Origin of the sequence: Bacillus sp. FSL M7-1020 (assembly GCF_038050415.1) — a bacterium.
GTDB classification, from domain to species: domain Bacteria; phylum Bacillota; class Bacilli; order Bacillales; family Bacillaceae_G; genus Bacillus_A; species Bacillus_A toyonensis.
Window position 1 is genome coordinate 323,015 of the sequence record NZ_JBBOTW010000001.1, and the last position, 46,986, is coordinate 370,000.

The following is a 46,986-nucleotide window of genomic DNA, read 5'->3' on the forward strand; positions in this document are numbered from 1 at the left end:
TTTTTTATTCGTTCGCGAAAGTGAGTGGGTATATGAAACGCTGTAATGATATTTTCATCTTCTATTAAGTTCATTGAACCTTCAATTATATGTTCCAATTCTCGTACGTTTCCGGGCCAATCGTATACATAAAAGAATTCTCTTACATGTACATCTACATCCGTTACGCTGAGCCCGAATTGAATATTGTACTTTTCGATAAAGTGCTGAACAAGAGCTGGAATATCTTCTTTTCGTTCCCGTAAAGGTGGAAGACATAAAGTAACGACGCTTAATCGGTAATATAAATCTTCTCTTAACCGATTGTGTGCAATAGCTTCAAGAGGGTCTTCATTAATAGTTGCTATAATACGAACATCAATTTCTTTTTCTTGTGCGCCTCCGATTCTTCGTATTGTTTTTTCTTGTATAGCCCGTAGTAACTTAGCTTGAAGCGTTGGGCTTAATGAGTTGATTTCATCTAACAACAAAGTCCCACCATTTGCTTCTTCAAATAAACCAGATTTATCTATTGCTCCTGTAAAGGCACCTCGATTCGTACCAAATAATAAGCTTTCCATTAGGGTATCAGGTATAGCTGCACAATTTTGTGAAATAAACGGTTTTGTTGAACGCTGACTTTCATTATGTATACTTTGTGCAAATAGTTCTTTGCCAGTCCCTGTTTCTCCTACAAGAAGTATAGATGAGGATGTACGAATTACCCTCTTTCCTTCTGCAATGATTGATTGAATAGCTCCAGAATCACCAATTATGTGGTCAAAGGTGAATTTAGTATTTTGTTTTCGAGAAGGGCTCATTTTTATTGGTTGCTTTAAGTGACTAATCTCTTTTGAAATTTCAATAGCACCTTTAATTTTTCCATTTTCTATTATAGGGAAAGTATCGTTAATCGTCGTAATTTCTTGTCCTTTATTGTTAAAATACGTTTGTTTTATATTTTTTTTTGTTTTTCCAAATTTTAATGCCTCTATAAGAGTACTATTTTTATTTTCTTCAAATGCAAATACCTCTAAGGGACTTTTATATAGCACATCTAAGCGGTTCATTGATTCAATTTCCATCATTTTGCGGTTATAGATAATCGTTTTACTTTCCTCATTAATAATATGAATCCCGATATCGAGTTCATTGAGTAAAGCTTCATATAGCGCATTCATTTCAATAATTTGTTTAAAATTAATTTCTTCTGTATGCATGTATCATCTTCTCCTCGTTTCACCCTATGAAGACTGACTTTTTATAATTTTATTAAAATTCTCATAAAATCGCAAAATTTTTTTGCTATTTTCTTTCAAAACTTTTTAAATGATAGAAAAATTTTGCGGTTATGTAGATTTTTTTGTACGAAATCTTAATTTTTATATAGATATTGAGGTTGGTACGTATCTTGCATAAATAATAATTGAAATCTTTAAATGAAAGGAGTGGATGAATTAGAACTTTTCATAGGGTATGCGACATTTCAGTGCAAATTAATTAAGAGGAGGAATTTATTAAGTGAAGACGGTTATAGAAGGCGTGTATAGTCCTTGTTACGGGAAAGTAGAGAAATTATTTGTTACTGAAAGTTCTTACGTATATGAGTGGGAGAAATTAGCGTTAATTGAAACGATAGATAAACAGAAAGTAGAAATTAAGGTAGGCATCAGTGGTTATATCGAATCTTTAGAAGTGGTAGAAGGACAAGCTATCGCTGATCAAAAACTATTAATAACAGTAAGGGATGACCTTTTAATAACAGGTAGTGATTAATATAAGTGATATGTATTTTGCACTTTTTAATAATTAATTTTACGATGAAGAGTTTTAAAAGCGCTTACAATTAATGGGTTTTAAAAAATGAAAAGGGGGGATTTATGTGATGGATCAAAGCCAAGGATTAAAAAGGGAATTGAAAAGTCGGCACATATTTATGATTGCACTCGGAGGGGTTATTGGTACGGGTCTTTTTTTAGGATCTGGTTATACAATTCATGAAGCTGGACCTGGAGGAGCGATTATAGCGTATCTTGTTGGCGGGTTTGTTATGTATTTAACGATGCTCTGTCTAGGAGAGTTAGCGGTTGCAATGCCTGATGCAGGATCTTATCAAACGTATGCAACAAAGCACATTTCGCCTGCAGCGGGTTATGTAGTCGGCTGGATGTCGTGGCTAAACTGGTCTGCTACGATAGGCATTGAATTAATTGCAGTTAGTATTTTGATGAAACGCTGGTTTCCCGATGTACCGTCATGGATTTGGTGTGTAGTGTTCGCAGTACTGCTCTTTGCTATTAATGCGTTATCTTCAAGAAGTTTTGCGGAAGTTGAATTTTGGTTTGCAAGTATTAAAGTAATTACAATCATTGCATTTATTATTTTGGGCGGGGCAGCGATGTTCGGTTTTCTAGATATGAAAGGAAACGAACCAGCACCGATGTTTTCTAGTTTTACTGATTATGGAGGGTTGTTTCCAAATGGATTATCAGCAATTTTAATTACAATGATTGCAGTTAATTTTGCTTTCCAAGGAACAGAACTAGTTGGAATTGCAGCTGGTGAGAGTGAAAATCCAGAGAAAACGATCCCGAAGGCAATTAATAATACAGTTTGGCGCATACTCGTTTTCTTTGTACTATCTATTTTTATTCTTGCAGGACTATTTCCTTGGCAGCAAGCAGGCGTAATAGAAAGTCCATTTGTAGTCGTATTTGATAAAATTGGTATTCCTTATGCGGCTGATATTATAAATTTTGTTATTATTACAGCGGTATTATCGGTTGCGAATTCAGGATTATATGCAACTTCCCGTATGCTATGGTCTATGTCTAATCAAGGAATGATTAGCCCGATTTTTGGTAAGTTATCTAAAAACGGTGTTCCTATTTATGCGTTGATTGTAAGCACGATTGTAGGATGCCTCTCATTATTATCAGGTATTTATGCGGAAGATACAGTTTATTTATGGCTTCTTTCAATTGCAGGGTTCGGAGCAATATTAGTTTGGGCATCGATTGCTTTATCTAACTTATTAGCTAGAAGGACATACGTAAAGCAGGGCGGAGATATTAAGGATTTGAAATTTAAAACACCATTGTATCCATTTGTTCCACTTCTTGCGTTAGTATTAAATTTAACAGTAATTGTTGGCATGGCTTTTATTCCTGAACAAAGAATGGCTTTATATTGTGGTATTCCATTTATGATTGTTTGTTTACTGTTTTATCGCGCTACCAGAAATAAGAGAAGTAGCGTAGAACATATTGAAAAGACAAACACAACTGAATTAGAAAGTTTACCCCGCATTAACGGGCAGTAAAACTCCACTTCAAAATTCGGCTGGAGATAAACTGCCCGTAAACGCCCGATTGGTGAAGGCTAACAATCAGTGGGGGATGAACCTCCCCACTGATTATAGTTTCACTTTATAATAGTGAGTCATTTAGAGACTGTAAAATTGTAAACAGTCTCTTTTTTTGTGAAAATAAAGCTGGAAACATACTACGTATGCAAAGGGGAATTAGCGATGAATCCAGAAATTTCGCAGTTGTTAAAACAAATAGATTCAAGGAAAGAGGAATTGCTCGAACTTACAAAAACATTAATTCGTTTTGAAACACCAGCGCCACCAGCGAGAAATACAAATGAAGCACAAGAATTTGTTGCAGATTTTCTAAGAAAACGAAATTTTAGTATTGATAAATGGGATGTATATCCGAATGACCCGAACGTTGTTGGTGTAAAAAAAGGGACGGAAAGCGGGACATATAAAAGTCTTATTATTAATGGACATATGGATGTAGCTGAAGTGTCGATAGATGAGGCATGGGAAACAAATCCGTTTGAGCCGTTTATAAAAGACGACTGGTTAGTTGGAAGAGGCGCGGCAGATATGAAAGGTGGATTAGCTGGATCCTTATTTGCTATTCAGCTTTTAGAAGAAGCGGGAATTGAATTGCCGGGTGATCTAATATTTCAATCAGTAATTGGAGAAGAAGTAGGAGAAGCAGGAACACTTCAATGTTGTAAACGTGGTTATGATGCTGATTTTGCAGTCGTAGTGGATACGAGCAATTTACATATGCAAGGACAGGGGGGCGTAATTACTGGATGGATTACTGTGAAAAGCCCGCGAACGTTTCATGATGCAACACGTAGACAAATGATTCATGCCGGAGGACGTCTATTTGGAGCGAGTGCAATTGAAAAAATGATGAAAATTGTGCAAAGCTTACAAGAACTGGAGCGCCACTGGGCAGTCATGAAAACGTATGAAGGCTATCCATCGGGAACAACAACAATTAATCCAGCTGTTATTGAAGGTGGCCGGCATGCAGCGTTTATTGCTGATGAGTGCCGATTGTGGATAACAGTACACTTCTATCCAAACGAAACGCATGAACAAATAATAGAAGAAATAGAAGCGTATATAAGAAAAGTAGCAGCTGCTGATCCATGGTTAAGTGAAAATCCACCGCAATTTAAGTGGGGCGGAGAGTCGATGATTGTGGATCGTGGTGAAATTTTTCCTTCTTTAGAAGTAGATAGTGAACATGTAGCTGTAAAAACTCTTAGTGCGGTACATGAATCTATTTTATCTAAAAATGCAATTTTAGATATGTCTGCAACAGTAACGGATGGTGGGTGGTTTAGTGAATTTCATATCCCCGCCATTATTTATGGGCCAGGTACACTAGAAGAGGCCCATTCTGTAAATGAGAAAGTTGAAGTTGAACAGTTAATTGAATTTACAAAAGTAATAACGGCGTTCATATATGAATGGTGTCATACGAAAAAATAGATTTGTATATTGAAATCGTACGGGTCTGCAACTTGTACGATTTTTTAGTGAACTATTTCAGAGTTGAACTTAAACAACAGCTGAAATAGTTTTTTATCCCGCTATTCGCCGGGCAGTAAGCCCCCCACCTCAAAATTCAGGGAAAGCAAAGAAGTTAGGTGGGAGATCAACGGCCCATAAAAACCCGATTGGTGAAGGCTAATAATCAGTGGGGGATGAACAAAACCCCTACTGATTAAAGTTTTACTTTATTTTTCTATGTCTTTCGTTTTAGTTCAATTAATTTCTCTTTTGCTAATTCAACAGCAATTGCATCATCTAAATAGCCAATTGGAAAGAGATAGTCGGGGATAATGTCTGTCGATAAAATGAAATACAGTAATGCACCCCCAAGAATTGCACGTTCTTCTTTTGAAATGGTTTCATTACAAAATTGTTGATACATATCTGTTAATTGTTCAATGAAAGGGCCTGCACTATCAATCTGTTCTAACTTGCTTGAAAAACTTTCATGAATACGTTTTTCACCTTCTGTTGTTTGAGCATAGCGTTCATAAGTTTCAAGTTCTTGTTTTACGCGAGTTGTTGTGTAATCGAAGTCGAATAAGTTAGAGGATTGTAAAGTTTGCTGAATTGTATCAAGAGATGTATACATATCCGTCTTTTCTTTATTTATGTGAGGAGAATTAGGATACATTTCATCAAATAACAATTGAGGCGGAACTTGCAGACATTCTGCAAATTTTTGTAGATGTTTTTGTTTTGGTTGTTGTTTACCATTCATAATTCTTGAGATTGTTGCTGGATCAATATTTGTAAGTATTCCTAGTTGGCGCATGGATAAGGCACGTTCTTTTAAAAGCTTTTTGATTAATTTACCAAGACGATCGTTTGGGTTTTCTTTAGGCATAGTGAAGGCACCCCTTTTTATTGTTGAAAAAATGTTGAGCATTTATTACAAGTATATGAAACAGACAGGCACAGTTGCTCAACATTTTCATAATATGCATTGAGAAGTGAGAAAAAGGGGTGACTGTTTATGAGTACGGCAGGTATATTTTCAATTCTTTTAATCGGAATTGCTTCTAATTTAGATAATGCAGGTGTTGGGATTGCATATGGCATTCGTAAAATTCGTATTTCGTGGTTTAACAATTTTATCATCGCATTTTTTGGTTTTTTATTTACTTTATTAGCTGGTTTTTTGGGGAATTGGATTGCATTATTTATTTCAGAGTTTACAGCAAACCTGATTGGAGCAATTGTTTTAGGGATAATCGGAGTGTTTATTTTATGTCAGCCTTTCTTGAGTAAAAAGGACACCATAGAATCTAAAGATGGTAGTGTACTTTTGGGGATTTTACGTGATCCAGAAAAAGCAGATTTTGATGGATCGAAAACAATTAGTTTTTCTGAGGCTCTTGTTTTAGGGGTGGCATTATCTATTAATAATATTGCAGGTGGGTTTGATGCTGGAGTAACAAATTTGAATCTGTGGCTTACGGCATGTATTTCTGGGGTGTTTAGTTTCATTTGTATTAGTGGCTTTTCATATATAGGAAAACGATTTTTAGCGGAATACTTAGGGAAATGGGCGACGGTAATTGCAGGCGTATTATTAATTCTTATTGGGATAGATCAGTTGTTGTAAACATAGAAAGGCAATGTTCGAGCATTTCCTCGGAAATACTTGAATAAATTTCATATATCGACATCGGATATTTATTTCTTAATAAACATAAAAAGCACCTACAAAGGTGCTTTTTAGCGTATATCTTCAATTAATTGTTCCGATTCCTCGTGCATACTATATTCACTTAAAACTTGGATACAAAGCCATTTTAGTTCCTCAATACTATGCTCAAGTTCTTCAGGGAGTACATGATGAATATCTTCGAGTCCCATTCCGAAATGTATAAGCTCTAGTACTTGATCATCGATGTTTCGATCCATTAATAGTTCAAGTACTTCTAAATTGAATATGTATCGGTGAGCTTCGTCGAGTGAAACAACTTTTAGCTTTAAGCTTTCTACAATACTCAATATAAAAAGAACAATTGTTTTTTCAAGAACAGGTTGTTTCGCCATTTGAAATATTAGTTTCATCTTTTACACCTCCACATATAGCGCTAGGTTGTACTATACTATTCAGGAGGGGGGAGCAAATATGCATAATAAAGAGAAACTTTCAGTACTGTTTTTGTAAGGATATTGATGACCAGTAACAATGAATTTTCCGTAAAAAAATCCTGCTATATTAGCAGGATACCGCCCAATTAAAAAATGCTCCAACCTTCTTGAGCAGAAAGAAGTTCAAGAATTTTAAAACCAGCGATACTATTTCCGTTTGCATCTAAAGCTGGCCCGAAAATGCCGATACCCAACTCGCCTTTTACGCAACCGAAAATACCACCAGCTACACCGCTTTTTGCAGGGATACCAACACGAATTGCAAATTCACCAGATTCGTTATACATACCGCATGTAACCATAAATGTTTTACAGATTTTCGTAATATGTTTAGGGATAATTTGTTTTTTCTTATATGGATCATATCCGTCCATTGCAAAAATTAAACCAATACGTGCTAAATCAATACAGTTTACTTCAACTGCACATTGACGAGTGTATAAATCCATAAGTTCCTCAATATCACAATCGATAATTCCATTTTGTTTCATATAGTAACAAAGTGAACGATTTAAGTAAGCCGTCTCTAATTCTGAATTGGCAACTTTAGAAGAATAATTAATAGTAGGATTATCTGTTATTTCCCGTACAAAATGAAGGATACGCTCCATTTTTTCTTCGTTATCTTGTCCTGCTAACATGCTTGTGATAGCTAATGCTCCCGCATTAATCATTGGATTAAGAGGTTTAGATGGGCTTGTCGTTTCTAACTTAATAATAGAATTGAATGGGTCACCAGTTGGTTCCATTCCAACTTTAGAAAATACATATTCTTCACCGCGATCTAAAAGTGCAAGTGCAAGTGTAATTACTTTGGAAATACTTTGAAGAGTAAATAATGTCTGTGAGTTACCAGCATGGATATATTCTGTTTCTTTATGGAAAATGGCAATCCCTAAATCGTCTGGATTTGCATTTCCTAGTTCGGGGATATAAGTAGCAAGTTTTCCTTTTTTCGTATATGGTTTTACTTGTTCTAACAACTGTTGTAAGTTGTTTGTTTCAATGCACTGCATAGTACCACCGCTCCTATTTCGAATTAACTAAGTTTACTTTTCCCGATATGCTCGGAAATAAATAATAACATGAAAAAGTGGAATGATAAAACGAAAGTTACATGTTCTATAGTGGGTCTTTAGTTTAGATTATTCTGTAATAAAAGAGGAGAATTCCCCTTTTATATAACAGTTTGGAAATAGAAAACTTATCCATAAAAAGTTCGGAAATAAAAACTACACATCTATACAACTATATGTTATTATGGTTATGTAAATAGAAAGCGTTTTCTAAAGCGTACTTATAATGATAACGATTTCATAAATTTGATAGGGGGAATTAAAATGTTGCAGTTTTTACAACGTATTGGTAAAGCGCTAATGCTTCCAATTGCCGTACTACCAGCAGCAGGATTATTGCTTCGTTTAGGGCAACCAGATGTATTTGATATTCCTGTTATGGCACAGGCCGGCGCAGCGGTTTTTGATAATTTAGCACTTATTTTTGCAATTGGTATTGCAATCGGTCTTTCAGTTGATGGTAGTGGTGCAGCAGGTCTTGCAGGTGCAATTGGTTATCTGGTTATGAAAAACAGTATTGATGCACTTAGTAAGGGATATTCTACTGTAGAATTACAAGATAAATTAGGTAAAGTTCAAGATTTAATAGGTAATAGCGCAAATATAGATCCATCTAAGCTGGCAGATACAATGACACAAGTATCTAAGGCCGCCGAATTATCGACTAAAGTGGATATGAAAGTTTTAGGTGGTATTATTGTCGGCGTTATAGCAGGATTCCTTTATAATAAATTCCATAAGATTAAACTTCCAGAATGGTTAGGTTTCTTTGCTGGAAAACGTTTCGTTCCGATTGTTACATCGGTTGTGATGCTAATATTAGGAATTCTATTCGCACAAATTTGGCCAGCAATTCAAAATGGCATCGATGCATTGGCTCATGGAATTGTTAATTTAGGTGCAGTTGGTTCAGGTCTATTTGGTTTATTAAACCGTCTATTAATTCCAATTGGCTTACACCATGTAATGAACACATACTTCTGGTTCGTATTTGGTGACTTTACAAATGCAGCAGGTAACGTTGTAAATGGTGATATTGCTCGCTTCCTTGCAGGGGATAAGACAGCAGGTATGTTTATGACTGGTTTCTTCCCAGTTATGATGTTCGGTTTACCAGCAGCATGTTTCGCAATGATTGCAGCTGCTAAACCAGAAAAACGTAAAATGGTTACAGGTATGTTAGGTGGCCTAGCATTGACTTCATTCTTAACTGGTATTACAGAACCAATTGAATTCTCATTCATGTTCCTATCACCAGTATTATATGGTATTCATGCCGTGTTAACAGGTATTTCTTTATTCGTAACAACATCACTTGGCATTCACGATGGTTTCACATTTAGTGCCGGTGCAATTGATTACTTCTTAAACTTTGGTATTGCAACGAAACCAGTATTGCTAGCGGGAATCGGTTTAATTTACGCAGTAATTTACTTTGTAGTATTCTACTTCTTAATTAAGAAGTTTGACTTGAAAACTCCTGGTCGTGAAGATGAAGATGAGTTAGCTGAAGAGGGTGATGCACCAGTTGCAGGTTCAATTGGTGAAACTTACGTAGCAGCTTTAGGTGGAAAAGACAACTTAACAGTTATTGATAACTGTGCAACACGTCTACGCTTACAAGTGAAAGATGCTAGTCAAGTAAACGAAGCTGCATTAAAACGTGCGGGTGCGAAAGGTGTTATGAAATTAAGTAACACAAGTGTACAAGTTATCGTAGGTACAAATGTTGAATCTGTTGCCGATGATATGAAAAAACACGTATAAATAATTAAATAAGAGGATATCCAAAAAGACTGATAATATCAGTTTTTAGAGGATATCCTCTTTTTTTATGTTAAAAATTTAACGGGAATCTTACTTTTGTAAATTTTCTTTTTCTTTTTTGTACATATAGGTTGGTTATATGTACAGTGCGTGATAAAGTAGTGATGTTATAGAATAGATTATCCAAAATATAGGTGGAAATTAAAAGTAAATTATCGGTAAATAAGGGGAAAAAGGCAATCATGGATCAGGAAAAAAATAATGCAAATGGGAAAGCACGTCGGCCGATTGTATACATAAAAAGAACAATCATTCTCGTCTTACTATTATCACTTGTATATTTCATGTATACAAAAATTGTTGCGCTTAATAAGAAAGAGGAAACTTTAAAAGCGGCAGCAGAAATGAAAAAACAAGAAGAGCTAAAAAAGAAAGAAGAAGAAAAAAAGAAGCAAGAAGCACAAAAACAAAAAGAGCAGGAAGAACAAGTGAAGCAAGCGCAAGCTGTGGAGAAGCCTGCTGAGGGACCACCTCAAGAAATTAATGAAAATGCTCAATTGGATCAATATTTACAGAGCATGGGATTTAGTGGAACAGCTGTTATTGTGAAGAATGGGAAAGTTCTTGTGAATAAAGGATACGGCATGGCTAATAAAGAGAATCAAGTGCCGAATAATTCAGAGACGACTTTTTATATTGGTTCTATTTCAAAAGCGTTTGTAGCGACTGCTATTATGCAATTAAAAGATCAAAATAAGTTACAAGTAGAGGATACAGTTACAAAGTATATTCCAGACTTTCCTCAAGGTAATAGCATACAGTTAAAACATCTATTAACACATACATCAGGAATTCCAGAGTATGAGCAGGGGACAGAGGATATTTCTCATGAAGAATTGATCAAACGAATAGGAAAGCAAAAGCGTATTGGGAGTCCGGGAGAGAAATGGAAGTATTCTGATTCAAACTATTCTATACTTGCTTACATTGCTGAGAAGGTAAGTGGACAGTCGCTCGAAGAATATATAAAACAGCATATTTTTGCGACCGCGGGTATGAAACATTCTGGTTTTGGTACAGCGTTGGAACAAACAAGATTCCCATCAACGGGTTATAAAATAGTGAATAACAATATGACAACACCTAATATTCCGAGCATGTCACAACTATATGGTTGTGGTGATATATATACGAGCGCACATGATTTATATTTATTTAATGAAGCACTCTTCTCTGGAAAATTAATTTCAAAAGAGAGTTATAATCAAATGTTTACTGCTGTGAAAAAAGATTACGGATTTGGCTGGTATGTAGATCCAGGAAGCTATTCAAATCATGGTGTAATGCCAGGTTGGAATTGTTTAAATGGTTTTAGTAAAAATGGTAGTGTATATGTTGTTTTATTATCTAACATTCAAAATAACATTAAATCATTTGGTAAAGTGAATAACGATATTTATACGATGTTACGAAATATTGAAGTGTAAATGACTGTCTTTTTTGGATAGTCTTTTTTTCTTGAGGAAGTGTATGTGCAATGGGATAATGAAATAAAGTGAAACTTTAATCAGTGGGGGTTTTCTTCATCCCCCACTGATTATTAGCCTTCACCAATCGGGCTTTTACGGACAGTCGATCACCGACCTAACTTCTTTGCTTTCGCCGAATTTTGAAGTGTGGGTCTTACTGCCCGGCAAATAGCGGGATAAATGGAAAAGGGGACGGGATATGAGTATACATAAGCATCACGCACGTAATGCGAAACGTATTTTTTTTGTATCTGTCATTGTATGGATTATCGTTGCAATTGGATTAGTGATGGAATATAAAAAAGGGATGCTATTCACTTCAGAGAAAGACAATCTGCAATTAATAGGTATTTTACTACCAGCAATTGGATTATTAATATATAGCTTTATAGAAAAACGAAGATCAAAAATACTTAAACAGGAAAATTATAATATAGAGACTTCTGAATTACTTGAGCAACAAAAATTTGTTGTTCGGAAAGAGGTAGGGATATTTCAAGTAATAACGTACTTTGGATTAGAAGGAAATACAGTAGGTTTTTTAAAAGAAGAGTATGATTTTGTTATTCAAAGTGTATGGCAAGCTGTACTCTCTTTTCTTTTTAAGGGACTACATAAGCAACAATTTTATTTATATAATCACTCAGGAGAAAGATTGTTGCGTGTTCAAAAGAATATGGGAGTACGCAACTTCTATATTTTTTCGAATATGGATGGAAAGAAAATTGGGGAGTTGAAACAAGTACTAAGTTTAACAAAATGGGAATGGATCTTTTTAGGGGTGGATGGTAAAGAATTTGGTAAAGTGACTGGGGACCTTTCAGCAACAATGCAGAAAATAGACTGGCGAGATGGCACGCATATTGATGTGAAAGAAGATGGTATTCCGTTAGAAGCTGTTAAGTATTTTTCGGCAAGCGGTGGTTCTCTTGTTACAGCTTCTATCAGTGAACAGGCAGAATTACCACGAGCGGTTTATTACAGTACAGCTGCCATTGTTACAATTAAAAATTAAAATACTTATAAAGATAGATGGGATACCGTCTATCTTTTTTATTTAGTTAAAAATTCTTGTTTCTTTGAAAAATGTATGTCTTACCTATCACATAAAAAGCCTGCTTTGTATACATTAAGATGTATGAATGTATTTTTTATATTTTAAAAATAAATAGGAGGAGAAGTGTATGTGTCTGTTCAGAAAATATTGGCATAAATTATCCCGACTGTTTAATAGACAATTAGGTTATTTTTTAGATGACAAGTTACTGCCTGCTGTGGAACGACTTTTATTTTCGCAAAATTTTGCGAGATTTATTCAAAGAAATTCTAAGCAAGCTACAGAAGAATTTATTAAATCAAGTCAATTTCAATCGATTATTTGTAACATTTTAAAAGAATGTAATACATCACCGTTTAAAGAAATTGCAAAGCAATATTTAGGTAAAAACGTCGAAATTACTGTGACGGTTGGGCAGTTAACAGGTGTTATTGTAGCAGTTGGCGACGATTTCTTAATACTGCAAGAAGGAATAGGAACTGAAGTTTTATTACCATTTACAAGTATTATATCAATTAAAGAAGTGTAAGAAAGGAGAGTTATATATGTTATTTACTGATGAACTGCGTAACCATGTTGGTGAGTTAGTGCAAGTTGTGACAGCTGTAGAAATTGTTGCAGGCATTCTTTTATCTGTGACAGACGGGGCAGTAAGTGTTCGTACTTCTCCTTCCTATGGACCACCGGAAGATGTAATTGTGCGTACTCCTATTATTGCCTATGTTCGCTTGGAAGGGTAAGCGTGATACAAGTATGAGAGTATCAGTTGTTATTCCGGCGCATAATGAAGCAAGTACGTTATCTCAAGTTTTAGTAGAAGTGGAGAAGCTGAAGCCGTATGAAATTATCGTAGTAGATAATGGATCGACAGATGGGACGAAAGAAATAGCAATACAACATCATTGTCATGTGATTTATTATAAACATTCTCTTGGCAATGATGTGGGACGGGCAATTGGAGCAAGAGAAGCAAAAGGTGAAATTGTCTTGTTTTTAGATGGTGACATTGTTATTGAGAGTAAAGAGTTACAATGTTTCGTGAAAGGGATTCGGCAGGGGCACCAAATTGTTGTGAATAATTTAACATGGTCGGTTTATTTAAAGATGAGACCACATTATACGACAGTTGGAAAATTCATGCTGAATCGCTATTTGAATAAAAAGGAGCTTGTTGTTGGATCTTTAATCGCAATTCCACATGCGATGAGTAGGGAAGTTATTGAGAAACTTGGGTGGTGGAATTTAGCAGATCCAGCATTATTTCAAGCGATGGCGATGTCTAGAGGAGTAGATATTGTCGATATGGCTTCGGTCGATGTAATTCATACAAATAAGGTTCGTCCTGTGCATACGGGAACATCACCTGGTTCTCCTTATCCGAAAGCGACTAGTCGTATTATGGGTGATCATTTACGTGCTTTGCAATATGTAATTGAAATATATGGTAAACGCGGTGGTTTTTCGGAAGGAAACAGAGATAGAGAGTTTATAGGGAAATATAAACCAGCTGTATTAAAGAAGGAAAAAGCGAAATATAGTGCGATTATACCAGTGTCAGAAGAAAAGATGACTATAAAATCTGTTATACAAGAAGTGAAAAAAGCAGGAGTAGATGAAATTATTGTTGTTGCGAATGGAGCGGATATCGAGACTATTAAACAGGCACAGCTAGAGAATGTTATTGTTGTTGAATTCGGGGAGGCGCTTGGACATAATGTAGCGCGAGCGATAGGAGCCATGCATGCTACAGCTGATATTTGTTTATTTGTTGATGGTGATTTTGCTATTCCGGCAAAAAAACTAACTCCCTTTTTGCATGCTATTGAAGATGGGAGTGATATGGCATTAAATGATTTGCAATGTTTATTAGATATGTTTCATCCCGCGGATCCAATTAGTATGGGAAAATACTTTGTAAATTTAGTAGCGAAACGACCAGATTTATGGAATAACTCACTAACGGCAGTGCCACATGCTATGCATAAGAAGGTAATAGATAAAATTGGATATTACTCTCTCATTATCCCGCCATTAGCTCAAATGAAAGCTATTTTGGAGGGATTCTCTATTACAGCAGTACAATTTGTAGATGTTATAAAAACAAATCGAGTACGCCCAGAGCAACATGGATTTGTTAATGGACGTATTCCAGCATTTGACCGTATTTTCGGTGATCAACTTGAGGCGATTGCTTATCTATTACAATATACAGACGAACGCGGGAGTTTTACAGATGGAGAACGGGATAGAGATATTATTCAACAATTGAGAAAGGAAGAAAAGAATACAGATGAATGCTAGTAGTAAAGTAGCTATTATTGGATTAGGGTATGTTGGTCTTCCTTTAGCGGTCCATTTCGCAGAAAGAGGACATACAGTACTTGGACTAGATAAAGATACTAGGAAAATAGAATCGATTATAAAAGGAGAAAGTTATATTCCAGATGTTTCTTCTAAAGAGTTACAAAGTTTATTAACTAAAAAAAGCTTACTAGTAAATACACCAGATAAAGGTGTTACTGAGTTCCAAAAGAGTGATTATGTTATTGTTACTGTCCCGACTCCAATTAATGAGCAAAGAGAACCGGATTTAAGTGCTCTCATTTCAGCTTCGCATTATATACAACAAAACCTTCAAAAAGGACAAACCTTCATTTTTGAAAGCTCCACATATCCAGGTACACTTGAGGAAGTTATCATTCCTATTATTTCTCAAACTGGTAAAAAGGTAGGAGTGGATTATTATATTGGTTATTCACCGGAGAGAATTGATCCGGCAAATAGTCAATATTCAGTTCAATCGATTCCAAAGGTTATTAGTGGACAAACAGAACAATGTAAACAAAAGGTACAGGATTTGTATAGCACTATCTTCGATGTAGTTGTTCCTGTTAGTTCTCCAAAAGTAGCGGAGATGTGTAAGCTATTTGAAAATATTCAGCGCTTAGTTAACATTTCGTTAGTAAATGAGTTAAATATGCTATGTGAAAGTTTGAATATTAATTTTTATGAGGCGCTTGAAGCTGCATCTACAAAACCGTTTGGATTTACTCCGTATTGGCCAGGACCAGGAATAGGAGGACATTGTATTCCTGTAGATCCTTTATATTTTCAATGGAGAATAAAGAAAAATGGGGCTATTAGTCAATTAATTGAGGCGGCACATGTAATTAATGAAGAAATGCCAGAGAAAATAGTCGGAAAGGTAAAAGGCATGGTGCAATCACCCGCAACGGTTTTAATTGTAGGGATTGCGTATAAGAAAGATGTAAATGATTTGAGAGAATCACCAGCATTGCCAATTATTCAATTACTAATAAAAGAAGGATACGAGATAGAATACCATGATCCATATATTTCTTCTGCGGAAATTGGAGATAGGGTGTATCAATCTGTTTCCTTGGATGAACAAAAGGTTAAACAAGCAGATTGTATATTAATTTTAACTGATCACTCTAATATCGATTGGGAGCTTTTTAAAAGAATAAAGCGAGTAATCGATACACGTGGAATTATAAAGAAGGTGAGTGCATGAGTAAGAAATGTTTAATTACAGGTGGAGCAGGATTTATTGGATCACATCTAGCTGAAGAATTAGTGAAAAGAGGTTATGGAGTCACAATTGTGGATAACTTCTATAAAGGGAAAAATAAATATCATAATGAGTTAATGAAAGAGATTCCAGTTATTCCAATCAGTGTTTTAGACAAAAAGGCAATCGATGAATTAGTAAATCAACACGAGGTAGTATTCCATTTGGCAGCAATATTAGGTGTTAAAACGACAATGGAAAAAAGTATAGAACTCATTGAAACAAATTTTGATGGAACGAGAAACATTTTACAAGCAGCATTAAAAGGCAAGAAAAAAGTAGTCTTTGCGTCTACTTCAGAAGTATATGGTAAGGGCAAGCCACCTTTCTCTGAAGAAGGAGATCGATTATACGGGGCAACTTCTAAAATACGCTGGAGTTATGCAGTTTGTAAAACGTTAGAAGAGACATTATGTTTAGGATACGCATTAGAAGGTTTGCCGGTAACGATTGTTCGTTATTTTAATATTTATGGTCCAAGAGCGAAAGATGGTCCGTATGCAGGGGTAATCCCACGATTTATCCGGGCGGCTTTGCAAGGTGAAGACATTCTCGTATATGGCGATGGAAAGCAGACACGTTGCTTTACGTACGTAAGTGATGCAGTAGAGGCAACGATTCGAGCAATGGATGAGAATGTAAATGGTGAGATTATTAATATAGGTTCTGAGAATGAAAAAAATATTAAAGAAGTAGCAGAAGTAATCAAAAAACTAACAAATTCTTCTTCAAAAATTGTACAAGTTCCTTTTGAAAAAGTATATCCACATGGTTTTGAGGAAATTCCAAATAGAAGACCAGACGTAACAAAATTAAGAGAACTTGTTCAATTTCAAGCGACAATAACGTGGGAACAAGGATTGAAAGAAACTATTAAATGGTTTCGTGAAGAAAACAATGGCTAAGTCATTATCGGTTATTATTCCCGTATGTAATGAAGTGGATACGATTTCAGACGTGATTAAATCGGTAAAGCCATTCAATCCAGTAGAGATTATTGTAGTAGCTAATGGTTGTAATGATGGTACAGAAGGGGTTGCTGAGAGTTTAGGATGTAGAGTAATTCAGAATAAAGAGTCACTTGGTAACGACGTTGGCCGCGCAGTTGGTGCAAAACATGCGATAGGTGATGTATTACTGTTTATAGATGGAGATTTCGCTATTCAAACTTCAAAATTGCAATTATTTCTTAATCCGATTTTACATGATCAGGCTGACATCGTTTTAAATAATTTGGATGCATTATTTTTAAAAAAACAAAAACCACATTCCGTTACAGTATGGCGCCAAATATTAAATGCAATGTTAGAGCGCGAAGAATTAAAAATTGATTCTTTATTATCTGTACCTCATGCGTTGACGAAAGAAGTCGTTCAAAGTATTGGATATGAATGTTTTGTTAATCCTATTGTAGCTCATTTACGCTTAGCACAAAGTAAATGGAAAATTAGTCGTCATTGTGCAATTGACGTCATTACGCCGAATAAATTTCGGCCACTCGAGCATGCAGCATATGGCACAGATCTTGCACAAGCTGAAAAACGAATGATAGGTGACCATATAGAAGCTGTAGCGGAGCGGATAATAGGCAGCGATGAGCGTGGAGGATATTATGATGGAAATCGGAAAAGAGAGAGTGTCTATCATACTTTAAATTTTGAAGATTTTTATCAAGGGTGGGGCGTTACATCTAATTTGTATAAAGGAAAGCAATTATCGGTAATTATTCCTGTACAAGATGAAGAGAAAACAATTGGAAACGTTATAGAGGAGCTTCGTAAAATTGAACCTTTTGAAATCATCGTTGTTGTAAATGGTTCGTCAGATAAAACGGCAACAATTGCAAAAGAAAAAGGAGCAACAACAATTATATATAAAGAAGCACTCGGAAACGATGTGGGGCGTTCGCTTGGAACTTATTTTGCAAAAGGAGAAATTGTGTTATTTATAGACGGTGATTTTGTTATTCCAGCTAGTGAGCTATATCCTTTTGCAAAAGCTATTGCAGATGGGCAAGATGTCGCATTAAATGATCTAAATCATTATTTAGATTTAAGAGTACCACTTCATCTCGTAACTGCATTTAAATATGCGTTAAATTTAGCTTGTGATAGAAAAGATTTAGGAGTAGGCTCTCTTATTGCCGTACCTAATGCATTTAGTAAGACGTGTTTGAAAGCAATAGGATATAGATCTTTACTGTCACCTTGTGTAGCGCAAGTGAAAGCTGTTCTTTCAGGATTCGAAATTGCATGTGTCAGTCGTGTTGAGGTTGATAAAATGAACCGTATTCGTCCCAGTGAACATTTTGCAAAAATAGGACATCCTCCAGCTGTACTTCGAATTATTGGTGATCATATGGAAGGATTAGAGCAATTAATTGCATTAAAGGGCAGTCGGGGTGGATTCTATGATGGAAATAGAAAAAGAGATGTTTTATAGGTAACAAAAAAAGTGTACAACATATGTACACTTTTTTGTTCCGTTATAAAAACTATAACAGATTAGGAGATAAGAGTATTACAGCTCTACAATGGGTATTGTTCTTATATTACAAAATAGGACTCGTATATAAGGATACCCAAAAAATACAATTAAAGAAAGGGTTAATTATAAAGACTTTTGAGTGAAGTTAACACTATGCATACAGTAGTTTGCTCAATATTTCACAAACATGTCACAACTATTTCGTTCACTTTCGCAAAAAAGTAGTATTCTAAGTGTGTAAGCTGTTATATAAAAAATCTTATTCCTGTACTAATCAAAAATGGAGGAGATTAGGATGACTCAAATATTAGAAAATGTAAAAAACGCATGGGAAAACTTTAAAGGTGAAAAATGGAAAGCAGAGATTGATGTTCGCGATTTCATTTTAAATAATGTAAACGTTTTCGAAGGGGACGAATCTTTCTTAGCGGGAGCAACTGAAGCAACGAAAACACTTTGGGATCAAGTAATGGATTTAACAACAAAAGAACGTGAAAACGGTGGCGTTCTTGATATGGATACAAAAATTGTTTCTTCTATTACATCACATGAACCAGGATATTTAAATAAAGATATTGAAAAAGTAGTCGGTTTCCAAACTGATAAGCCATTTAAACGTTCATTACAACCATATGGTGGTATTCGTATGGCGGAACAAGCTTGTGAATCTTATGGATACGAAATGGATAAAGAACTTAGTAAGATTTTCAGAGACTGGCGTAAAACTCATAATCAAGGTGTATTTGATGCATATACACCAGAAATGAAAGCGGCTCGTAAATCAGGTGTTATTACTGGTCTTCCAGATGCATATGGACGTGGACGTATTATCGGTGATTACCGCCGAGTAGCGCTATATGGTATAGATCATTTAATTGAAGCGAAAAAAGCTGATTTTAATTTAACTGGTGGTGTAATGAGCGAAGAGACGATGCGTTTACGCGAAGAGTTATCTGAGCAAATGCGTGCACTTCAAGAATTAAAACAAATGGCTTCTTCTCATGGTTTTGATATTTCTAAACCAGCAACAAATACACAAGAAGCTTTCCAATGGTTATACTTCGCATATCTTGCAGCGATTAAAGAGCAAAACGGAGCTGCAATGAGTCTTGGACGTACTTCTACATTCTTAGATATTTACATTGAAAGAGATTTAGAAAATGGTACTTTAACAGAAGAAGAAGTACAAGAAATCGTGGATCACTTCATTATGAAATTACGTCTTGTGAAATTCGCAAGAACACCTGATTATAATGAATTATTCTCTGGTGACCCAACTTGGGTAACTGAATCTATCGGTGGTATGGCTTTAGATGGTCGTCCATTAGTAACAAAGAACTCATTCCGTTTCTTGCATACATTAGATAATTTAGGACCAGCTCCAGAACCAAACTTAACAGTTCTTTGGTCTAAACAATTACCAGAGAACTTTAAAAACTACTGTGCAAAAATGTCTATTAAAACATCAGCAATTCAATATGAAAATGATGACATTATGCGTGCTGACTACGGTGATGACTACGGTATTGCTTGTTGTGTATCTGCAATGAGAATCGGTAAACAAATGCAGTTCTTCGGCGCACGTGCAAACTTAGCGAAAGCATTACTATATGCGATTAACGGCGGTAAAGATGAAAAATCTAAAGCTCAAGTTGGCCCTGAGTACGCACAAATTACTTCTGAAGTATTAGATTATGAAGAAGTTATGCATAAGTTTGATATGACAATGGAATGGTTAGCAGGTCTATATTTAAATACATTAAACGTTATCCACTATATGCACGATAAATATAGCTACGAGCGTATTGAAATGGCGCTTCATGATACAAATGTTCTTCGTACAATGGCGACAGGTATCGCAGGATTGTCTGTAGTAGCAGACTCATTAAGTGCAATTAAATACGGAAAAGTAAAACCAATTCGTGATGAAAATGGTATTGCAGTTGACTTTGAAATTGAAGGTGATTTCCCTAAATATGGTAACAATGATGATCGTGTAGATGAAATCGCAGTAAATCTTGTGAAAACATTTATGAATAAACTTCGTAAGCATAAAACATACAGAAATTCTGTTCATACAATGTCAATCTTAACAATTACATCTAACGTCGTATACGGTAAGAAAACTGGTAATACTCCAGATGGCCGTCGTACTGGAGAACCATTTGCACCGGGCGCAAACCCAATGCATGGTCGTGATACAAAAGGTGCATTAGCATCACTATTATCTGTAGCTAAATTACCATATGAAGATGCACAAGATGGTATTTCCAATACATTCTCTATTATTCCAAAAGCACTTGGTAAAGAAGATGATATACAAGTACGCAACTTAGTATCTATGCTTGATGGTTATGCAATAAAAGAAGGACATCACTTAAATATTAACGTATTTAATCGTGAAACATTAATGGATGCAATGGAGCACCCTGAAAAATATCCACAATTAACAATTCGTGTATCTGGTTACGCTGTTAACTTTATTAAATTAACTCGTGAACAACAAATTGATGTAATTAACCGTACAATGCATGAAAGCATGTAAGTGAAAAAAGTGTCCCTCCGCTTTTAATATGTAGTGGAGGGAGGCTGTTTCAATAAAGGAGGAAGTAACATGGTAAAAGGAAGAATACATTCTGTAGAGTCTTGTGGTACTGTTGATGGCCCAGGGATTCGTTATGTCATATTTACACAAGGGTGTTTATTACGTTGTCAATATTGCCATAATGCTGATACGTGGGAGATCGGTAAAGGAAAAGAAATAACAGTTGAAGAAGTAATGCAGGATGTGACATGTTACCTTCCATTTATTGAAGCTTCTGGAGGCGGTATAACAGTTAGTGGTGGAGAACCATTATTACAGTTAGATTTCTTAATTGAATTATTTAAGAAATGTAAGGAAGTTGGAATTCATACAACAATTGATTCTTCTGGAGGTTGTTATTCTGAAGAGCCAGAATTCCAGCAAAAGTTGGATAAATTAATGGATTATACAGATTTAGTTTTATTGGATTTGAAACATATTGATTCAAAGAAACATCGTAAATTAACAGGGAAATCAAATGAACATATTTTACAATTTGCTCGTTATTTATCGGATAAGAATAAACCGATTTGGGTACGACATGTATTAGTTCCAGGTGTTACTGATAATGAAGAGGATCTGCAAAAATTATCTAGCTTTATTCAAAGTCTGTCTAATGTTCAGAAAGTTGAAGTGCTACCATATCATAAGCTTGGTGTATATAAATGGGAGGCGCTTGGGCATAAATATCCACTCGCAAATGTAGAACCACCTACGGAAAAAAATGTAGAACAAGCGAGACATATTTTAAAAGCAGTCTAATCCAAATATTGGATTAGACTTTTTGCTTTCTTTACAATAAAACCTAGAGTATATATATAGAAAAGAGTATACTGAAAAAAGAATATCCATATTTTTGTAAGGAATAAGTGGAGAAATTTACATAATTGTAAAGGGAAATCAAAATAGTAAAAAGAATTAAGAAGTAAAAGAGTGAGTATCATGGAATAGAGAACATTTGTAAGTTATTGCGAAAGCTCTTATAGGAAAGTATAATGTAAAGATATGAGCACGGATAGGATTAAGGGGTCAATCTTATATGCTTTGCATATCCACGACAGGTACATAGCTAACAGGGGAATATTGGAATCCAAGTATGTAATGTTTAAGGAAAATGTTTTTCCTATTGTCGTATATGCAATATGGAGAAACAAAAAGCTAGGAGTGGATTTGTTTGATAAAAAACCCCAAGGTTTTAATTTTAACTGCACATTACGGTAATGGTCATGTGCAAGTAGCGAAAACATTAGAACAAACATTTCGCCAAAAAGGAATTGAAAATGTAATTGTATGCGACTTGTTTGGAGAATCACATCCATTTATAACTGACATTACAAAATATTTATATTTAAAAAGTTATACAATAGGAAAAGAATTATATCGTTTGTTTTATTACGGGGTAGAAAAAATTTATGATAAAAAAATAGCATCTTGGTACGCAAATTTTGGAAGGAAACGTTTGAAATCACTTTTACAAGTGGAGAAACCGGATATCGTTATTAATACCTTTCCAATCATAGCTGTACCTGAGTTGAAAAAGCAAACAGGTATTTCAATCCCTGTTTATAATGTGTTGACGGATTTTTGTGTGCATAAAATATGGATTCATCGTGAAGTAGATCGTTATTTTGTAGCAACTGATCACGTGAAAAAGGTGATGGTTGATATTGGTGTACCTGCGGAACAAATTGTTGAAACTGGAATTCCAATTCGTAATAGTTTTGAGCTAAAGATAAATCAAGACATTATATATAATAAGTATCAGTTATGTAAGAATAAAAAGATTTTACTAATTGTAGCAGGTGCTCATGGGGTACTAGGAAGTGTAAAAGAACTATGCCAGTCATTTATGGCCGTACCTAATTTACAAGTAGTTGTCGTTTGCGGAAAAAATGAAGCTTTAAAACAGGATTTATTAGGATTACAGGAACAAAATTCGGATGCTTTAAAAGTATTTGGTTATGTTGAAAACATTGATGAGTTATTCCGTGTTACTTCTTGTATGATTACGAAGCCAGGTGGTATTACATTAAGCGAAGCAGCAGCATTACAAGTACCTGTCATTTTATATAAGCCTGTCCCAGGACAAGAAAATGAAAATGCGTTGTATTTTGAAAAAAAAGGAGCTGCAGTTGTAATCCGTGATGACAGTGAGGTTTTTGCAAAAACAGAGGCGTTATTACAAGATGATATGAAGCTTCTCCAAATGAAAGAAGCAATGAAAAATATTTATCGTCCTGAACCGGCATGTCATATCGTGGATACAATTTTGGAAGAAAATCATGCAGAGCCGAATCATATACCTATGAAATCACCTGCTCTTGCAGAATCATTTACTTAATATGTAACCCTCTTTTATATGTTTAAAGAGGGTTCCTTTTATTGTAAAGATTCCTTTATCCGGCTATTTGAGGGAAGTAAGACTCCCATCTTGAAATTGGGCGAATGCGAGGACGTTAGGTGGGAGATAGCTTCCCCTAAAAGCCTTCACTTTATCCACAAAGGGATGCGCTTTCATTAGACGGTAAAGTCGGAATATTAACAACTATATCCACATTGTCCACAATTTTTAGAAAAATATCCACAATTCCAGTAGTTGATATGTGCGAAAATATATGAAAATATCAAAGTTTTTAGAAAAATATTCACAATTATATCGATGTTGTGGATAAAGTTGTCCACAACAAAAGAGTTCCCTTATGTATAAGGGAACTCTTTTAGGTTATTTCTGTCAGTCGGGAAAATTATGTAATGAAAATGAATAATTAGGGGGGAAAAACTTCTAATTATTCATTTTCACTTTAAATACTTTTTGAGCGATATCCCGCTGCACGATCTGCTTTTCGAAATTCTCGTTGGTATAGAACTTCTTGTGTACTAGATAATGTATTTTTCGCTTTGTCACGTTTCTTTTTATCCATTACAAATCACCTCGTGTCCTAAAGTCACTATCTATCGTTCCCAAAGACATGGGGTGATATACATATATGCCAAATGGTTAATGATTAATTATTATTTCTAAAAATTTAGATTACGCTTCTTTTAAGTGGTGGGCGTCTTGGAATGTTGTATCACGCATTGTTGCAAGTGTATATTGATCTTTTGGAATTTCATATAGATTATATACTTCTTCATTTACGTTAATTTCATCATAAACGGCTTTTCTCGTTTCATTTGCTAGATTCACATATTGTAGTTTTTCGGCAGCTTTAATAGAACGAATATTTATTTTGCGAATACGCATAAAGATGGTTTCAATATCTAACTCATAGAAAAGTTCGCTAAAAAATGAATCTTTCGCCAATTTATTATAGCCTTTTCCATGGTATGGTTTTCCAAGCCATGTTCCAAGGAATCCAGCTTTTTCTTGCACATCAAATAAAGTAATTGTTCCGATAGGGTTACCCCATTCATCTAAAATTGTGCGTGAAATTAACTCTCCACGCTCTTCGGCTTCAATGGTTTGTTTCGTTAAAAATAAATATTCCTCATAAGAATAAGCCTTTTGACGCACAAAAGGGAAGACAGCTGGATCCACCATTAACTCGTATAGAACGTGGCTGTCGTGTAAGTCGCGTTTTTTCAACACACTAACTCCTCCTCACACGAGGGTAGCATGACGAAAAAGCACCCCACCCTCGAAATTTTTATATCAATCTTTAAAAAATTTCGGGGTGGGAATCGAACCCACTAGAACCAGTTTATAACGCTGGTGGCGCACCATTTGCCTTCCCCATTCATCAATTTGAAAATGATAATCACGACACAAATTGATTATGGTTTCATTCAGTTTATAATCGTATAATACTTTATCTAGTCAAAAAAATAAACTAGTTTTTTTTATTTTTTTTGTAAATTATTTTTCCGTCAATCATAGTTAGTACAGGCTTGGCTAAATAATGGAAAGGATGATGTGTCCATAACACGAGATCAGCGTCTTTTCCAACCTCAATGCTTCCAATTCTATCCTCTAAACGCAAATTTCTCGCTGGAAATATAGTGATTCCTTCCAATGCAGTTTTCTCGTCTAATCCTTCCCTTACTGCGACAGCAGCACAAACATTTAAATATTGAATTGGTGTATAAGGGTGATCAGTTGTTATAGAAACTTCTACTCCATTTTTAGATAATATATGGTAAGTATCCCATGTTTTGTTTTTTAGTTCGATTTTAGACCGGCGTGTAAGAGTGGGACCAACTGAAACTTTTAAATTGTGTTTTGAAAGCTCTTCAACAATAAAGTGTCCTTCTGTACAATGCTCAATACGTAAATCAAGATTGAATTCTGTTGCAAAGCGTAAAGCAGAACTAATATCGTCAGCACGGTGAGCGTGGATACGTACCGGTATTTCGCGGCGTAATGCTTTTAAAATAGGGAGCATTCGAAAATCAGCTTCATGCCCGTAGTGCTGTGCTTCATAGAATGATTCCCGAAGTAACCCCATAATGCCCATGCGTGTAATGGACTCTTTCGTTCCATTACTATGAACCTTTTTAGGGTTTTCTCCAAAGGCAATCTTTAAACCAGCAGGTTCTTGAATAATCATGTGATCAATACAAGTTCCAGCAGTTTTTATTACACAAGTAGTACCGCCGATAATATTTTGACTCCCAGGCATAACGTGAACAGTTGTGATCCCGTTTTGTACAGCGTCTTGAAATGCGATATCAAAAGGATGGATTCCGTCTAAAGAACGGATATGTGGTGTTGAAACTTCAGAGGTTTCGTTAGCGTCATTTCCAGCCCAACCAGTGCCTTCATCATAGAGACCAAGGTGAGTATGGACGTCAATAAATCCAGGTAAGAGATGAAGAGCTCGCGCATCTATAACGGTCATATCTTGAGTAGGCTGAATAGAAGGTTTGACCTCAGCAATTCGTTCTCCTATAACGAGTACATCACCTTGAAACTTGGGAGATGTAATAGGATACACAATGGCTTGTTTGAGCAATATTTTCATAGGTACCTCATTTCTGTTACTTTACAATATTAATGTGATTGAAGAAAAAGTAACTGAAAGGTTATTTGTGTAGTAATGCTCTGAATCCTAGAAAATGAAAGTTTTGAAAGGGAACCCCTTGTAAAACTGTGTTTTAGAAGTACTACATTGTATGCGAAAGTATATTTTGTAATGCATGGTCTATTATCGGAAATGTGTATTGGTACCCATGTTCAATTGCTTTACTAGGTAATACATGTTGCCCTTCTAGTACAAGTATACTCATCTCACCCAATAAAGCGTGAAGCATAAATGAAGGGACAGGTAACCAATGAGGTTTTCTCATTATAGTTGCCATGGTTTCTCCAAATTCCTTCATTCTTATAGGTAACGGGGCTGTAATATTAAGAGGACCATTAATTTCTTCTTTGTGTATGATGAAATCAATCATGCGAACGACATCATCTATATGAATCCATGATAACCATTGATTTCCAGATCCAATTGTGCCTCCGATATAAAATTGATAGGGAAGTAGCATCTTTGGAAGAGCACCTCCGTCTGCACCTAATATGACTCCGAATCTTGCGTAGATTGTTCGCATTCCAAGAGAACGTGCTTTAGATGCTTCTTGTTCCCATGAATATACTGTATTTGCTAAAAAGTCATTTCCAGGAATCTCATGCTGTTCTGTAAAAGACTCAGTTTCAGACGTTCCATAGTATCCAATAGCACTTGCGTTAATAAATGTATTTGGCTTTGTACCAAGTGTTTGCAATTGTTTAATAAGTCCTTTTGTTGTTTGAATTCGACTGTTTAAAATGGATTCCTTTTGTTTCTTTGTCCACCTACTATTAATAGACTCTCCAGCTAGATTAATAACTATATCAATAGAAGAGAGGGGGAAAGTAGGTAAATCTGGTGTCCATTGCACGTATTGAAGGTTAGGGTTTGAAGTTTCAATTTTATTTTTTCGGGTAAGGATATAGACTGTGTATCCTTTTTGAATGAAAAAAGTAGATAGATATTTGCCGATAAAGCCAGTACCACCAGAAATTGCAATTTTCATAATTATTTCCTCCTCATTATATATATTCTTGAAAAGCAAAAATGTTCCTTGACTATGTTAAAATAATAGAGAGGTGAGAGTATGGCTGTCATTACAAAAATAGAAGTGCAAAAACGATCGAAAGAGCGATTTAATATTTATATTGATAAAGGTCAAGGTGAAGAGTACGGATTTAGTGTGGATCAAGTAATTTTAATGAAACATGGATTACAAAAAGGTTTAGAAATTGATGAAATAGAGTTAGGCAATATTTTGTTCAATGAAGAGGTACAAAAAGCATATTTACAAGCAATCTCCTATTTATCCTATCAAATGAGAACGAAACAAGAAATAGAAGATTTTTTACGAAAAAAAGAAGTGGGACAGGCCATCATCTCTGAAGTCGTTTCGAAATTATTACATGATCGATATATTAATGATAAAGAGTATGCCATTTTATATACGCGAACGCAAAGTAATGTGAATCGAAAAGGTCCAACTGTTATAAAAAGAGAGCTGTTAAATAAAGGCGTTCAGGATCTAATCATTACACATAGTTTACAAGAGTATCCAAAGGAGAAGCAAATTGAAAATGCTTTGATTCTTGTAGAAAAAAAGAAAAAATCTTATCAAAAGCATTCATTTTTACAAATGAAGCTAAAGTTAGATGAAATGCTTGTTCGTAAAGGATATTCTAGAGATGTGATTCAAATTTGTTTGGAAGAATTGAAAGACGAAAAAGATGACGAAAAGCAACAAGAAGCTTTACACTATCATGGGAATAAATATTATGAGAAATATAGGAAGTATGATGGATGGACATTCGAAAATAAGATGAAACAAGCGTTATATCGAAAAGGATTTTCTATTGATGAAATAGAGATATTTTTACAAATGAAAAGTGAAGAAGGATGAGGGGAATAATAAGATGAATATGCCAAAACGCTACAGTGAAATGACACAGCATGAGCTTAGAGAAGAAATTGGCGCTTTGAAGGAGCAAGCAGTAAAGGCTGAGCAACTTGGAATTGTAAATGAATTCGATGTATTAATGAGAAAGATGGCTATGGCCCGTGCTTACATGACTGATATAAACAAATTCCATATTGGTGAGACATATGAATTAGTAGAAGAACCTGGTGTATTATTTAAAATTACGTACTTCAATGGGGTATTTGCTTGGGGTTATAAGCAAAATGATAATGAAGAGATTGGGATACCAATTTCCTTGTTGCAAGAAAAATAAAAACCAGAGAGCGAATATCTCTCTGGTTTTCATCTTTGGTAGGCGTTAAAGGAGATAGGAGATTCTAAAATTGGCGTTTTTTACACTCGTTGGCCAATATAATGAGAGACTGGGTTTGTTGCGTCTGTCCGTTAACTTGCGCTTTCGCATGTTTCGGACGAGTCCACGTATGGTTAAATAATTCAGAACGACTATCTAAACGATCACGGTAGCTCATCTTTATCACCTCGTGTAGGAAGTTAATTTTTTAGGCTGTACCTGTACTACTACTCTTCCTGCTGATTTGCAGCACGCATACGTTCTTGTGGGTGCGTGTTAATTGTGCCGTTAGGTCGTTTCGAAGCGAAGCGTGATTTCGCTTTCGGCTGACCGTCGATTTTGCTGTTGTTTTTTGACTCAGACCAAAATTCGGCTTGTTTACCCATTGCGAACGCCCTCCTCATCATCAGTTGATACCTCTTTAAGAAGTATCACTTATAGAATGTGCAAAATAGAAGAAACTATCCTTTAGAAATGAAGGGATAAATAGGTAAAAGGAGATTAGAACATGAATGATATTTATGAAGCATTAACGAAAGAATTATTAGACAAGAATGACAAGCTTTCTTACGGACAAGCTCGTGCGTGGGTTGAATTACTTTGGGAAGATTTTCAAACAACTTATGCGAAATCAGGTCGTTATCAAGGGGAGGAGATGACTGAGCAAGTAGTAAGAACATGGATTAATAATCATGGAGCGCGTCTTCATGAAATGCGTACAAATAATCCGAAATACAGCCATTTAATTAATCAAGAAGACCATTTAAAACATTAAAAAAGCGACTAAAGTCGCTTTTTTTAATGTGGAAGCAATTCCAGTTTCTTTCGAAGTTTTTCTTCGCTGAAAATCCATCCGGTATAAGAATTAATAATATTTAAATTTTGATCGAGCTGAACGATTGCAACGAATGGATAATAATCTTTACTTCGATAGCGCAAATCAATGAATCGAATTTCGTAATAGTTATCATAATCAAAAATATCCCAACGATATACAGGAGAGAAAGATAAGAAGGCCGAGATGTTTTCATCTTGTTTAGCAGCTCTCATAATAGCGTTATCTGGGAACGGTACCCGATCGAACTTATCGTATATCATAATGTTACCACGATGCCATCTCGCAACGTAGTAATAATCAGTCGTAACGACTGCTAAATGATAATGATAAAATCGATAAGAAGGAGAAATGATGATCTTCTCAACATGTTTGAAACGTTTGTGTACAACGCTTCTTATATTTCTATGCATCATAATCCGTCCGATATAGTAAACAATCATTAATATATATGCAGCTAAGGCTGTATATCCTTTATGGGAACCTACGAGCATGCAAGCAATCGCAAGTATATGGATAAAGAAAATGACAGTATCAAACGTATTAATTATGCCGAGTGCGACCCATTTTTTTGTGAAAGGCCGTAACGCTTGTGTACCGTAGGCATTGAAAATATCTACAAAGACGTGAAGAAAGACAGCTATAAATGACCAAAGTAGTAGATGAAGATATGGAGCGTCTGAAAAGAAGGCGAAAGAGATGCCGCTTATAAGGAATGACCAAAGAATTACTGCAGGAATGGAATGAGTAACCCCGCGATGATTTCTTATATATTTAGCGTTATTACGCAATTTTAAAACTGTATCGATGTCAGGAATATTGGAACCAGCAATTGTAGCGAGGATAACTGCTTGTGGTCCAATATCACTTTGCGCTATAGCTGGGTCTAATGTTGCCAAACTACCTAAAGTGACACCCATAACAAGGTGAGTGGCTGTGTCCATAGAAATCCACCTCCGTTTTTTATTAATGTAACTCTTTTTATTCGATACCTCAAGTCCTTTGCCTTCTATTTCCTATGTCATCTTACTTAAATTTTTTCCTAAAAATCTTTATAATAGTACGTATATGCAAAAAAATGAGGGGGATCAAGTTTGACACTTGAAATATTAGAAAAATTTAACATAGAGCAGTTTCAAAATGATTTAATTGGTTGGTTTGAAAAAGAGCAACGCGACTTACCGTGGCGAAAAAATAAAGATCCATACCGTGTTTGGGTTTCGGAAATTATGTTACAGCAAACAAGGGTAGAAGCTGTAAAACCATATTACGCAAATTTTATGGGGAAGTTCCCTACGCTGGAAGCTTTAGCAAATGCTGATGATGAAGAAGTATTAAAAGCATGGGAAGGTTTAGGGTATTATTCTAGAGCACGAAATTTACACACGGCTGTAAAAGAGGTAAAAGAAGTATATGGCGGGATAGTACCGAGTGATGTAAAGAAAATTGAAAAATTAAAAGGAGTGGGACCATATACAAAAGGTGCAATTTTAAGTATCGCATATGGTATACCAGAGCCAGCAGTTGACGGAAATGTTATGCGCGTGTTATCCCGTATTTTATCAGTATGGGATGACATTGCAAAACCGAAAACTAGAAAAGTGTTTGAAGAGATTGTGCGCGAAATTATTTCAGCTGAAAATCCATCTTATTTTAATCAAGGTTTGATGGAATTAGGTGCACTAATTTGTATTCCTAAAAATCCAGCATGCTTACTTTGTCCTGTACGTGAGCATTGTAGGGGATATGCTGAAGGTGTTCAAAAAGAACTACCAGTAAAAAGTAAAGCGAAAGCTCCTACAATGGTACCGCTTGTTGCAGGAGTACTTCAAACTGAAGATGGTCGTTACGTTATTAATAAACGTCCAAGTAGCGGATTATTAGCTAATATGTGGGAGTTTCCGAATATTGAACTTGGCGAAGGGATTCGAAGTCAGAAAGAACAGCTTATAGATTATATGAAGGAAAAGTTTGAGCTTTCGATTTCTATTGATGAGTACGCAATGAATGTGCAACATACGTTTACGCATCGCACCTGGGATATATTCGTATTTTACGGAAAAGTAACTGGTGATATTGTTGAAACAGATACATTAAAGTTTGTATCGAAAGAAGCATTTGAGCAGTTACCTTTCTCTAAATCGCATCGTACGATTTATGAGAGTTGTGTTGAGAAAATTACAATGCAATAAACAAAAAAAGTGTTCCCTAGATTGGGAACACTTTTTTAATCGTAAGAAATTTTTGTCCCATGAGTCCAACTGGCATCACCTTCTTGTAAGCCACCTCTTGATTCAATTTCTACTACAATTTCTTTATAAATACTTTGACCTTCTGCGTTTAAATAGGGCAAAATCTGTTGTAATGAATGATGAAAATAAGCTAATTCATCTTCTTTCCATTCATTTTTTGAAATCATCGTTAGTTCAGTCATATCGCGTCCTATATACATATTTCCACCTCCGTACCCTATAGTTTGAATGAGTATTAAGAGATATATGCGGAAATTTTTCAACAGAAAATTACGGATAGTTTCTGGTTGAATTGGTTACATTATTGATTGTGGAGGTGAGAAAGATGAGTAAAAAACAACAAGGTTATAACAAGGCAACTTCTGGTGCTAGCATTCAAAGTACAAATGCTAGTTATGGTACAGAGTTTGCGACTGAAACAAATGTACAAGCAGTAAAACAAGCAAACGCACAATCAGAAGCAAAGAAAGCACAAGCTTCTGGTGCACAAAGTGCAAACGCTAGTTATGGTACAGAATTTGCAACTGAAACAGATGTGCATGCTGTGAAAAAACAAAATGCAAAATCAGCTGCAAAACAATCACAATCTTCTAGTTCAAACGAGTAATGAAAGAAAAACACTTCTCCAATTCGAGAGAAGTGTTTTCTTTGTGTGCGGGTCATTGTAATGAAAAGAAAGTGAACGACATAACTTCTAATAAGTCAACAAATGTAGTCAAAGGAGAAGGAAGTTAAAGATTAGAAATATGTAATTAGGAATAATAACTAATGAATAAATCTAAAAGGGGGTAAGTAATGAAGGATTTTGATAAGTTGGTAGGAGAGCAATTGGAAACGATGGATGAGCTGTTAAAATTGCAATCACACTTAGAGAAGTATCAGCAAATTGAAGTGAGTGAAAAGGATACGTGCGATAAAAAAGACTTACATTTTATTCGCCAAGAAATATATAGAACAGAAATAGCATTGAAACTATTACATGAAAAATTCGAAAAGCAAACGAATAGTGTGATTAAATCTTTTAAAACTGAAAAAATGATTTCAAATTTAGGATAAGATATGTTCTTACCTTCAGATGAAAAGTCCTTCTTAACATGAAAATAAGGAAGGGCTTTTTCTGTTATTATTTCCTTATTTATAAATGAGTCAGGAAAAGCCTCAGTAGGGATATGGTATTCAACAATAAACATGCAGTGTAAAAAATAGAGTCTTGTCGCTTTAGTTTTAAAATTTCGACAAAAAAGTTATAATAGAAAAAAAGTGAATGCAGTTCAAAGGATAGTTGAGTTAATTTAAGAAGGGCATTTGCAGTTGAAAGAAGGGAGCATATATGGCATTTCCCAAAGAAGGAGAAAAAGTACAAATACATAGTTATAAACATAATGGCTCCATTCATAGAATGTGGGAAGAGACAACGATTTTAAAAGGGACACAGAGTCTTGTAATTGGAGCGAATGATCGAACAATAGTTACAGAATCAGATGGCCGAACATGGGTTACTCGGGAACCTGCAATTTGTTATTTTCATGCAAACTATTGGTTTAATGTGATTGGGATGCTAAGAGAAGAGGGCGTATATTATTATTGTAATTTAAGTTCTCCTTTTGCATATGATTCAGAAGCATTAAAGTATATTGATTATGATTTAGATATTAAAGTGTATCCAGATATGACATATACACTGTTAGATGAAGATGAGTATGAAAAGCATAGTCAAATCATGCAATATCCACCTGTTATTGATACAATTTTAAAGCGAAATGTAGCACATTTAACGCAGTGGATTCATCAAAGAAAAGGTCCATTTGCACCAGATTTCGTAGATATGTGGTATGAGAGATATTTAATGTACAGAAATTAAAACAAACCTGCAGGGGATTTCCCGGCAGGTTTGTCCTATTAGAGGGGGGATTATGTGCAAGGTATAAAAAGATATTTACAATTTGTTAAACCATATAGATGGCTTATTGCTATTACAATTGTTATCGGTCTAGTTAAGTTCGGTATCCCGCTTATTATGCCATGGTTATTAAAGTATATTATCGACGATGTAATCCAAGGTGGGGGTTCACTTCAAGATAAAACGTCCCAATTAATAACGGCGATTGGGATAGCCTTTTTTATTTTTGCAGTATTAAGGCCACCGATTGAATATTATCGTCAATATTTCGCGCAACGTATCGCGAATACAATACTATATGATTTGCGGAAACATATTTTTGGTCACTTGCAAAAATTGAGCTTGCGTTATTATTCGAATACAAAAACAGGAGAGCTTATTTCACGTGTAATCCATGATGTAGAGCAAACGAAGGATTTTGTAATTACCGGTTTAATGAATGTTTGGCTAGATACTGCGACAATTGCGATTGCTATTATTGTTATGTTTTCTATGAACATAAAGTTAACGTTTGTTGCTTTATTGATTTTACCTATTTATGTTGTTGCGGTGAAATATTTTTTCGGACGTCTTCGAAAATTGACGAAAGAACGTTCACAAGCGTTAGCAACTATGCAAGGTTATTTACATGAACGTATTCAAGGAATGCAAGTGACGCGTAGCTTTGCATTAGAAGAGTATGAGGGTAAGCAGTTTGAAAAAAGAAATAATGAATTTTTAACGAAAGCATTAACGCATACAAGTTGGACGGCGAGAACATTTTCGGCAGTAAATACTTTAACTGATTTAGGCCCGTTACTTGTCATTGGTTTTGCAGCATATGAAGTAATTCAAGGTCAGTTAACGCTAGGGACTATGGTAGCTTTTGTTGGTTATATGGATAGTTTATATAGTCCGCTTCGCCGCCTTGTTAATTCATCTACAACATTAACGCAATCTTTCGCCTCGATGGATCGAGTGTTTGAACTGTTAGATGAAAAGTACGATATTGTTAATGTGCCAAATGCGGTACAAGCGAAAAAATTAAATGGAGAAATTGTATTTGATAATGTGTCTTTTCGTTATAATGCAGATGAAAAAGAGATATTACATAACTTGTCATTAACTATGCGGCCAGGAGAGAAGGTAGCACTTGTAGGAGCGAGTGGGGGAGGAAAGTCATCTCTTGCTAGTTTAATTCCGCGTTTCTATGATGTTTCGGAAGGGTCAGTTTATGTAGATGGGATAGATGTAAGAAAGTATGATATGAGAAATTTACGTAGCCATATTGGAATTGTACTGCAAGATAATTTATTATTTAGCGATACAATCGGAGCTAATATTTTATATGGAAATCCGAAAGCTAAAGAGACAGAAGTGATTGCAGCAGCCAAAGCCGCGCAAATTCATGATTTTATTATAGAGTTACCAGATGGTTACAATACTGTTGTTGGAGAACGTGGTGTGAAGTTATCTGGTGGGCAAAGGCAACGTGTAGCAATTGCGCGAGTATTTCTAAAGAATCCATCGTTACTTATATTAGATGAAGCAACTTCTGCTTTAGATTTAGAAAACGAACGGTATATTCAAGAGGCGCTTCAAACGTTAGCTGCTGATCGGACGACGATTATAATTGCACATCGATTAGCAACGATTACGCATGTTGATACAATTATTTACATTGAAGATGGTGAAATTAAAGAAACAGGTTCTCATGAAGAGTTAATGAAAAAAAGGGGATTCTATTACAATTTATATCAACTTCAAAATATAACAGAAACAGCTCCTTTAGCGTAAAAGGAGCTGTTTTTTTATTCGTCTTCTTTTTTATCGTCGATTTGGAGTTCTGTTTCTGGTTTATGGTATGTGTAGAAGCTATCCACAAGTAAATCTAAATGCTCTACTTCTTCACTATAATTAATAATTGAAGAAATAAGAGGGAATAGATGTAACCATGTTTTATATGCTTCCTCATCATCTTTGTTTTGATACTCCATAAAGATATCAATTAATTCTTGTTTACCTGTTTCAACTTCATCAAGCATCTCAACGGATTGTTGTTTCTTTGCTTTACCAATAAATTTTAATAAAACTTGTTCATGATAATGCGTTAATGAGTCAAGTTCGTTTTGAATAGATTCCTGAAATTCTTCTGGCATATAGCGCAGTTCATTTTCAGTGCGATGTAATGATTTTAACGTACTTAAAGCACGGCTTGTCGTCGCTAACATTTGTCTGAATAAAACGAGCTTACGAATTTTTGCGAACTGTACTTTTTTCGTGTAGCTTCTTTCTTCTTTATACAGCAAATAGTAATGGTTTAGTTTGATCATTTTTTCTTTCATACGATCAATATCAGTTTTTAACGTTGTAAAGTCAGAAGCTTGCCTGCTATTCATTCGAATCCATTTCACAATTTCCTCTGTATTATCAACGATACGATGATAAAGCTTTGTTTCGTATTTTGGCGGCATAAACACTAAATTTACAACTGAAGCCGCAATAATTCCGATCATAATCGTCGCAAAGCGAAGTAAGGCAAAACTAAAGAAATCTTCGCCTTGATACTCCATAATGGCGATAACTGTTACTAAAGCAATTGATATTGTGTTTTCTAATCGTAATTGTAATGTAAGAGCAATTACTAATATACATGTTAATCCAATAATAAAAGGATTATGTCCAAAAGCAGTAGCAAATACGATAGCGAATACCGCACCAATTACGTTTGCTTGAATTTGTTCAAGTGCAGTTAAATATGAACGATATACAGACGGTTGAACAGCGAATATAGCTGAGATTCCCGCAAATACCGGACTCGGTAAGTGAAGTAAAATACAAGCAAATAAAGCTAATGTGATGGCAATACCCGTTTTTAAAATGCGAGCACCAAGTTTCATACCCTTAATAAGATCCTTTCTCTTGTCATAATGAATGTACAACATGATACTATACATTCATTACAATATGTTAGCAAGTGATATTTTAGTGATATAAAAAAAGAAATTAAGATTCATTTATCCCGCTATTTGCGGGCAGTAGAACTCCTACCTCAAAGTTCGGCTAGAGCAAAGGAGTTAGGTGGGAGTCGGGCTGCCCGTAAATGCCCGATTGGTGTGGGCTCATAATCAGTGGGGGATGAACAAAACCACCATTGATTAAAGTTTCACTTTATAATTTTTTCCTAATTCTTTTTAAACATTAATTTTTAGTAAAAAAACCTGCTGAATTTCAGCAGGTTTCAAATTGTTACTATAGATTACTATGAGAAGTATACTTCGTCAATTTTTTATTGAAAATAAAAATGGTATATATCACTCAGTTGAGATAGATGGATCAGCCTGCTCCTTTTTCGGGATAATTTCAAAAAATTGCTGCTGCATATCATCTAGTAACGGGGTTAACAAAGCAACTTCCTCATATTGCTCATGCTCATTTAATACACGAATATAATCTAGCAATAGTTCAGTTACATCTTGCACACCATTTTTACTAATTGATTGTAATGTAACATTTGCACCTTTTGCGATTCTTCTTTTTAAGGCTTTTTCTGTTAAACCTAAGTTTGAATCATGACGTAAATAAACAACACCACCAGTCATACCAGCACAGATCCATGGACCAGGATCTCCTAAAACAAGAGCCCGCCCATTTGTCATATATTCAAAAGCGAAACCTTTAATATTCGAGTATGATCCTATATTTCCTTGCTCTTTTTCACGGAGTGGTTTTGTCATTCTCCCTCCAATTATCATGTCTGCTCCAGAAAGGCGAATACCAGCACGAGCGTCGGCGTTACCTTGCACGTATAATGCACCTTTTTGTGCACCATATCCAAATCCTTTTCCGACAGACCCATTATAATATGTTCCATTTTTACCTTTTGCTTTCGTTATATAAATGCCACCGCCAAATGAAGTTTTGCCAATGCCATCTTGTGCGCCGCCATTTACGTGTATAAATAAGTTTTCACTATTGTAAGCGCCTAATCCATTTCCAGGAACAGAGCCATTTGTATACTTTAATGTAAGTGGTTCAAGCTTTGTATCTTCATATAATTTACTACGAACGCGATAACAAGATTCTAAACCGCCCATGACTCGTTGCTCTACGCCAACTCCTACTAATTCTTTTGAGTGAGGAGAATGCACTGTTTCAAATTGTTTTTCTTCCACAGATACTCTTGTTGTAACAGTTGAATTTTCTATCGTTTGTAGTAAATTACATAACTCTAACAAATCTTGACTTCGAACTTGTTCTAATAAATCGGAACGCCCGACAATTTCTTGTAAATTTGTATAACCGAGTTGCCCTGTTAACCGTTTTAATTCTAAACCGAAAGTGGTGAATAAATTTAATAGGCCAGCAACTGCGCTTTCTAATTCGCGCGGGACGAAGCGGCGTAATCCATGTTCTTTCGCTTGTGCTTCAGATTCAATTTGTGTTGCAATTCCAACGTGGCAAGTATCTAGATGACAACCACGGCAAGTTGTACAGCCGATGGCAATCATTGATAATGTACCAAACCCAATACGGTTTGCTCCAAGAAGCATGATTTTTAAGGCATCATTTACACTTCGAATACCACCATCTGCCCAAATTTCTACTTTATGTCTCATACCTGCTTCTAGTAGAGCGTTGTGAGCAGCTTTAACACCGATTTCTACTGGAAGACCTACATGTTGTAATGCATGAATACGTGCAGCCCCTGTTCCGCCGTCAAATCCGCTAATGTTAATAAAATCAGCGCCAGCTTTAGCGATACCGACAGCAATTGTTCCAATGTTAGGAACGACAGGGACTTTTACGGCTACTTTTGCAAGTTGATTAGCCGTTTTAATTTCTGTAATCATTTGAGCTAAATCTTCAATCGAATAAATATCATGGTTGTTAGAAGGCGAAATTAAATCTGATCCAATTGTAGCGTTACGTGCCTCAGCAATTTTTGCGGTTACTTTAGAACCTGGTAAATGTCCGCCTTCGCCAGGTTTTGCGCCTTGACCGATTTTTATTTCAATTAAATTTGATGAATTTAGTAGTTCAGCGTTTACTCCAAATCGGCCAGATGCAACTTGTTGTCCACGTGTATTTGGGTATTTGCCAATCATATCTTTAATTTCGCCGCCTTCACCGTTCAAACTAATCATATTTAGCTGATCGGCAGCTTCTGCATATGCACGAAAGGCAATTTCATTTTGAGAACCGAATGACATGGAACTAATAATAAACGGTAAATCATGATTTTGAATGCTAATAGACACTTCTTCAGCCGGAACGACATGCTTTGTTTGTTTCGTTTGAACAAGGTGTCTGATTGCAATCGGATTATTGTCTTCTAATTCACTTAACTTTTCGCGGTAATCATCATAAGAATTTCCTTTTGCAACATCACCAATTGCTTTCCAAATCCGTGGGAATATATGAAATGATTTTCGCATTCTAATTTTAGGGTTGTTATAATCATTTGCCCGCGATTTCGCATCTTTAGCAAGCGATTCAAGTGAAAAAGCTAAATCATTTGAACCGAAGAAATTCGTAATTTGTAATATATTTGCGATTTCCTCATGTAATCCGATAGAGGAATAGAGGCGGCCGTAACCACGTAACTCATGAATTCCAATTGTTGAAATGACTTTCTCTAGTCCTTTATTAAGTGCATTATACAGATTCATAATTGGTGTTTTTGATCCATCATTTACGGTCGCGAACAATAAATATGGATTAATACTGTCTGCTCCTAATCCATATAGTGTGACGATATCGTGTAAGGAACGAAGGGCACCAGAACGTATAACGAGAGAACAGTTTCTGCGTAATTTATTTTCACTTAATACTTGATGTACTTTAGCGGTAACTAAATGTGGATCCATCCATAACTGTTCATTTAGATGAGCTTTTGCGTCATCTAATAATAGTAGGGAAGCACCATTGTTAACGGCAGCTATCGCTTCGGAACTAATTCGATTTAATGCGCATTGTAAAGTTTCTAACGGACTGAAGGTGGCAGAAATTGTAGCGATAGAACTATGTGTAACGAACAACTGTATAAGTTGTTCGTACGTAATTGTGTGCAATTCCTCTGCGATAGATTGTGCAACACTTCCTTCTAAAATAATTGGTGAAAGCATCTCAACTACAAATGGCTGTTTAGCGCCGCTTAATAAACTTGGACGCTCTCCAAGTATCGTCCGTGTGGAGAAGTGTTCGACCTCTCGATCGCGATCGATTGCTGGATTTGTAACAACGGCTACACTTTCCTTAATAAAGTCAGCAATATTTCGTCTATCCGTATCGAGTGCAGCAAGTGGCGAGTCATGACCAAGTGACCGAATTGGCTCAACTCCTTTTGTTGCCATCTGTTCAAGGAGCTGAATATGCTCTCGATCCCACCCGAAAGAAACGTACTGTTTCGTTTCAACTTGAACAGAATCACATAATCCTTGGATTTCTTTCGCTTCAGGGATAGATAAGTTTAAATGATAATTGTTAACATCGATTCGTTTTTGGAAACGATTATATACTTCAATTTGGTATTTGTCGTATTCATAAAGAACAAGTTCATCTTGTTCATTCCATTTTAATCCGACCTTTTCTCCAGGAGCGAGTGGTTTCGGTTCTTCTACATATTCGGTTGGTGATACAACTCCAGGTTCAGAAGAGAAAATATAAGAGCTTTCTGTTTCGACTTTCCATACTGGTCGTAGGCCAAGGGAATCGACGCTGAATACAGCTTCATCTTTATAGCGTGAAATAATGCCAGCTGGTCCTTGTGCGAAATGTCCCCAAGCTTCTCTTATATAAGTGTATAAGTTTTGTAAGTTTGTTTCGTATAGTTTTATTTCATTAATAATTGGTGGGAATAGTATATCCATCGCTTCAAATAAGCTGTAGTTATATTGAACAAGAAGAGTCTCTAAGGTGCGGTTTAAATCTTGGGAGTCACTTCCCCCTGCCGTTAGTGGTACATGAATCATTTCGGCTTGATCACGTAATTTGGCAATTGTATTAATTTCACCATTATGTCCGAGAATGCTAAATGGTTGTACACGAAAAAAATTAGATAATGTATTAGTAGAATAGCGATTATGTCCTAATGTCATAGTTGAAGCGATAAGTGGGTGTTGTAAATCGTTGTAATAGGCAACAAGTGTATCTCCAGCACCTAGAACTTTATATACAACATGATCACGACTTAATGAAGCAACGTGAATCGCTTCGTTTTCCTCTATTTTTATCGTTACAGCAAATAATGTTTGCTCAATACTTTTAACTTCATTTTCAGCGATAAGGGCAACTTGCCAAAATAAAGGTTCTTCCTGTTTACCAAGTGGACCGAGTGCATCGGAATTTATTACATCATCACTTTCGAAAATAATAGTAAAGTTTTCATTGTTTAATTGCGTACGAATGTAATTTTTTAAGTCAACAATATTTTCTTTTTTGTTTAGAAAAAAATGTCCAACGATAAAGTGGGGATGATCCACAATCGTTGGATTATATCCGCTACTTTTCAATTTTTCGTTCCAAAGTACTTTTGGTACATCAATATGGATTCCAATACCATCGCCTTCGCCATTGATGAAACCAGCTCTATGGTTCATTTTGATTAGTGATTGTATACAAAGGTCGATATTTTCTTTTGTAGGAATTTTTCTTTTTTCCATAACGGAAACGATTCCACACGCATCATGTTCTGCATTTTTATAATCTCGAAATAAAGACGGTGTCCATGTATTTTTTTTATTGAGCATCCGTCAATCCCCCCTCTTGTAAAAGATTGAATAATCTTACTATTTAAGGTGTAAATCACCTTGTACACAGAGATAATAACGATCTAAAAGAATATAAAACAGATAATTATGAATAATTATACTATTAATGCGGGATTTATGAAATAGAAAAAAGGAAAAAAGAAAGGTAACCTTTCTTTTTTCCTTGTAATGACAGTATTATTTATTGTCTGCTAAAGCAGCAAATGCTCTTCCAACAGCTTCGATTGTATATTCGATATCTTCTTGTGTATGTTCTGTCGTTAAGAACCATGCTTCATATTTAGATGGTGCTAAATTAATACCTTCTTGGAGCATAAGTTTGAAGAATTTACCGAACATTTCACCATCTGTATTTTTGGCTGCATCGTAATCTTCAATTGTATTTGTCGTGAAGTATACAGTTAATGCACCCTTTAGGCGGTTTACTGTAATATCGATATTATGTTTTGTAGCTTGCTCTAAAATTCCTTTTTCAAGCATTGCGCCAAGTTCATCTAATTTCTCGTATACGCCTTCTTGTTGAAGAACTTCTAGACAAGCGATACCAGATGCCATAGAAGCAGGATTTCCTGCCATTGTACCAGCTTGATATGCAGGTCCAAGCGGGGCAACTTGTTCCATAATTTCTTTCTTACCACCGTAAGCGCCAATTGGAAGTCCGCCGCCGATAACTTTACCAAGTGCAGTTAAGTCTGGTGTTACGCCAAGTAAGTCTTGAGCACCACCGTACATAAAGCGGAAAGCAGTAATAACTTCATCATAAATTACTAATGCACCAGCTTCATGGACAAGCTCATTTACTTTCTCAAGGAATCCAGGTTTAGGCTCTACAATACCGAAGTTTCCAACGATTGGCTCTACAAGGATAGCTGCTACTTCATGTCCCCATTTATCTAACGCTTCTTTTAAAGTTTCTACATTATTAAAGGGAACGGTAATAACCTCTTGTGCAATACTTTGTGGCACACCAGCTGAATCAGGAGTTCCAAGAGTAGAAGGACCAGAACCAGCTGCTACAAGTACTAAATCGGAATGACCGTGGTAACAACCAGCAAATTTCATAATTTTTGTGCGACCAGTGTAAGCGCGGGCAACACGAATGGTTGTCATAACGGATTCTGTACCAGAGTTTACGAAGCGGACTTTATCTAATGCAGGCATTGCCTCTTTTAACATTTTTGCAAATTTTACTTCCAGTGCTGTTGGCGTTCCGTATAGTACACCATTTTCAGCAGCTGTTGTAATTGCTTTTGTTATATGGGGGTGAGCATGTCCAGTAATAATAGGACCGTATGCTGCTAAATAATCGATATATTTATTTCCATCTACATCCCAGAAATAAGCACCTTTTCCACGTTCCATTGCAACGGGAGAACCGCCTCCAACTGCTTTGAAAGAACGAGAAGGACTATTAACACCACCAACGATATGTTCTAAAGCTTCTTTATGTAATGCTTCTGATTTCGTGAAATTCACTACAATTCATCTCCTTACAAAAATCTATGTATTATTCTAACATGTTTTTAGAAAAGACGTATTGTTTGTGATAGAAGGAGCAGTTGGGTAAACTATTCGTTGTGACATTTAGGAAGGGGGTCCGATTATGAAATCGGTAATTGAGGTACAAGGGTTACGTAAAGAGTTTACAGCCTATTCAAGTCGTCCGGGATTAAAGGGTGCATTTCGCGATTTATTAAATCGTAATTATAAAATAGTACCAGCAGTAAATGATGTGTCTTTTACTGTGAAGCAAGGTGAAATGGTTGGTTATATTGGTGAGAATGGTGCTGGTAAATCAACGACGATTAAAATGCTTACAGGGATTTTGACTCCGACTTCAGGGCAAATCACGGTGAACGGAATGAATCCACATAAACAAAGAGAAGAATTTGTGAGAACAATTGGTGTTGTTTTTGGTCAGCGCTCTCAGCTTTGGTGGGATATTGCGGTACAAGAATCGTTTCGTTTATTGAAGAAAGTGTACGGTGTTTCAGACACTCAGTATAAGGAACATATGGAGCACGTAATCGAAACGTTAGATATTGGTCCTTTATTAGATAAGCCTGTCCGAAAGTTATCTCTTGGCCAAAGGATGCGCTGTGAATTAGCGGCAGCATTAATTCATAATCCACCGTTACTATTTTTAGATGAGCCAACAATAGGGCTAGATGTTCTTGTGAAATTGAAAATACGTGAATTCTTAAAAGAGATGAATGAACGTTATAAAACAACAATTTTATTAACAACACATGATATTACTGACATTGAAGCTTTATGTGAGCGCGTTATCATGCTGGATGAAGGAAATATTATGTATGACGGTTCTTTAAATAACCTTCGCACACAGTGGGGAGCAGAGAAGGAAATCCATTTTCAATTTGTCGCTCCAGTTTCTTATCAGATGTTATCGATGGTTATGCCAGATAGTCAAGTCGTTTGGTCAAAAGCGAAAGAGGAAAATGCGTGGGTTGCAAAAATACCGAATGAAGAAATTATTATTTCAATGCTTATTTCTAAAGTAGTACAAGCTTTTCAAATTAAAGATTTAAAAATTAACGAAGTGTCTACAGAGGAAATAATTCGTAACATTTATGAAGAAGGTATTAAGCATGGGTAAGTATATTGAAATGATTCGCATTCGCTTTTTAATGATGCTTGCTTATCGTACAAATTATTACAGCGGGATTTTAATTTATACGATTAATATCGGTGCGTATTATTTTTTATGGCAAGCGATTTATAGCGGGAAAGAGAATATTGAAAGTTTATCTATTTCGCAAATGACTACGTATATTGCGATCGCATGGATGGCACGTGCTTTTTATTTCAATAATATCGATAGAGAAATTGCGATGGAGATTCAAGAAGGGCGTGTGGCGGTAGAACTAATTCGTCCATATAACTATTTAGGAATGAAAGTTATGCAAGGTCTTGGCGAAGGGATATTTCGTTTTGCGTTCTTTTCAATCCCAGGTATGGTCATCGTTACTTTGTTATTTTCATTACAAATTACAACGAATTTTCAAACGTGGTTATATTTCTTCTTATCGTTAATATTTAGCTTTATCATTAATACACAAATAAACTTAATGACGGGAATGCTTACATTCTTCTTATTTAATAATAGTGGAATTATGTATGCAAAACGTGTTGTGATTGATTTATTTTCTGGTTTATTATTACCGATTAGTTTTTATCCATTATGGGCCCAAAAAGCAATGGTGTTTTTACCGTTTCAAGCAATTAGTTATATTCCGAGTATGATTTTCTCTGAAGGTATACAGGGAAGTGAGTTATATGAAGCTTTGTTATTTCAAGTAATTTGGGCAATTATACTTATTATTCCAATTGTACTCATGTGGAAAACGGCGAGAAAACGTCTAATTGTACAAGGGGGATGATAGGATGCTATATATAAAATTATTTTTGCAATACGCAAGCCAATATATAAAAACTAAATTAGAGTATCGAGGCGATTTTATCGTCGGATTACTTTCGGATTTATCACTACAAGCGGTTAATTTAATCTTTATTCTCGTAGTATTTGGGCATACACAAGCATTAAAAGGATGGAGCCGAGAAGAAGTCATCTTTATTTATGGTTTCTTTTTAGTACCGTTTGCCATTTTTTCAGCATTCTTTAACATATGGGACTTTAATGATCGTTACATTATTAAAGGTGAAATGGATCGTGTATTGACGAGACCAATTCATAGCTTATTTCAAATTATATTAGAAAGAATGGAACTTGAATCTTTAATTGGAGCGGTTACAGGAATTATTGTAATGGGATACGCAGCAGTAGAACTAAATTTATCCTTTTACTGGTATGATTTCTTCCTATTCTTACTGATGGTAGGAGGAGGAGCGCTTGTGTACGGCGGGATATTTGTTACGCTTGCGAGCCTTGGTTTTTGGTCGGATGCGAAAAGTTCCATTATGCCGCTTATGTATAACATAGGTAATTACGGTCGCTATCCTGTTAATATTTATAACCGTGTAATTCGTTTCATTTTAACGTTTGTTTTACCATTTGCATTTGTTGGAGTATACCCAGCGGCGTACTTCTTAAGAAAAACAGAGTGGAATAGCTATGCATTTGCAACGCCAATTGTTGGTGTCATTTGCTTTACTATTGCAATTACTCTCTGGAATCAAGGGGTAAAACGATATCGTGGTGCGGGGAATTAATTATAGAAGCTTGTTCGTTTCAAAGGGATAAATCAGCCGCCCATCTCATACATATAAAATGAGGTGGAGGACATGTTATGGGGATTTATTCTATTAACTGCAGCAGTAGCTATTTTAAGAAGTGTCCAATTATTATGGAGTTCGTATTCAGATTCAAAACGTTTCTTTTCGTTATATAATTTAGCCTCGTTATTTTTAATTTATACAACAGTACTGATTGCATTTGGATTAAGTTATGTTGTATTAGAGGAAATGGGTTTTACAGTTTTGAAAGAAGATGGTGAAAGGTTGACCGCTCATTCTTTTCAGCTTGTTGAAATTTGTTTATATTTTAGTGCAGTCACTTTATTGTCCGTTGGATATGGTGATATAGCTCCGATTGGAATAGGGAGATGGATTGCAATCGGAGAAGCACTAATTGGATATACATTACCGTTTGCTTTTGTGATGAGGTCTGTAATAGACAATGAAAAATAAGATCGCATTTGATATAGTAAAAGAAACAATAAGGAGTGATAATAATGATTACAGTAGGAGAAATGGCACCGGAATTCACGTTAGAAGGAAGTAACGGAGAACAAGTTCGCTTAGCTGACTTTCGCGGGAAAAATGTAGTTCTATATTTTTATCCGAAAGATATGACTCCAGGGTGTACAACAGAAGCATGCGATTTTCGTGATGCATATGGATTATTTCAAGAGAAGGATACGGTTATCCTTGGTGTAAGCCCTGACTCAGCGAATAGACATTTGAAATTCATTGAGAAGCATGAACTTCCATTTACACTTTTAGTAGATGAAGATCATAAAGTGGCAGAATTGTACGATGTTTGGAAATTGAAAAAGAACTTCGGGAAAGAGTATATGGGAATCGAACGCTCGACATTTCTTATTAATAAAGACGGTGAACTTGTAAAAGAGTGGCGTAAGGTAAAAGTAAAAGGGCATACCGAGGACGTTCTTTCTTATATAAAGTAAACCTATAGTGGAGGTAAAATATATAGAAGTAAGGCAAGTGTCTATACATATTTTATCGTCTTACATAAAGTGGAAGTGTAGGGCATACCTCCTCAGATGATAGTATTCCAAGTGCGATTATGTCGCACTTTTTTCTATGTAAATGTATAGAAACTGGGGAAAGATACATAAGAATAAGGCTATATACAAAAATAAACCACATACTTATAGTAGAAATATTGACGATTTATAAGAAAAGGAGTACACTCTTTATAAGAATTATAAAATAATAATCCGTATAGAATCGGGGTGCATGACGGTGGTCAAAGAAGAATTAAAAGAAGCGCTAGAAATGCTGAAAAATACGGGTGTACGCATTACTCCACAGCGTCATGCTATTTTAGAGTACCTTGTGGAATCTATGACGCACCCAACAGCGGATGACATTTATAAAGCATTAGAAGGTAAGTTTCCAAATATGAGTGTTGCAACTGTTTATAATAACTTACGTGTATTTAAAGAAGTTGGACTTGTAAAGGAATTAACTTATGGAGACGCTTCAAGTAGATTTGATTATGTTACAAGTCAACATTATCATGTGATTTGTGAAAAATGTGGTAAGATTGTTGATTTTCCTTATGGAGGATTGGAACAGCTTGAAGAGGAAGCTGCGAAAACGACAGGCTTCGTTATTAATAGTCATCGCTTAGAAATTTATGGCGTTTGTCCAGAGTGTCATAAGGCGTAATATATAATAAAAAAA

Annotated in this window: 45 protein-coding genes and 2 pseudogenes (1 of these 47 running past the window's edge); 32 read left to right on the plus strand and 15 right to left on the minus strand. The window is 35.5% G+C overall.

Annotated elements, in window-relative coordinates:
* Positions 1 to 1,199, minus strand: partial view of a sigma-54 interaction domain-containing protein gene (locus MHB70_RS01585; RefSeq protein ID WP_000556687.1) — the 5' portion only. Its footprint begins 205 nt before the window's first position; 1,199 of the gene's 1,404 nt are visible here — the first part of the coding sequence; it begins with the start codon at positions 1,197 to 1,199; its stop codon lies beyond the left edge, outside the window.
* 301 nt (positions 1,200 to 1,500) lie between these two features.
* Between MHB70_RS01585 and MHB70_RS01590 the strand changes: the two genes are divergently transcribed.
* The 3 genes from MHB70_RS01590 (at position 1,501) to MHB70_RS01600 (ending at position 4,783) form a co-directional block, all read left to right on the plus strand.
* A complete protein-coding gene (locus MHB70_RS01590; protein ID WP_000859494.1) occupies positions 1,501 to 1,755 on the plus strand; it encodes a biotin/lipoyl-containing protein in 255 nt (84 codons plus the stop codon).
* A 106-nt stretch (positions 1,756 to 1,861) separates the two neighbouring features.
* Positions 1,862 to 3,301, plus strand: coding sequence for an amino acid permease (locus MHB70_RS01595; protein WP_000969264.1), 1,440 nt, complete (start codon positions 1,862 to 1,864; stop codon positions 3,299 to 3,301).
* Positions 3,302 to 3,460: 159 nt separating this feature from the next.
* Positions 3,461 to 4,783 (plus strand): acetylornithine deacetylase, encoded by a 1,323-nt coding sequence (locus MHB70_RS01600; RefSeq protein WP_002037899.1) that lies wholly within the window; start codon positions 3,461 to 3,463, stop codon positions 4,781 to 4,783.
* Between the two features lie 256 nt (positions 4,784 to 5,039).
* Here MHB70_RS01600 and MHB70_RS01605 read toward each other — a convergent pair whose 3' ends face one another.
* The gene (locus MHB70_RS01605) at positions 5,040 to 5,693 is read right to left on the minus strand and encodes a DUF1232 domain-containing protein (RefSeq protein ID WP_001123713.1); all 654 of its coding nucleotides are present in this window, start codon (positions 5,691 to 5,693) and stop codon (positions 5,040 to 5,042) included.
* A gap of 129 nt (positions 5,694 to 5,822) precedes the next feature.
* Between MHB70_RS01605 and ytaF the strand changes: the two genes are divergently transcribed.
* On the plus strand, positions 5,823 to 6,434 hold the full coding sequence (gene ytaF, locus MHB70_RS01610) for a sporulation membrane protein YtaF (RefSeq protein WP_000100716.1): 612 nt from the start codon (positions 5,823 to 5,825) through the stop codon (positions 6,432 to 6,434).
* Between the two features lie 113 nt (positions 6,435 to 6,547).
* Here the strand turns inward: ytaF and MHB70_RS01615 are convergent, their stop codons facing one another.
* Positions 6,548 to 6,889, minus strand: coding sequence for a DUF3969 family protein (locus tag MHB70_RS01615; RefSeq protein ID WP_000766598.1), 342 nt, complete (start codon positions 6,887 to 6,889; stop codon positions 6,548 to 6,550).
* Between the two features lie 170 nt (positions 6,890 to 7,059).
* The gene (glsA, locus tag MHB70_RS01620; RefSeq protein ID WP_001149857.1) at positions 7,060 to 7,989 is read right to left on the minus strand and encodes a glutaminase A; all 930 of its coding nucleotides are present in this window, start codon (positions 7,987 to 7,989) and stop codon (positions 7,060 to 7,062) included.
* Between the two features lie 69 nt (positions 7,990 to 8,058).
* Here glsA and MHB70_RS01625 point away from each other — a divergent pair.
* From MHB70_RS01625 to MHB70_RS01690, 14 genes and pseudogenes are all read left to right on the plus strand, one after another.
* A pseudogene (locus MHB70_RS01625) lies at positions 8,059 to 8,172 on the plus strand (transcriptional regulator).
* Between the two features lie 141 nt (positions 8,173 to 8,313).
* On the plus strand, positions 8,314 to 9,816 hold the full coding sequence (gene nagE / locus MHB70_RS01630; RefSeq protein WP_061529534.1) for an N-acetylglucosamine-specific PTS transporter subunit IIBC: 1,503 nt from the start codon (positions 8,314 to 8,316) through the stop codon (positions 9,814 to 9,816).
* Positions 9,817 to 10,058: 242 nt separating this feature from the next.
* Positions 10,059 to 11,303 carry a serine hydrolase domain-containing protein gene (locus MHB70_RS01635; RefSeq protein ID WP_000371825.1) on the plus strand — a complete coding sequence of 415 codons (1,245 nt, stop codon included), beginning with the start codon at positions 10,059 to 10,061 and terminating at the stop codon, positions 11,301 to 11,303.
* Positions 11,304 to 11,544: 241 nt separating this feature from the next.
* Positions 11,545 to 12,360, plus strand: a complete 816-nt coding sequence (locus tag MHB70_RS01640) for a hypothetical protein (RefSeq protein WP_000022135.1) — start codon at positions 11,545 to 11,547, stop codon at positions 12,358 to 12,360.
* Between the two features lie 169 nt (positions 12,361 to 12,529).
* Positions 12,530 to 12,931, plus strand: coding sequence for a hypothetical protein (locus MHB70_RS01645; RefSeq protein ID WP_000335537.1), 402 nt, complete (start codon positions 12,530 to 12,532; stop codon positions 12,929 to 12,931).
* 16 nt (positions 12,932 to 12,947) lie between these two features.
* Positions 12,948 to 13,142: a hypothetical protein gene (locus MHB70_RS01650; protein ID WP_000899471.1), complete on the plus strand. Its 195-nt coding sequence runs from the start codon at positions 12,948 to 12,950 to the stop codon at positions 13,140 to 13,142.
* Between the two features lie 13 nt (positions 13,143 to 13,155).
* Positions 13,156 to 14,703, plus strand: coding sequence for a glycosyltransferase family 2 protein (locus MHB70_RS01655; RefSeq protein WP_061529540.1), 1,548 nt, complete (start codon positions 13,156 to 13,158; stop codon positions 14,701 to 14,703).
* Positions 14,693 to 15,937, plus strand: coding sequence for a nucleotide sugar dehydrogenase (locus tag MHB70_RS01660; protein ID WP_000994258.1), 1,245 nt, complete (start codon positions 14,693 to 14,695; stop codon positions 15,935 to 15,937). The genes MHB70_RS01655 and MHB70_RS01660 overlap by 11 nt, the downstream gene beginning before the upstream one ends.
* Complete coding sequence (locus MHB70_RS01665) at positions 15,934 to 16,899, plus strand: NAD-dependent epimerase/dehydratase family protein (RefSeq protein ID WP_000037048.1); 966 nt, start codon at positions 15,934 to 15,936, stop codon at positions 16,897 to 16,899. The genes MHB70_RS01660 and MHB70_RS01665 overlap by 4 nt, the downstream gene beginning before the upstream one ends.
* Positions 16,892 to 18,436 (plus strand): glycosyltransferase family 2 protein, encoded by a 1,545-nt coding sequence (locus MHB70_RS01670; RefSeq protein WP_001130012.1) that lies wholly within the window; start codon positions 16,892 to 16,894, stop codon positions 18,434 to 18,436. The genes MHB70_RS01665 and MHB70_RS01670 overlap by 8 nt, the downstream gene beginning before the upstream one ends.
* Positions 18,405 to 18,624 (plus strand): annotated as a pseudogene (locus tag MHB70_RS01675) (hypothetical protein). Before MHB70_RS01670 ends, MHB70_RS01675 begins: the two are co-directional and overlap by 32 nt.
* A 152-nt stretch (positions 18,625 to 18,776) precedes the next feature.
* Positions 18,777 to 21,026: a formate C-acetyltransferase gene (gene pflB / locus MHB70_RS01680; RefSeq protein ID WP_061529535.1), complete on the plus strand. Its 2,250-nt coding sequence runs from the start codon at positions 18,777 to 18,779 to the stop codon at positions 21,024 to 21,026.
* A gap of 69 nt (positions 21,027 to 21,095) precedes the next feature.
* Positions 21,096 to 21,827: a pyruvate formate-lyase-activating protein gene (pflA, locus tag MHB70_RS01685; RefSeq protein ID WP_000238486.1), complete on the plus strand. Its 732-nt coding sequence runs from the start codon at positions 21,096 to 21,098 to the stop codon at positions 21,825 to 21,827.
* A gap of 412 nt (positions 21,828 to 22,239) precedes the next feature.
* Positions 22,240 to 23,406, plus strand: a complete 1,167-nt coding sequence (locus tag MHB70_RS01690; RefSeq protein ID WP_000594698.1) for a diglucosyl diacylglycerol synthase — start codon at positions 22,240 to 22,242, stop codon at positions 23,404 to 23,406.
* A 460-nt stretch (positions 23,407 to 23,866) separates the two neighbouring features.
* Here the strand turns inward: MHB70_RS01690 and MHB70_RS01695 are convergent, their stop codons facing one another.
* The 4 genes from MHB70_RS01695 to MHB70_RS01710 form a co-directional block, all read right to left on the minus strand.
* Positions 23,867 to 23,986, minus strand: a complete 120-nt coding sequence (locus MHB70_RS01695; protein ID WP_000358484.1) for a YfhE family protein — start codon at positions 23,984 to 23,986, stop codon at positions 23,867 to 23,869.
* Between the two features lie 110 nt (positions 23,987 to 24,096).
* Entirely contained in the window at positions 24,097 to 24,654 is a 558-nt protein-coding gene (locus MHB70_RS01700) for a GNAT family N-acetyltransferase (protein WP_000914740.1), read from the minus strand.
* Positions 24,655 to 24,895: 241 nt separating this feature from the next.
* On the minus strand, positions 24,896 to 26,026 hold the full coding sequence (locus MHB70_RS01705; RefSeq protein WP_000698290.1) for an amidohydrolase: 1,131 nt from the start codon (positions 26,024 to 26,026) through the stop codon (positions 24,896 to 24,898).
* Positions 26,027 to 26,168: 142 nt separating this feature from the next.
* A complete protein-coding gene (locus MHB70_RS01710; RefSeq protein ID WP_061529536.1) occupies positions 26,169 to 27,074 on the minus strand; it encodes a TIGR01777 family oxidoreductase in 906 nt (301 codons plus the stop codon).
* A gap of 81 nt (positions 27,075 to 27,155) precedes the next feature.
* Here MHB70_RS01710 and recX point away from each other — a divergent pair, with 81 nt between their 5' ends.
* Positions 27,156 to 27,968, plus strand: a complete 813-nt coding sequence (gene recX / locus MHB70_RS01715; RefSeq protein ID WP_000268511.1) for a recombination regulator RecX — start codon at positions 27,156 to 27,158, stop codon at positions 27,966 to 27,968.
* A gap of 13 nt (positions 27,969 to 27,981) precedes the next feature.
* A complete protein-coding gene (locus MHB70_RS01720; protein WP_001057037.1) occupies positions 27,982 to 28,299 on the plus strand; it encodes a YfhH family protein in 318 nt (105 codons plus the stop codon).
* Positions 28,300 to 28,363: 64 nt separating this feature from the next.
* Here MHB70_RS01720 and MHB70_RS01725 read toward each other — a convergent pair whose 3' ends face one another.
* Both MHB70_RS01725 and MHB70_RS01730 read right to left on the minus strand, forming a co-directional pair.
* Positions 28,364 to 28,516, minus strand: a complete 153-nt coding sequence (locus tag MHB70_RS01725; RefSeq protein ID WP_000122093.1) for a YpzG family protein — start codon at positions 28,514 to 28,516, stop codon at positions 28,364 to 28,366.
* A 49-nt stretch (positions 28,517 to 28,565) separates the two neighbouring features.
* On the minus strand, positions 28,566 to 28,724 hold the full coding sequence (locus MHB70_RS01730; RefSeq protein ID WP_000517891.1) for a small, acid-soluble spore protein K: 159 nt from the start codon (positions 28,722 to 28,724) through the stop codon (positions 28,566 to 28,568).
* A 122-nt stretch (positions 28,725 to 28,846) separates the two neighbouring features.
* On the opposite strand from MHB70_RS01730, the gene MHB70_RS01735 reads away from it, so the two are divergent.
* The gene (locus tag MHB70_RS01735) at positions 28,847 to 29,113 is read left to right on the plus strand and encodes a YfhJ family protein (protein WP_000998161.1); all 267 of its coding nucleotides are present in this window, start codon (positions 28,847 to 28,849) and stop codon (positions 29,111 to 29,113) included.
* A 23-nt stretch (positions 29,114 to 29,136) separates the two neighbouring features.
* Here the strand turns inward: MHB70_RS01735 and MHB70_RS01740 are convergent, their stop codons facing one another.
* Positions 29,137 to 30,117, minus strand: a complete 981-nt coding sequence (locus tag MHB70_RS01740; RefSeq protein ID WP_061529537.1) for a metal-dependent hydrolase — start codon at positions 30,115 to 30,117, stop codon at positions 29,137 to 29,139.
* Between the two features lie 150 nt (positions 30,118 to 30,267).
* Here MHB70_RS01740 and mutY point away from each other — a divergent pair, with 150 nt between their 5' ends.
* Positions 30,268 to 31,365, plus strand: a complete 1,098-nt coding sequence (gene mutY, locus MHB70_RS01745; protein WP_000171373.1) for an A/G-specific adenine glycosylase — start codon at positions 30,268 to 30,270, stop codon at positions 31,363 to 31,365.
* Positions 31,366 to 31,400: 35 nt separating this feature from the next.
* Here mutY and MHB70_RS01750 read toward each other — a convergent pair whose 3' ends face one another.
* Positions 31,401 to 31,625: a hypothetical protein gene (locus MHB70_RS01750; protein WP_000275433.1), complete on the minus strand. Its 225-nt coding sequence runs from the start codon at positions 31,623 to 31,625 to the stop codon at positions 31,401 to 31,403.
* 125 nt (positions 31,626 to 31,750) lie between these two features.
* Between MHB70_RS01750 and MHB70_RS01755 the strand changes: the two genes are divergently transcribed.
* The 4 genes from MHB70_RS01755 to MHB70_RS01770 all read left to right on the plus strand — a co-directional run bounded on the left by MHB70_RS01755 (position 31,751) and on the right by MHB70_RS01770 (position 35,101).
* Positions 31,751 to 32,032, plus strand: a complete 282-nt coding sequence (locus MHB70_RS01755) for a gamma-type small acid-soluble spore protein (RefSeq protein ID WP_000039034.1) — start codon at positions 31,751 to 31,753, stop codon at positions 32,030 to 32,032.
* Between the two features lie 188 nt (positions 32,033 to 32,220).
* Positions 32,221 to 32,481 carry a YgaB family protein gene (locus tag MHB70_RS01760; RefSeq protein WP_000651155.1) on the plus strand — a complete coding sequence of 87 codons (261 nt, stop codon included), beginning with the start codon at positions 32,221 to 32,223 and terminating at the stop codon, positions 32,479 to 32,481.
* A 274-nt stretch (positions 32,482 to 32,755) separates the two neighbouring features.
* Positions 32,756 to 33,286, plus strand: coding sequence for a nucleoside tri-diphosphate phosphatase (gene ntdP / locus MHB70_RS01765; protein WP_000885402.1), 531 nt, complete (start codon positions 32,756 to 32,758; stop codon positions 33,284 to 33,286).
* Between the two features lie 54 nt (positions 33,287 to 33,340).
* Positions 33,341 to 35,101: an ABC transporter ATP-binding protein gene (locus MHB70_RS01770; protein ID WP_001161636.1), complete on the plus strand. Its 1,761-nt coding sequence runs from the start codon at positions 33,341 to 33,343 to the stop codon at positions 35,099 to 35,101.
* Positions 35,102 to 35,115: 14 nt separating this feature from the next.
* Here the strand turns inward: MHB70_RS01770 and MHB70_RS01775 are convergent, their stop codons facing one another.
* From MHB70_RS01775 to hemL, 3 genes are all read right to left on the minus strand, one after another.
* The gene (locus tag MHB70_RS01775; protein ID WP_000765783.1) at positions 35,116 to 36,204 is read right to left on the minus strand and encodes an aromatic acid exporter family protein; all 1,089 of its coding nucleotides are present in this window, start codon (positions 36,202 to 36,204) and stop codon (positions 35,116 to 35,118) included.
* Between the two features lie 414 nt (positions 36,205 to 36,618).
* On the minus strand, positions 36,619 to 41,055 hold the full coding sequence (locus MHB70_RS01780; RefSeq protein ID WP_000932749.1) for a glutamate synthase-related protein: 4,437 nt from the start codon (positions 41,053 to 41,055) through the stop codon (positions 36,619 to 36,621).
* Between the two features lie 198 nt (positions 41,056 to 41,253).
* Positions 41,254 to 42,552: a glutamate-1-semialdehyde-2,1-aminomutase gene (gene hemL, locus MHB70_RS01785; RefSeq protein ID WP_061529538.1), complete on the minus strand. Its 1,299-nt coding sequence runs from the start codon at positions 42,550 to 42,552 to the stop codon at positions 41,254 to 41,256.
* Positions 42,553 to 42,679: 127 nt separating this feature from the next.
* On the opposite strand from hemL, the gene MHB70_RS01790 reads away from it, so the two are divergent.
* From MHB70_RS01790 to perR, 6 genes are all read left to right on the plus strand, one after another.
* Complete coding sequence (locus MHB70_RS01790) at positions 42,680 to 43,693, plus strand: ABC transporter ATP-binding protein (protein ID WP_000843664.1); 1,014 nt, start codon at positions 42,680 to 42,682, stop codon at positions 43,691 to 43,693.
* Positions 43,686 to 44,477, plus strand: coding sequence for an ABC transporter permease (locus tag MHB70_RS01795; RefSeq protein ID WP_000521521.1), 792 nt, complete (start codon positions 43,686 to 43,688; stop codon positions 44,475 to 44,477). The genes MHB70_RS01790 and MHB70_RS01795 overlap by 8 nt, the downstream gene beginning before the upstream one ends.
* Positions 44,478 to 44,481: 4 nt before the next feature.
* On the plus strand, positions 44,482 to 45,267 hold the full coding sequence (locus MHB70_RS01800) for an ABC transporter permease (protein ID WP_000965746.1): 786 nt from the start codon (positions 44,482 to 44,484) through the stop codon (positions 45,265 to 45,267).
* A 72-nt stretch (positions 45,268 to 45,339) separates the two neighbouring features.
* Positions 45,340 to 45,744 carry a potassium channel family protein gene (locus MHB70_RS01805; RefSeq protein WP_000964361.1) on the plus strand — a complete coding sequence of 135 codons (405 nt, stop codon included), beginning with the start codon at positions 45,340 to 45,342 and terminating at the stop codon, positions 45,742 to 45,744.
* Between the two features lie 44 nt (positions 45,745 to 45,788).
* Complete coding sequence (bcp, locus tag MHB70_RS01810; protein WP_000633719.1) at positions 45,789 to 46,244, plus strand: thioredoxin-dependent thiol peroxidase; 456 nt, start codon at positions 45,789 to 45,791, stop codon at positions 46,242 to 46,244.
* A 298-nt stretch (positions 46,245 to 46,542) separates the two neighbouring features.
* Entirely contained in the window at positions 46,543 to 46,971 is a 429-nt protein-coding gene (perR, locus tag MHB70_RS01815; RefSeq protein ID WP_000237831.1) for a peroxide-responsive transcriptional repressor PerR, read from the plus strand.
* Positions 46,972 to 46,986 lie beyond the last annotated feature (15 nt).

What these genes read in the sequence shown, in the direction of transcription:
- MHB70_RS01605 (WP_001123713.1), bottom strand. Translation starts at nt 5,693, where the DNA reads ATGCCTAAAGAAAACCCAAACGATCGTCTTGGTAAATTAATCAAAAAG.
- ytaF (WP_000100716.1), top strand. Translation starts at nt 5,823, where the DNA reads ATGAGTACGGCAGGTATATTTTCAATTCTTTTAATCGGAATTGCTTCT.
- MHB70_RS01615 (WP_000766598.1), bottom strand. Translation starts at nt 6,889, where the DNA reads ATGAAACTAATATTTCAAATGGCGAAACAACCTGTTCTTGAAAAAACA.
- glsA (WP_001149857.1), bottom strand. Translation starts at nt 7,989, where the DNA reads ATGCAGTGCATTGAAACAAACAACTTACAACAGTTGTTAGAACAAGTA.
- nagE (WP_061529534.1), top strand. Translation starts at nt 8,314, where the DNA reads ATGTTGCAGTTTTTACAACGTATTGGTAAAGCGCTAATGCTTCCAATT.
- MHB70_RS01635 (WP_000371825.1), top strand. Translation starts at nt 10,059, where the DNA reads ATGGATCAGGAAAAAAATAATGCAAATGGGAAAGCACGTCGGCCGATT.
- MHB70_RS01640 (WP_000022135.1), top strand. Translation starts at nt 11,545, where the DNA reads ATGAGTATACATAAGCATCACGCACGTAATGCGAAACGTATTTTTTTT.
- MHB70_RS01645 (WP_000335537.1), top strand. Translation starts at nt 12,530, where the DNA reads ATGTGTCTGTTCAGAAAATATTGGCATAAATTATCCCGACTGTTTAAT.
- MHB70_RS01650 (WP_000899471.1), top strand. Translation starts at nt 12,948, where the DNA reads ATGTTATTTACTGATGAACTGCGTAACCATGTTGGTGAGTTAGTGCAA.
- MHB70_RS01655 (WP_061529540.1), top strand. Translation starts at nt 13,156, where the DNA reads ATGAGAGTATCAGTTGTTATTCCGGCGCATAATGAAGCAAGTACGTTA.
- MHB70_RS01660 (WP_000994258.1), top strand. Translation starts at nt 14,693, where the DNA reads ATGAATGCTAGTAGTAAAGTAGCTATTATTGGATTAGGGTATGTTGGT.
- MHB70_RS01665 (WP_000037048.1), top strand. Translation starts at nt 15,934, where the DNA reads ATGAGTAAGAAATGTTTAATTACAGGTGGAGCAGGATTTATTGGATCA.
- MHB70_RS01670 (WP_001130012.1), top strand. Translation starts at nt 16,892, where the DNA reads ATGGCTAAGTCATTATCGGTTATTATTCCCGTATGTAATGAAGTGGAT.
- pflB (WP_061529535.1), top strand. Translation starts at nt 18,777, where the DNA reads ATGACTCAAATATTAGAAAATGTAAAAAACGCATGGGAAAACTTTAAA.
- pflA (WP_000238486.1), top strand. Translation starts at nt 21,096, where the DNA reads ATGGTAAAAGGAAGAATACATTCTGTAGAGTCTTGTGGTACTGTTGAT.
- MHB70_RS01695 (WP_000358484.1), bottom strand. Translation starts at nt 23,986, where the DNA reads ATGGATAAAAAGAAACGTGACAAAGCGAAAAATACATTATCTAGTACA.
- MHB70_RS01705 (WP_000698290.1), bottom strand. Translation starts at nt 26,026, where the DNA reads ATGAAAATATTGCTCAAACAAGCCATTGTGTATCCTATTACATCTCCC.
- MHB70_RS01710 (WP_061529536.1), bottom strand. Translation starts at nt 27,074, where the DNA reads ATGAAAATTGCAATTTCTGGTGGTACTGGCTTTATCGGCAAATATCTA.
- recX (WP_000268511.1), top strand. Translation starts at nt 27,156, where the DNA reads ATGGCTGTCATTACAAAAATAGAAGTGCAAAAACGATCGAAAGAGCGA.
- MHB70_RS01720 (WP_001057037.1), top strand. Translation starts at nt 27,982, where the DNA reads ATGAATATGCCAAAACGCTACAGTGAAATGACACAGCATGAGCTTAGA.
- MHB70_RS01725 (WP_000122093.1), bottom strand. Translation starts at nt 28,516, where the DNA reads ATGAGCTACCGTGATCGTTTAGATAGTCGTTCTGAATTATTTAACCAT.
- MHB70_RS01730 (WP_000517891.1), bottom strand. Translation starts at nt 28,724, where the DNA reads ATGGGTAAACAAGCCGAATTTTGGTCTGAGTCAAAAAACAACAGCAAA.
- MHB70_RS01735 (WP_000998161.1), top strand. Translation starts at nt 28,847, where the DNA reads ATGAATGATATTTATGAAGCATTAACGAAAGAATTATTAGACAAGAAT.
- MHB70_RS01740 (WP_061529537.1), bottom strand. Translation starts at nt 30,117, where the DNA reads ATGGACACAGCCACTCACCTTGTTATGGGTGTCACTTTAGGTAGTTTG.
- MHB70_RS01750 (WP_000275433.1), bottom strand. Translation starts at nt 31,625, where the DNA reads ATGTATATAGGACGCGATATGACTGAACTAACGATGATTTCAAAAAAT.
- MHB70_RS01755 (WP_000039034.1), top strand. Translation starts at nt 31,751, where the DNA reads ATGAGTAAAAAACAACAAGGTTATAACAAGGCAACTTCTGGTGCTAGC.
- MHB70_RS01760 (WP_000651155.1), top strand. Translation starts at nt 32,221, where the DNA reads ATGAAGGATTTTGATAAGTTGGTAGGAGAGCAATTGGAAACGATGGAT.
- ntdP (WP_000885402.1), top strand. Translation starts at nt 32,756, where the DNA reads ATGGCATTTCCCAAAGAAGGAGAAAAAGTACAAATACATAGTTATAAA.
- MHB70_RS01775 (WP_000765783.1), bottom strand. Translation starts at nt 36,204, where the DNA reads ATGAAACTTGGTGCTCGCATTTTAAAAACGGGTATTGCCATCACATTA.
- MHB70_RS01780 (WP_000932749.1), bottom strand. Translation starts at nt 41,055, where the DNA reads ATGCTCAATAAAAAAAATACATGGACACCGTCTTTATTTCGAGATTAT.
- MHB70_RS01790 (WP_000843664.1), top strand. Translation starts at nt 42,680, where the DNA reads ATGAAATCGGTAATTGAGGTACAAGGGTTACGTAAAGAGTTTACAGCC.
- MHB70_RS01795 (WP_000521521.1), top strand. Translation starts at nt 43,686, where the DNA reads ATGGGTAAGTATATTGAAATGATTCGCATTCGCTTTTTAATGATGCTT.
- MHB70_RS01800 (WP_000965746.1), top strand. Translation starts at nt 44,482, where the DNA reads ATGCTATATATAAAATTATTTTTGCAATACGCAAGCCAATATATAAAA.
- MHB70_RS01805 (WP_000964361.1), top strand. Translation starts at nt 45,340, where the DNA reads ATGTTATGGGGATTTATTCTATTAACTGCAGCAGTAGCTATTTTAAGA.
- bcp (WP_000633719.1), top strand. Translation starts at nt 45,789, where the DNA reads ATGATTACAGTAGGAGAAATGGCACCGGAATTCACGTTAGAAGGAAGT.